This window comes from Solimonas marina (assembly GCF_012241385.1).
In the GTDB taxonomy this organism is placed as follows: domain Bacteria; phylum Pseudomonadota; class Gammaproteobacteria; order Nevskiales; family Nevskiaceae; genus Solimonas; species Solimonas marina.
Map to the genome: position 1 here is coordinate 56,916 of NZ_JAAVXB010000012.1, position 57,671 is coordinate 114,586.

49 protein-coding genes and 1 tRNA gene (2 of these 50 cut by a window edge) are annotated in these 57,671 nt (G+C 65.7%); 34 read left to right on the plus strand and 16 right to left on the minus strand.

All coding sequences use genetic code 11. From position 1 onward, the window contains the following. Window positions 1-111, plus strand: partial view of a glycine zipper 2TM domain-containing protein gene (locus G7Y82_RS17740; protein WP_168149490.1) — the final stretch only. Its footprint begins 456 nt before the window's first position; 111 of the gene's 567 nt are visible here — the last part of the coding sequence; its start codon lies beyond the left edge, outside the window; the stop codon is at window positions 109-111. A gap of 54 nt (window positions 112-165) precedes the next feature. Here G7Y82_RS17740 and G7Y82_RS17745 read toward each other — a convergent pair whose 3' ends face one another. From G7Y82_RS17745 to G7Y82_RS17790, 10 genes are all read right to left on the minus strand, one after another. Then, the gene (locus G7Y82_RS17745) at window positions 166-846 is read right to left on the minus strand and encodes a hypothetical protein (protein WP_168149491.1); all 681 of its coding nucleotides are present in this window, start codon (window positions 844-846) and stop codon (window positions 166-168) included. 63 nt (window positions 847-909) lie between these two features. Beyond that, window positions 910-2,067 carry a ribonucleotide-diphosphate reductase subunit beta gene (locus G7Y82_RS17750; protein ID WP_206370827.1) on the minus strand — a complete coding sequence of 386 codons (1,158 nt, stop codon included), beginning with the start codon at window positions 2,065-2,067 and terminating at the stop codon, window positions 910-912. Between the two features lie 373 nt (window positions 2,068-2,440). Then, window positions 2,441-2,902, minus strand: coding sequence for a DUF2214 family protein (locus G7Y82_RS17755; protein WP_168149493.1), 462 nt, complete (start codon window positions 2,900-2,902; stop codon window positions 2,441-2,443). A gap of 298 nt (window positions 2,903-3,200) precedes the next feature. Continuing rightward, a complete protein-coding gene (locus G7Y82_RS17760) occupies window positions 3,201-6,182 on the minus strand; it encodes a ribonucleoside-diphosphate reductase subunit alpha (RefSeq protein WP_168149494.1) in 2,982 nt (993 codons plus the stop codon). A gap of 517 nt (window positions 6,183-6,699) precedes the next feature. Next, window positions 6,700-7,863: a M23 family metallopeptidase gene (locus G7Y82_RS17765; protein ID WP_168149495.1), complete on the minus strand. Its 1,164-nt coding sequence runs from the start codon at window positions 7,861-7,863 to the stop codon at window positions 6,700-6,702. Between the two features lie 108 nt (window positions 7,864-7,971). After that, window positions 7,972-9,441 carry an efflux transporter outer membrane subunit gene (locus G7Y82_RS17770; RefSeq protein WP_168149496.1) on the minus strand — a complete coding sequence of 490 codons (1,470 nt, stop codon included), beginning with the start codon at window positions 9,439-9,441 and terminating at the stop codon, window positions 7,972-7,974. 8 nt (window positions 9,442-9,449) lie between these two features. Then, window positions 9,450-10,634, minus strand: coding sequence for an efflux RND transporter periplasmic adaptor subunit (locus tag G7Y82_RS17775; protein ID WP_168149497.1), 1,185 nt, complete (start codon window positions 10,632-10,634; stop codon window positions 9,450-9,452). Further along, window positions 10,621-13,827 (minus strand): efflux RND transporter permease subunit, encoded by a 3,207-nt coding sequence (locus tag G7Y82_RS17780; RefSeq protein WP_168149498.1) that lies wholly within the window; start codon window positions 13,825-13,827, stop codon window positions 10,621-10,623. Before G7Y82_RS17780 ends, G7Y82_RS17775 begins: the two co-directional genes overlap by 14 nt. Before the next feature lie 111 nt (window positions 13,828-13,938). After that, the gene (locus tag G7Y82_RS17785) at window positions 13,939-15,333 is read right to left on the minus strand and encodes a sensor histidine kinase (protein ID WP_168149499.1); all 1,395 of its coding nucleotides are present in this window, start codon (window positions 15,331-15,333) and stop codon (window positions 13,939-13,941) included. Continuing rightward, window positions 15,320-16,000, minus strand: coding sequence for a response regulator transcription factor (locus G7Y82_RS17790; protein ID WP_168149500.1), 681 nt, complete (start codon window positions 15,998-16,000; stop codon window positions 15,320-15,322). Before G7Y82_RS17790 ends, G7Y82_RS17785 begins: the two co-directional genes overlap by 14 nt. Before the next feature lie 127 nt (window positions 16,001-16,127). On the opposite strand from G7Y82_RS17790, the gene G7Y82_RS17795 reads away from it, so the two are divergent. From G7Y82_RS17795 to G7Y82_RS17880, 18 genes are all read left to right on the plus strand, one after another. Beyond that, window positions 16,128-18,209, plus strand: coding sequence for a site-specific recombinase (locus G7Y82_RS17795; RefSeq protein ID WP_168149501.1), 2,082 nt, complete (start codon window positions 16,128-16,130; stop codon window positions 18,207-18,209). A gap of 264 nt (window positions 18,210-18,473) precedes the next feature. Further along, complete coding sequence (locus tag G7Y82_RS17800) at window positions 18,474-19,349, plus strand: metal-dependent hydrolase (protein WP_168149502.1); 876 nt, start codon at window positions 18,474-18,476, stop codon at window positions 19,347-19,349. A 134-nt stretch (window positions 19,350-19,483) separates the two neighbouring features. Further along, window positions 19,484-20,935, plus strand: a complete 1,452-nt coding sequence (gene lpdA, locus G7Y82_RS17805; protein WP_168149503.1) for a dihydrolipoyl dehydrogenase — start codon at window positions 19,484-19,486, stop codon at window positions 20,933-20,935. Further along, a complete protein-coding gene (locus G7Y82_RS17810) occupies window positions 20,932-21,519 on the plus strand; it encodes a YfaZ family outer membrane protein (RefSeq protein ID WP_168149504.1) in 588 nt (195 codons plus the stop codon). Before lpdA ends, G7Y82_RS17810 begins: the two co-directional genes overlap by 4 nt. A gap of 165 nt (window positions 21,520-21,684) precedes the next feature. Continuing rightward, window positions 21,685-22,404, plus strand: coding sequence for a YebC/PmpR family DNA-binding transcriptional regulator (locus G7Y82_RS17815; RefSeq protein ID WP_168149505.1), 720 nt, complete (start codon window positions 21,685-21,687; stop codon window positions 22,402-22,404). Window positions 22,405-22,416: 12 nt separating this feature from the next. Continuing rightward, the gene (ruvC, locus tag G7Y82_RS17820; protein WP_168149550.1) at window positions 22,417-22,932 is read left to right on the plus strand and encodes a crossover junction endodeoxyribonuclease RuvC; all 516 of its coding nucleotides are present in this window, start codon (window positions 22,417-22,419) and stop codon (window positions 22,930-22,932) included. Continuing rightward, complete coding sequence (gene ruvA / locus G7Y82_RS17825) at window positions 22,929-23,513, plus strand: Holliday junction branch migration protein RuvA (protein WP_168149506.1); 585 nt, start codon at window positions 22,929-22,931, stop codon at window positions 23,511-23,513. The genes ruvC and ruvA overlap by 4 nt, the downstream gene beginning before the upstream one ends. After that, window positions 23,513-24,544, plus strand: a complete 1,032-nt coding sequence (ruvB, locus tag G7Y82_RS17830; protein WP_168149507.1) for a Holliday junction branch migration DNA helicase RuvB — start codon at window positions 23,513-23,515, stop codon at window positions 24,542-24,544. The genes ruvA and ruvB overlap by 1 nt, the downstream gene beginning before the upstream one ends. Window positions 24,545-24,554: 10 nt before the next feature. Then, window positions 24,555-24,980, plus strand: coding sequence for a tol-pal system-associated acyl-CoA thioesterase (ybgC, locus tag G7Y82_RS17835; RefSeq protein ID WP_168149508.1), 426 nt, complete (start codon window positions 24,555-24,557; stop codon window positions 24,978-24,980). A gap of 105 nt (window positions 24,981-25,085) precedes the next feature. Further along, entirely contained in the window at window positions 25,086-25,766 is a 681-nt protein-coding gene (tolQ, locus tag G7Y82_RS17840; RefSeq protein WP_168149509.1) for a protein TolQ, read from the plus strand. Further along, window positions 25,766-26,206: an ExbD/TolR family protein gene (locus G7Y82_RS17845; RefSeq protein ID WP_168149510.1), complete on the plus strand. Its 441-nt coding sequence runs from the start codon at window positions 25,766-25,768 to the stop codon at window positions 26,204-26,206. The genes tolQ and G7Y82_RS17845 overlap by 1 nt, the downstream gene beginning before the upstream one ends. After that, window positions 26,206-27,144 (plus strand): cell envelope integrity protein TolA, encoded by a 939-nt coding sequence (gene tolA, locus G7Y82_RS17850; protein WP_168149511.1) that lies wholly within the window; start codon window positions 26,206-26,208, stop codon window positions 27,142-27,144. Before G7Y82_RS17845 ends, tolA begins: the two co-directional genes overlap by 1 nt. A 46-nt stretch (window positions 27,145-27,190) precedes the next feature. Beyond that, window positions 27,191-28,489 (plus strand): Tol-Pal system beta propeller repeat protein TolB, encoded by a 1,299-nt coding sequence (tolB, locus tag G7Y82_RS17855; RefSeq protein WP_168149512.1) that lies wholly within the window; start codon window positions 27,191-27,193, stop codon window positions 28,487-28,489. An 80-nt stretch (window positions 28,490-28,569) separates the two neighbouring features. After that, window positions 28,570-29,094 carry a peptidoglycan-associated lipoprotein Pal gene (pal, locus tag G7Y82_RS17860; protein ID WP_168149513.1) on the plus strand — a complete coding sequence of 175 codons (525 nt, stop codon included), beginning with the start codon at window positions 28,570-28,572 and terminating at the stop codon, window positions 29,092-29,094. 55 nt (window positions 29,095-29,149) lie between these two features. Then, on the plus strand, window positions 29,150-30,073 hold the full coding sequence (gene ybgF, locus G7Y82_RS17865) for a tol-pal system protein YbgF (protein ID WP_168149514.1): 924 nt from the start codon (window positions 29,150-29,152) through the stop codon (window positions 30,071-30,073). Between the two features lie 21 nt (window positions 30,074-30,094). Beyond that, window positions 30,095-30,769 (plus strand): 7-carboxy-7-deazaguanine synthase QueE, encoded by a 675-nt coding sequence (queE, locus tag G7Y82_RS17870; protein ID WP_168149515.1) that lies wholly within the window; start codon window positions 30,095-30,097, stop codon window positions 30,767-30,769. An 11-nt stretch (window positions 30,770-30,780) separates the two neighbouring features. Next, window positions 30,781-31,461 (plus strand): 7-cyano-7-deazaguanine synthase QueC, encoded by a 681-nt coding sequence (queC, locus tag G7Y82_RS17875; RefSeq protein ID WP_168149516.1) that lies wholly within the window; start codon window positions 30,781-30,783, stop codon window positions 31,459-31,461. A 60-nt stretch (window positions 31,462-31,521) separates the two neighbouring features. Beyond that, window positions 31,522-31,597, plus strand: a tRNA-Lys gene (locus G7Y82_RS17880). A 101-nt stretch (window positions 31,598-31,698) separates the two neighbouring features. Here G7Y82_RS17880 and G7Y82_RS17885 read toward each other — a convergent pair. Continuing rightward, entirely contained in the window at window positions 31,699-32,643 is a 945-nt protein-coding gene (locus G7Y82_RS17885) for a LysR family transcriptional regulator (protein ID WP_168149517.1), read from the minus strand. Window positions 32,644-32,739: 96 nt separating this feature from the next. Between G7Y82_RS17885 and G7Y82_RS17890 the strand changes: the two genes are divergently transcribed. The 3 genes from G7Y82_RS17890 to G7Y82_RS17900 all read left to right on the plus strand — a co-directional run bounded on the left by G7Y82_RS17890 (window position 32,740) and on the right by G7Y82_RS17900 (window position 34,969). Beyond that, window positions 32,740-33,258, plus strand: a complete 519-nt coding sequence (locus tag G7Y82_RS17890; RefSeq protein ID WP_168149518.1) for a lactoylglutathione lyase family protein — start codon at window positions 32,740-32,742, stop codon at window positions 33,256-33,258. A gap of 188 nt (window positions 33,259-33,446) precedes the next feature. Continuing rightward, complete coding sequence (locus tag G7Y82_RS17895) at window positions 33,447-34,562, plus strand: NADH:flavin oxidoreductase/NADH oxidase (RefSeq protein ID WP_168149519.1); 1,116 nt, start codon at window positions 33,447-33,449, stop codon at window positions 34,560-34,562. 155 nt (window positions 34,563-34,717) lie between these two features. Then, window positions 34,718-34,969, plus strand: a complete 252-nt coding sequence (locus tag G7Y82_RS17900) for a glutathione binding-like protein (RefSeq protein ID WP_168149520.1) — start codon at window positions 34,718-34,720, stop codon at window positions 34,967-34,969. A gap of 12 nt (window positions 34,970-34,981) precedes the next feature. Here G7Y82_RS17900 and G7Y82_RS17905 read toward each other — a convergent pair whose 3' ends face one another. Both G7Y82_RS17905 and G7Y82_RS17910 read right to left on the minus strand, forming a co-directional pair. Beyond that, window positions 34,982-35,881 carry an SMP-30/gluconolactonase/LRE family protein gene (locus G7Y82_RS17905; RefSeq protein WP_206370818.1) on the minus strand — a complete coding sequence of 300 codons (900 nt, stop codon included), beginning with the start codon at window positions 35,879-35,881 and terminating at the stop codon, window positions 34,982-34,984. Window positions 35,882-35,891: 10 nt separating this feature from the next. Further along, window positions 35,892-37,616, minus strand: a complete 1,725-nt coding sequence (locus G7Y82_RS17910; protein WP_168149522.1) for an IlvD/Edd family dehydratase — start codon at window positions 37,614-37,616, stop codon at window positions 35,892-35,894. A gap of 178 nt (window positions 37,617-37,794) precedes the next feature. Here G7Y82_RS17910 and G7Y82_RS17915 point away from each other — a divergent pair, with 178 nt between their 5' ends. Then, window positions 37,795-38,586 (plus strand): SDR family NAD(P)-dependent oxidoreductase, encoded by a 792-nt coding sequence (locus G7Y82_RS17915; RefSeq protein WP_168149523.1) that lies wholly within the window; start codon window positions 37,795-37,797, stop codon window positions 38,584-38,586. A gap of 56 nt (window positions 38,587-38,642) precedes the next feature. On the opposite strand, the gene G7Y82_RS17920 is transcribed toward G7Y82_RS17915, so the two are convergent. Beyond that, complete coding sequence (locus G7Y82_RS17920; RefSeq protein ID WP_168149524.1) at window positions 38,643-39,620, minus strand: LysR family transcriptional regulator; 978 nt, start codon at window positions 39,618-39,620, stop codon at window positions 38,643-38,645. A gap of 150 nt (window positions 39,621-39,770) precedes the next feature. On the opposite strand from G7Y82_RS17920, the gene araD1 reads away from it, so the two are divergent. The 11 genes from araD1 (at window position 39,771) to G7Y82_RS17975 (ending at window position 53,262) form a co-directional block, all read left to right on the plus strand. Then, window positions 39,771-40,772, plus strand: a complete 1,002-nt coding sequence (gene araD1, locus G7Y82_RS17925) for an AraD1 family protein (protein ID WP_168149525.1) — start codon at window positions 39,771-39,773, stop codon at window positions 40,770-40,772. Between the two features lie 34 nt (window positions 40,773-40,806). Beyond that, a complete protein-coding gene (locus G7Y82_RS17930) occupies window positions 40,807-42,240 on the plus strand; it encodes an aldehyde dehydrogenase family protein (RefSeq protein WP_168149526.1) in 1,434 nt (477 codons plus the stop codon). A gap of 71 nt (window positions 42,241-42,311) precedes the next feature. After that, the gene (locus G7Y82_RS17935) at window positions 42,312-43,286 is read left to right on the plus strand and encodes an ABC transporter substrate-binding protein (protein WP_168149527.1); all 975 of its coding nucleotides are present in this window, start codon (window positions 42,312-42,314) and stop codon (window positions 43,284-43,286) included. A gap of 26 nt (window positions 43,287-43,312) precedes the next feature. Continuing rightward, window positions 43,313-44,815, plus strand: a complete 1,503-nt coding sequence (locus tag G7Y82_RS17940; RefSeq protein ID WP_168149528.1) for a sugar ABC transporter ATP-binding protein — start codon at window positions 43,313-43,315, stop codon at window positions 44,813-44,815. After that, window positions 44,812-45,858 carry an ABC transporter permease gene (locus G7Y82_RS17945; protein WP_168149529.1) on the plus strand — a complete coding sequence of 349 codons (1,047 nt, stop codon included), beginning with the start codon at window positions 44,812-44,814 and terminating at the stop codon, window positions 45,856-45,858. The genes G7Y82_RS17940 and G7Y82_RS17945 overlap by 4 nt, the downstream gene beginning before the upstream one ends. Continuing rightward, complete coding sequence (yjfF, locus tag G7Y82_RS17950) at window positions 45,855-46,886, plus strand: galactofuranose ABC transporter, permease protein YjfF (protein WP_168149530.1); 1,032 nt, start codon at window positions 45,855-45,857, stop codon at window positions 46,884-46,886. Before G7Y82_RS17945 ends, yjfF begins: the two co-directional genes overlap by 4 nt. A 17-nt stretch (window positions 46,887-46,903) precedes the next feature. After that, on the plus strand, window positions 46,904-48,823 hold the full coding sequence (locus G7Y82_RS17955) for a glycoside hydrolase family 127 protein (RefSeq protein WP_168149531.1): 1,920 nt from the start codon (window positions 46,904-46,906) through the stop codon (window positions 48,821-48,823). 146 nt (window positions 48,824-48,969) lie between these two features. After that, window positions 48,970-50,349, plus strand: coding sequence for an MFS transporter (locus G7Y82_RS17960; RefSeq protein WP_168149532.1), 1,380 nt, complete (start codon window positions 48,970-48,972; stop codon window positions 50,347-50,349). Window positions 50,350-50,383: 34 nt separating this feature from the next. Then, window positions 50,384-51,325 carry a glycoside hydrolase family 43 protein gene (locus G7Y82_RS17965; protein ID WP_168149533.1) on the plus strand — a complete coding sequence of 314 codons (942 nt, stop codon included), beginning with the start codon at window positions 50,384-50,386 and terminating at the stop codon, window positions 51,323-51,325. A gap of 14 nt (window positions 51,326-51,339) precedes the next feature. Beyond that, window positions 51,340-52,368, plus strand: a complete 1,029-nt coding sequence (locus G7Y82_RS17970; protein WP_206370819.1) for an arabinan endo-1,5-alpha-L-arabinosidase — start codon at window positions 51,340-51,342, stop codon at window positions 52,366-52,368. Between the two features lie 108 nt (window positions 52,369-52,476). After that, window positions 52,477-53,262: a DUF2726 domain-containing protein gene (locus G7Y82_RS17975; RefSeq protein WP_168149534.1), complete on the plus strand. Its 786-nt coding sequence runs from the start codon at window positions 52,477-52,479 to the stop codon at window positions 53,260-53,262. 73 nt (window positions 53,263-53,335) lie between these two features. On the opposite strand, the gene G7Y82_RS17980 is transcribed toward G7Y82_RS17975, so the two are convergent. Next, window positions 53,336-54,898 carry an alpha-N-arabinofuranosidase gene (locus tag G7Y82_RS17980; protein ID WP_168149535.1) on the minus strand — a complete coding sequence of 521 codons (1,563 nt, stop codon included), beginning with the start codon at window positions 54,896-54,898 and terminating at the stop codon, window positions 53,336-53,338. 109 nt (window positions 54,899-55,007) lie between these two features. Next, window positions 55,008-57,671: the 3' portion of a TonB-dependent receptor gene (locus G7Y82_RS17985; protein WP_206370821.1), read on the minus strand. 69 nt of this gene lie beyond the right edge of the window; 2,664 of the gene's 2,733 nt are visible here — the last part of the coding sequence; the start codon falls outside the window, past its right edge; the stop codon is at window positions 55,008-55,010.

The following is a 57,671-nucleotide window of genomic DNA, read 5'->3' on the forward strand; positions in this document are numbered from 1 at the left end:
GGCTACGACGTCACCTACCGCTACGGCGGCCGCGACTACACCACGCGCATGCCCTACGACCCGGGCGAGCGCATCGCCGTCAACGTGAGCGTGCAGCCGCAGGGGTATTGAGGCGCTGATTGTCCAAGCGCGTCGTGCGCGTATGAAACACGGACCAAGGCCGCCCTACGGGGCGGCCTTTTGTCTGGATGCGGCTAATTCTGCTGCGGGAGGATTGATCGCTTGGTAGAGCAGGCGCTCGTAAAGGGCCACGCGCAGCTTCCATGAGGAGGCCAGCATTGCGACACAGTAGAGTATGAGTAGTGCGAATCCACACAATGCTGGGATGACACTGACTTCGAGTGGCCAGTGAAATCGAAAGTCTTTGAGCTGCAGATATAAGGCAGCAATGATGCTGAGAAGACCGAACTTGTCGATACTGCCGAACAGCAGCGAGAAGCGCTGCTGCAGTGATGCTTGTCGATCTCGGGCATACGCGAGATGCTTCGCGACTTCGTCTTTTGGAAACGAATGCAACCATCCGATGATCGCCTGCACGCCTTGGTAGTGGAAGTCCATGGTGGCCGCGAACCCGCTCTTGTGATTACGTAATTGCGGCCATTCGTAGCGGATGATCGACGTGATACTCCAGATTAGACCGATGATTTCTGCAACAAACGTAAAAAGCGTGAATGGCAGTGACTTGAATACGTAGGTGGAGACCAGGTTAAAGCCGAAGCTTCCGATGAGTAGGGCGTAACCGAAATTCGGAGACCTTTTGGAGCTGCCGTCGTCGTAATCGGGAAGGTGCTCGGAGACCATCCGTTCAAGCTCGATAAAACTTAGAGGTGCCGCGGGCTCGGACATTTTCTGACGTTCTGAATTTAAAGGCCCAAAGAAAAAAGCCGCCTTGCGGCGGCTTTTTCAGCATCAGTCCCAGCTCAATGCACCGCCGGTCTGGTACTCGGTGACGCGCGTCTCAAAGAAGTTCTTTTCCTTCTTGAGGTCGAGCACTTCGCTCATCCACGGGAACGGGTTTTCGGTGGCGCCGGGGTAGAGCGGTTTGAGGCCGATCTGGCTGCAGCGGCGGTTGGCGATGAACTTCATGTACTCGTTGAACATGCTGGCGTTCAGGCCGAGGACGCCGCGCGGCATGGTGTCGTGCGCGTAGCGGATTTCCAGTTCGGTCGCTTCCTTGATCATGTCGAGCGCCTGCTGCTGGAACTCGGCGGTCCACAGGTGCGGGTTTTCGATCTTGATCTGGTTGATGACGTCAATGCCGAAGTTCATGTGCATCGCTTCGTCGCGCATGATGTACTGGATCTGCTCGGACGTGCCCATCATCTTGTTGCGGCGGCCGAAGCTGAGCAGCTGCACGAAGCCGACGTAGAAGAAGATGCCTTCGAACACGACGTAGAAGGCGATCATGTCGCGCAGCAGGCGCTGGTCGTCTTCCGGCGTGCCGGTCTGGAACATCGGGTCGCCCAGCGACTGGGTGTAAGGCAGCGCCCAGGCGGCCTTGTCGTGAATGCTCGGCACTTCGCGATACATGTTGAAGACCTCGGCCTCGTCCAGGCCCAGGCTTTCGATAATGTACTGGTAGGCGTGCGTATGGATCGCTTCCTCGAAGGCCTGGCGCAGGATGTACTGGCGGCACTCCGGGTTGGTGATGTGGCGGTAGACCGCGAGCACGAGGTTGTTGGCGACCAGCGAGTCAGCGGTGCTGAAGAAGCCCAGCGAGCGCTTGATGATGGTGCGCTCGTCCTCGGTCAGGCCCTGCGGGTCCTGCCACATGGCGATGTCGGCCGACATGCCGACTTCCTGCGGCATCCAGTGGTTGTTGCAGGCGTCCAGGTACTTGTCCCAGGCCCACTTGTACTTGAACGGCACCAGCTGGTTGAGGTCCGCGCGGCAGTTGATGATCTTCTTGTCGTCGACGCGGATGCGGTTGGCACCCATCTCGAGGTCTTCGAGGCCGGTGGCGCCGGCGACCGTGCTGTCGGCATGCATCGGCGGCGGGGCGACCTTGGTCGGCGCGCTCGGTGCGGGCTGGGTGGCGGTTTTCGGGGTGTCGTCCCAGTTCAGCATGATTTTGGTCTCCATGACCCGGGCGCGGTGGCCCGGCATATCCGGTTTGTTCGTGGCGCTTGGCTGCGTCGGTGGGCGTCGGCCCAATGTCCCCTGAAGTCACCGGCGGCGCGGGGGGAAACGCGTGCGGTGACGACGGCCTCAAAGATTGCGCCGGGCCTGGCGATCAGTCAAGCAAAAAATACTACGGGTAGTGGTGGCAGATCACGGATTAATCTACATATTGTGATTGAGCACAGGTTTTGCGCAGATTGCGCACAGCTTTGTCCCCAGATCGAGCAGCGCGGCACCGATGCGGAGCGCACAGCCGCTACCGCCGCGCCCGTGCGGACGGGCGGTGGCGGCAAGCGGCGGTAAGGGACTCGGCGTGCTGTCAGCCGCCGAAGCTGCCGTAGCCGTTGGCGACGAGCACGATGGCCAGCGTCAGCAGGGCGATGGCGGTGAGCTGGATGTGGACGAAGACGCTGGTCTTGCGGACTTCTGTGGCGTCCGGCATCGCGCCGCTGGTGTCGAGCGCGGTGCGCCAGCGGATGTAGCGAAGGGTCGGCACGATGGAAACCACGGCGGCCAGCGCGAACAGCCCGAGCACGCCGTGGAAGGCGCCGTTGTGCCAGTAGTAGCTGGCGCCCTTGCCGCCATGCCAGACGCGCGCCAGACCGGTGATCAGCACCACGCCGGCCATGATGCCGTAGAGGCGGTCCACGCGTGGCAGCAGGCGGATGGCGCTGGCGGCGCTGCTGCCGATCTTGAGCAGATACAGCTCACTGACCAGCGCGCCGGCCATCAGCCACACGGCGATGTAGTGAATCCACGGCAGGACGACGATGCTGAACATGGTGGCTCCCGTTGTGTTTGCGGTTGGCGGTGATTCTAGAGAAGCCGGCGGCGGCGCACGATGCTGGGGGACGTGCGTGCCTCGATACACCGCGCTGCGCGCGGCACTCGGCATGAACGGGTGGGGCGTCGCCGCCGTTTCGAGGGCGCTGGGCGGCTTGTTGCCGTTGGTTGCCGCGACCTGCGCTATCTCCGCACGCACCGAGGTCGCGGCTTGCGCCGTTCCTGCAGTGGTGGTTTGGGGCAATGAAAAAGCCGCCTCGAAAGGCGGCTTTTTCGTGACGGCTGACGGCGGTGGATTACTGGCAGGCTTCGCAATCCGGGTCGAGGATGGAGCAGACCTTGGCGCTGCCGGTACCCGCTTCGAGCGTCGGCAGTTCCATTTCCGGGGCCGGCGCGGCCTGCATCGGCTTCGGTGCCGCGGCCGGTGCGGCGCTGGCCGGCTTGGCCGCGATGCCGCCGCTGCTGCCGTTGCCGACTGCGTTCAGGCGGTTGTCCTGAATCGTCGTCTTCTCGGCGTGCGTGGCACCCATGGTGCGCAGGTAGTACGTGGTCTTCAGGCCCGACACCCAGGCGTGCTTGTACAGTTCGTCGAGCTTCTTGCCGGACGGCTGCGCCATGTACAGGTTCAGCGACTGCGCCTGATCGATCCACTTCTGGCGGCGGCTGCCGGCGTCGACCAGACGCTTGGCGTCGATCTCGAACGCGCACTTGTAGATCTGCTTGAGCTCCGGCGGGATGCGGTCGATCTGCTGCACGCTGCCGTCGAAGTACTTGAGGTCATGCGCCATGACCTCGTCCCACAGGCCCAGGCCCTTGAGGTCGTTGACGAGATACTCGTTGACGACGGTGAACTCGCCGGACAGGTTCGATTTGACGTACAGGTTCTGGTACGTCGGTTCGATCGACTGCGACACGCCGGTGATGTTGGCGATGGTCGCGGTCGGCGCAATCGCCATGGTGTTGCTGTTGCGGATGCCGGTGGTCTGGATCTGCGTGCGCAGCGTGTCCCAGTCGAAGCGGCCGGACGCCGAGGTGTCCTGCTTCAGGTACTGCTCGCCGCCGCGGGCGTCGCGCAGCAGCTTGATCGAGTCGATCGGCAGGATGCCCTGATCCCACAGCGAGCCCTTGAAGCTGGAGTAGGCGCCACGCTCGATGGCGAGGTCGGCCGAGGCCTTGATCGCGTAGTAGCTGATCGCTTCCATCGACTCGTCGGCGAACTGGATGGCGTCGTCCGACTCGTAGGCCATGCGCTTCTTGTACAGCGCATCGTTGAAGCCCATGACGCCGAGACCGACCGGACGGTGACGCAGGTTGGAATTGCGCGCCGTGGCCACCGAGTAGTAGTTGTACTCGATGACGTTGTCGAGCATGCGCATCGCCGTCGTCACGGTCTTCTCGATCTTGGCGATGTCGAGCGCGCCGTCGGCGCCGATGTGCGCCGGCAGGTTGACCGAGCCGAGGTTGCAGACCGCGATTTCCTGGCCGGCCTTGGTGTTCAGCGTGATTTCGGTGCACAGGTTCGACGAATGCACGACGCCGACGTGCTGCTGCGGCGAACGCAGGTTGCACGGGTCCTTGAATGTGATCCACGGATGGCCGGTTTCGAACAGCATGCCGAGCATCTTGCGCCACAGCTGGATGGCCGGAATGCGCTTGGCGTTCTTCATCCGGCCCTCGTCGGCCAGACGCTCGTATTCCGTGTACTGCTTCTCGAAGGCGTCGCCGACCAGGTCATGCAGGTCCGGCGTTTCGTCAGGAGAGAACAGCGTCCACTGACCCTCCTCGACGACGCGCTTCATGAACAGGTCCGGCACCCAGTTGGCCGTGTTCATGTCGTGCGTGCGGCGGCGGTCGTCACCGGTGTTCTTGCGCAGTTCGAGGAATTCCTCGATGTCGCGATGCCAGGTTTCGAGGTACGCGCACAGCGCGCCCTTGCGCTTGCCACCCTGATTGACGGCGACGCAGGTGTCGTTGGCGACCTTGAGGAACGGCACGACGCCGTTCGACTTGCCGTTGGTGCCCTTGATCCAGCCGCCCATGCCGCGCACCGGCGTCCAGTCGTTGCCGAGACCGCCGGCAAACTTGCTGAGCATGGCGTTGTCGTGGATGGCGCCGAAAATGCCGTGCAGGTCGTCCGGCACCTGCGTCAGGTAGCAGCTCGACAGCTGCGGGCGCAGCGTGCCGGAGTTGAACAGCGTCGGCGTGCTGCTCATGAAGTCGAAGCTCGACAGCAGCGTGTAGAACTCGACGGCGCGTGCTTCGCGGTCGATCTCGTTGATCGCCAGGCCCATTGCGACGCGCATGAAGAACGCCTGCGGCAGTTCGAAGCGCGTCTTGTTGCTGTGGATGAAGTAGCGGTCGTACAGCGTCTGCAGGCCCAGGTAATCGAACTGGCCGTCACGTTCGGCGAGCAGCGCCTTGCCCAGCGCGTCGAGGTCGTAGAGCGCGAGCTTGGGGTCGAGCAGCTCGAGTTCCACGGCCTTGTGGATATAGGCGCGGAAGTAGTCAGGGTAGACCGCCTTCATTTCCTCGGCGGTCGGACGCGTTTCCGGCAGGCCGAGGAACTTCAGCGCCTCGTGACGCAGTGCATCGCCGAGCAGGCGCGCCGAGACGTAGGTGTAGTTCGGCTCCTTCTCGATGCGCGCGCGGGCGGCCAGCGTCAGCGCCTGGCTCAGCTCGGCTTCCGGGATGCCGTCGTAGAGGTCGCGCAGCGCAGCCTTGACCACTTCCTCGACATCGACGCCGGTGAGGCCGGCGCAGGCTTCGGTGACGAGACGGTGCATGCGCGCCTCGTCGAGTCCGATGCTGGTGCCGTCATCGAGCTTGACCGAGATCGTCGGATGCGTCGCCGCCGGCTGAGTCGCCGCCTCGGCAGCGCGCTTGCGCGCCTGCTCGTCGCGGTAGAGGACGTAGGCGCGCGCAACCTTGTGCTCGCCGCCGCGCATCAGCGCCAGTTCGACCTGGTCCTGGATGTCTTCGATGTGCAGCGTGCCGCCGCCGGCCAGATGGCGGGTCAGGCCCGACACGACCTGTTGAGTCAGCGCTTCGACTTTGGCGCGCATCGCTGCCGACGCGGCAGCGGCGCCGCCTTCGACGGCGAGGAAGGCCTTGGTCATCGCGACATTGATCTTCTGGGCATCGAAGCCCGTCAGCTTGCCGTTGCGGCGGATGACCTTGATCGCCCCAGGCGCGGTTGCCGCGAACTCTGCGGTGCTGGCCGTGGGCTGAGGCGGTGCGCGGCGCGGGTCGGCGGCCGGCGTGGTGTTCTGCGTGAGCATATGGACGTCCCCTGTGCTACTGAATTCTTGTCTTCCGCTGGCCGTTTCGACGCTTTATTTCCATTGCGGCGATGACGGGTGGCAGGTTGAAAAGACTAGGCATCCGTTGTGTGACCGTCAACCGAAATTTTCTAGATATTGTGGTCCTGGGTCACATTAACCCCAAGAGATTGTGTCGAAGCGGTGCATGAACCCTGCACAAGCTGTGGGCAAACAGGGGAAAGATTCCGATACTTCGAGCAGAAACGAGGACTTAGCGCATCGCGTGGTGCACGATTTCAGGCACGCCCTGCGATTGGGGCCTGCGGCGCCGGTTCCATGAGGGTTCCACGGACGGCGGATGTGAGCTTAAAGATAGATATACGATATAAAGTTCAATATATCGGCACTTTGCGTGGCGCCGCTTCCCGGCTGCGAAGATGAAATTTGGGTGAAACCACTCGGCCGGCAAATTTGAATGCCGCGACGTCGCGATTTGCGCACCGCGCCCGGACTGCGCGGCGCATTCGGGCTGCCGCTAGCCGACCGGTACCCGCGCTTCGAGGCGGTGGACGTAGGCGTCGAAGCGCGAACGCTCGGCATGCGACAGGCGCGTGCTTTCGGCCGGGACGTTGAGCAGCGGATTGAGGCGCTGATCGTGTTCCCACAGCTCGAAGTACAGGTGCGGACCGGTCGACAGGCCGGTGGATCCGACGTAACCGATGATCTGCCCCGCATGCACATGGCTGCCGCTATGGATGCCGGACGCAATGCTGTGCAGATGGCCATAGCGCGTGGCGACGCCGTGTCCGGAGCGAATCTCGACGACGCGGCCATAGTTGCCATGCCACTGCGCCATGCCGACGGTGCCGTCGAGGGCGGCGCGGATCGGCGTGCCGAGCGGCGCGGCATAGTCGATGCCCTTGTGGAATTCCGGCGTCTTCAAGACCGGGTTGATGCGCCAGCCCCAACCGGACGAGATGCGCGCGTGCGGCAGCGGCTGCAGCATGGCCAGCAGCTTGACGCCGTGCCCGTGGCGGCCGACCAGATATTGCGCGCCGTCGTCGCCGACATAGTGATAGATACGATGGTGTCGCGTATGCAATGTGACGTCGAGGCATAGCAGCCGCGCGTGCGGCTCGGACGGCGCGCCGGCGAAGGTGGCGACCACGCGCGCGCCTTTCGGCAGCTCCGCCGGCAGGTCGTCGTCATGGCGCAGGTAGGCATGCACAGCGGAGGCCAGCGGGGCACGGACATGCGCGGCGCGCAATGCGGAGGCCAGGGTGTGGTCGATGGTGAAGCCGACGTGGACGATGCGCACGTCGTCGTCGTCAGTGGCTGGTGGGTGCGCCAGCGCGGTTTGCTCATGGTGATGGACCATGGTCAGACGCTGTAACTCGCGCCGACCGTCGAGCTGGGCTGCGGTGCAGATGCTCAGCGTGTCGCCAGGCCGCATCTCGCGCAGCGTCTTGGCATCGGCCGAGGCGTGCAACCAGCGCATGACGTCACCGGCATCGACGCCGGCGCTGCGCAGCAGCGTATATGCACTGTCGCCGCGCGTGACGCTCAAGGTCTGCGCCTTGCAGTCCTCGGGCTTGATGTCTTTGGCGACTGCCGCCACGCCATCGTTCGAATTGTTGGCAAACGCCGTCCCTGTAGCCGCGGCGATCGCCGCGGCGAGATACACACCCGCTCTTCTCATGCCTGTTCTAGTTTTGTGATCCAGGCGGCGACCCGAGCCGCCTAGACAAATTCCCGCTGTTCGGACCGCGGAATCAGCAAAGAGTTTTACCAGATAAACAGGTCGGCGTCAGTTTAAAGACGGCTTGGAATCGGTCGCGGCGACGGACGTCATTGGATCGTCGCCGACCTTCCAGCCACCGCCGAGCGCGCGGATCAGCGCAACGCTGGCACGCAGGCGGTCGGTGTTGATCGTCACCTGGGCGCGCTGCGCTTCGAGTGCGGCGGTTTGCGCGGTCGTTACTTCCAGATAGTTCACGACGCCTTCGCGATAACGGATCGTCGAGTATTCGACAGCCTGCTTGGCGGCTTTGACCGCTTCGTCTTCCTGGGCCGCCGCATCGCGATAGTGATCGAGCTTGGACAGATTGTCCTCGACCTGTGCGAAGGCGTTGAGCACGGTGCTGCGATAGCTGGCGCCGGCTTCGTCGAGCGCGGCACGCGCCTGCCGGACCTGCGCCTTGCGCTTGCCACCGTCGAACAGATCGACGGCCAGCGTCGGGCCGATCGACCAGAACAGGTTCGAGGCCTGGAACCAGTCGCTGCCTTCGTAGCTGCTGTAGCCCACCGTGCCGCCCAGCGTGAGGCTCGGGAACCAGGCCGCACGAGCGACGCCGACCGCGGCGTTGGCGGCGGCCGTACGCCGTTCGGCGGCGGCGATGTCGGGACGGCGCTGCAGCAGTGTCGACGGCACGTCGGTCGGAACGTTCGGCAGCGTCAGCCCCGTCGTGTCCGGCGCGATCGAGAACGTCGACGGCGAGGCGCCGACCAGGATGGCGATCGCATGTTCGAGCACGGCGCGCTGTGCCTGTGTGGTCGCCAGCTGTGCCTGGGCGCTCTTCAGCTGCGTCTGCGCGCGGGCGACGTCGAGCCCCGAGCCGATGCCGCCCTGGCGGCGCGTTTGTGTCAGCTCCAGCGCGCGCTGATAGGCGTCGACCGTATCGGTCAGCAATTGCACGGTCTGGTCGGTACCTCGCAGCTGCAGGTAATCGTCGACCAGTTCGGCGCGCAGGCTCAGGTGTGCCGATTCCAGATCGGCGGCGGCCGCGGCCAGGTCGGCGCGGCCGGCTTTCACCGTATTGCGAACGCGTCCCCAGAGGTCGAGCTCGTAGCTGGCGGCGAGCCCCAGCGAGTCGTTGTCGTAGTAGCGGTTGCTGTTGCCGGACGGCGGGCGCATGTCCGAGCCGCGGTTCGGCTGGTACTGGCCGCCCAGCGACAGCGACGGGAAGTAGGCCGAGCGCGTCTGCTGATAGTAGGCATTGGACTGCTCGTAGCGTGCCAACGCTGCGGCCAGGTCCGGGCTGTTGCGCTCGAGCTGATCGGCCAGACGGTCGAGCGTCGAGTCGCCGTAGGCCTGCCACCAGCTGCCGCGCGAGATCGTGTCGCCTGGTTGCGCCGGCTGCCAGTCCTTCTGGCCCGCCGCTTCCTTGTACTGCTCGGCGAGTGGCACTGGCGGCACGATGTATTTCGGCGCCATCGAGCAGGCGCTCAGTGCGAGACCGGCGGCGATCGCGCCCAGCGGTGGCAGCGTGCGTTGCATGCGGCGCCTCAGCTCTTCTTGGTCTTGGTCGCGTCGGCGTCCGGCTGCTCGGGTGCGATCTGCACCTCGTCACCGGCCATCAGCGAATCGAACGGACTGTCGATGACGCGGTCGCTCTTGCTCAGGCCGCTGACTTCCAGGCTCTTGCCGAGGTCACGATTAATCGTGATGGGTTTCATCGAGACCTTGTTGTCGGTGCCGACGACGGCGACGCGGACGCCACCTGCATCGAAGATCAGTGCGCTGCCCGGGATCGTCAGGCTGTCGCCGTCGGGTGGCACTGTGAGTGTGATGTCGGCATAACCTCCAGCCAGTAACTGCCCCTTGTCGTTGTCGACGACGAGTTGCACGAGACTGGCGCCGGACATGGCGTCGATCGCGCCTGACGTGCTTTCAACTTTCGCGTCGAAGGTCTTGCCCGGACGTTCCGGTACGACCAGCTGCGCCTCACTGCCGACCTTGATGTCGGGCACATAGCTCTGCGGCACCTGGACGTAGACACGCAGCTTGTGCGTGTCGGACACCGTGAACAGCGGCGTGCCGCTGCCGTTGGAGCTGATCAGCTGGCCGACGTCGGTATTGCGCGAGGTCACGATGCCGTCGAACGGCGCGGCGATGCGCTTGAAGCCCTGCGTCGCCGCCAGTGCGTCGACCGCCGCCTGCGCGGCCTGCGCCGCGGCCTTCTTGGCGGCGTAGTCGCCGACCTTTTCGTCGACTTCCTGCTTCGATACCGCGTCGGTGCCGAGCATGCCCTGCCAGCGCTTGGCGGTGGACTCGGCGAGCTTCTCATCGGCCTTGGCCTGGATCAGGTTGGCGCGCGCCTGGGCGAGCTGCTGATCGAGGTCCGGCGTTTCGACTTCGGCGAGCAGCTGGCCTGCTTTGACGTGGGTGCCGATGTCGACCTTCCAGTCCTTGAGATAGCCGTTGACGCGGGCATAGATCGGCGCCGTGCTGTAGGCCTCGAGCCGCGCCGGCAGTTGCAGGCCGCTACCGGCGCCGAGCGGTTGCGGCGTGACGATCTTGACGGTCGGAATCGCGTGCGCCTCGGTCCACTGGGCGACCTGGCTGTTGCTGCGCGCGCGTGCGGTCAGGCCGACGACGACGATCAGCGCGGCGATGACGGCGGCGACGATGCCGGCCGTGCGCAGGCCGCGCGGAGCGGCGGGCGGTTGGGTCTGGTTAGTGGGCGACATGCGGGTGTCCCAGGTCAGGAGCAGGCGTATTGGAAGTTGCGCGGCCGTCGCGCGCGTGAACGATGCTGAACACGATTGGCACGAAGAACAGCGTCGCCAGCGTTGCGAACGACAGGCCGCCGATGACCGCGCGGCCGAGCGGCGCATTCTGTTCGCCGCCGTCGCCGAGGCCGAGCGCCATCGGCAGCATGCCAATGATCATTGCCAGCGCCGTCATCAACACCGGGCGGAAGCGCGTGAAGCCGGCTTCCAGTGCGGCCTGCGCGGCGTTGCCGGTGGCGGCCAGACGTTCGCGGGCGAAGCTGATGACGAGGATGGAGTTGGCGGTCGACACGCCCATGCACATGATGGCGCCGGTCAGCGCCGGCACGGACAGCGTCGTATGTGTCGTGAACAGCATCCAGACGATACCGGCCAGGGCTGCCGGCAGCGCGGTGATGATGACGAACGGGTCGGCCCAGGACTGGAAGTTGACGACGATCAGCAGGTAGATCAGCACCACGGCGCCGAGCAGGCCGAACAACAGGCCGGAGAACGCGCTGTTCATGGTCTCGACCTGGCCACGCAGTGTGACCGTAACGCCACGCGGCGCGTCCTTGGACATGCCGTCGACGATTTTCTGGATGTCCTTGGCCACGCTGCCGAGATCCTGTCCCTGCGGCGTCGCGTAGATGTCGATCACCGGCAGGATGTCGCGATGAGAAATCACCGCCGGCGTGGCTGTGCGCTTGATCGTTGCCAGACCGCCGAGCACCTGCGTGCCATGCGTCGAATTGATCGGCAGACTTTCGAGGTCGGACAGCGAGTCGATGTTGTACTGCGGCGTCTGCGCGACGACGGGGTAGCTGACGCTGTTCTCGGGATTGAGCCAGAACACCGGTGCAACCTGGCTGGTGCCGGAAAGCGCGATGACCATGCTGTCGGTCAGGTCCTTGGACGTGACGCCGAGCTGTTCAGCACGGGAGCGATCGAGGTCGACTTGCAGCGTCGGATAGTTGCGCGTCTGCTGGATGCGTGCGTCGGCGACGCCGTCAACGAGACGGACTTTCTCCAGCAGTTTCTTGGCGAAATCGAAGTTGTCATCGGGGTGCGGCCCACGCACCTGCACGTCGATGGGCGCCGGCGAGCCGAAGTTGAGGATCTGGCTGACGATGTCGGCCGGCAGGAACGAGAACTGCACGCCCGGATATTCACGCGGCAGCTTGTCACGCAGCAGCTTCACGTATTCATCGGTCGGCCGGTGGCCTTCGTGCAGCGCGACCTGGATGTCGCCGTCCTGCGGGCCGACCGTGCCGGTGTTGGCGTAGGTATTGTTGATGCTGGAGACCGGCACGCCGATGTTGTCGGCGACCGCTGCCAGCTCCTTCGGCGGGATGACCTTGCGGATGCTGTTCTCGATGTTGGCGAAGATGCGCGAGGTCTCCTCGAGCCGCGTGCCGGCCGGCGCGCGTGCATGAATCAGCATCTGCCCGGAGTCGACCGACGGGAAGAAATTGCGGCCGAGGAACGGCACGAGCAGGAGCGACAACGCGACGATACACATGAAGCCCGGCACGAACACGCGGCGGTGATAGAGGGCGAATTCGAGCAGGCTGCGATAAACGCCGCGCACGCGCTCGAAGCGTGCCTCGAAGCCGCGCTGGAAGCGTACCAGCGGATTGCGCGACGGCGGCAGTGATGCGTTGTTGCCGTGCATGTCGGTATGCGGCGCATGCGGCTTGAGCAGGTACTTGCTCATCGTCGGCACCAGCGTGCGCGACAGGATGAACGAGCAGACCATCGCGAACATCACCGACATCGCCATCGGCACGAACAGGAAGCGTGCGACGCCGTCGAGGAAGAACATCGGCACGAAGACGATGCAGATGCACAGCAGCGAGACGAAGGCCGGCGTGACGATCTGCGCGGCGCCGTCGAGGATCGCGGTCTCGACGTCCTTGCCTTGCTCCAGATGCCAGTTGATGTTCTCGATGGTCACCGTCGCGTCGTCGACGAGGATGCCGACTGCCAGGGCCAGGCCGCCCAGCGTCATGATGTTCAATGTCTCGCCGAACGCCGCCAGCAGCGCGATCGCGCCCAGCACCGACAGCGGAATCGACGTGGCGATGATGACGGTGGAACGCCAGCTGCCGAGAAACAGCAGGATCATCAGACTGGTCAGCGCGGCGGCGAGCACACCCTCGTGCAGCACGCCGTTGATCGCGCCGCGGACGAAGATCGACTGATCGCCGATCAGATCCATCTTCAGGTTCGGCGGCACCAGGCTCTTGAGCTCCTTGACGCGCTGCTTGATGCCGTCGACGATCGCCAGCGTCGAGGTCGCGCCGTTCTTGAAGATGGTGATCAGCACCGAGCGCGTGCCGTTGACGTGCACGATGTTGCTTTGCACGGCGGCGCCATCATGCACGTAGCCGATGTCGCGCATGTAGACGTTGGTGCCGTTGACCGACTTGATCGGAATATCGTTGAACGCGGAGAAGTCGGTCGGCGTGTTGTTGAGCTGCACCGTGTAGTCGAAGCGGCCGATCTTCTCGGTGCCGGCTGGCGTGATCTGGTTCTGCGCCGCCAGTGCGTCGGAGATGTCCTGCGGCGACAACCCGCGCGCCTTCAGCGCGGTCGGGTCGACGTCGATCATGATCTGCCGTGACTTGCCGCCGAACGGATACGGGATGGCCGCGCCCGGCACCGACACCAGCTGGGTGCGGATGGTGTTCATGCCGATGTCGAACAGATTTTGTTCCGACATGCCCTGGCCGGACAGCGCCAGCTGCAGGATCGGCACCGTCGAGGCGTTGTAGTTGAGGATCAGCGGCGGGCTGGTGCCCGGCGGCATATGCTTGATCATCGTCTGCGCGACGGCCGTGACCTGAGCGTTGGCGACGCTGATGTCGGTGCCGGGCTGGAAGAAGATCTTGACGATGCCCATGCCGACCAGCGAGTTCGACTCGATGTGCTCGATGTCGTTGACCGTGGTCGTCAACGCCCGTTCGAACTGGGCGGTCGTGAACCCGGCCAGTCGGTTCGGCGGCTGGCCCGTGTACTGCCAGGCGACGCCGATGACCGGAATTTTAATGTCGGGGAAGATGTCGGTCGGCGTTCGCAGGTAGGCGAGCGGACCGACGATCAGGATCAGCAGCGCAAGGACGACGAAGGTGTACGGCCGTGCGAGCGCGATTCTGACGATGCCCTGCATGGGGGTTCCCGGCTGAAAGCAAGAACATCGAGTATGGCCAGCGGTGCATAGCGGACCGCTGTCCCCATCATGAAAGAAAAGTCATTGCACCGACTGACGCTGACGGTGCTGTCAGTTGCCGAGGCCCGCCTGCTGGCAATGCAGCGTCACGCGGGTGCCGCCTTGATCGCCAGGGCCAATGTCGAGGTGGAAGCCGTGCAGGCGCACGATGGCCGAAACGATCGATAGGCCCAGCCCCGAGCCTGGCAGCTGACGCGTGCTTTCGCCGCGGTAGAAGCGCTGCAGGACCACATCGCGCTCGCCGGCGGGGATGCCTGGGCCGGTGTCGACCACGCAGACCTTGGCGCCGTCGCCGACGCGCCGCGCATGCAGGCGCACGCTGCCGCCGGCTGGGGTGAATTTGATGGCGTTGCTGAGCAGATTGCTGATCGCCTCGATCAGCAGTTCGCGGTCGGCGTCGATCGGGGCCAGCGGTTCGAGATCAAGCTGTAGCGCCACGCCCTTGTCCTCGGCCAGCGGTGCGTACAGCTCGTGAATTTCCTCGAGCATCGCCACCACGTCGACCGAGCCGAAGCCGGCGCGGCGGCGGCGGTCTTCCATCTCCGAGATGCGCAGCAGAGCGGCGAAGCGCGCCAGCAGCGATTCGACGTCGCTGCTGCAGCGTTCGAGCACCGCGTTCTCCTCGCTGTCTGGCGCCATCTGCTGGCGCACGCGGTGCAGCTGCGCACGCAGCCGCGTCAACGGCGTGCGCAGATCATGGGCGATGTTGTCGCAGACCCCCTTGACCTCGCTCATCGAGCGCTCGAGCTCGACCAGCATGGTGTTGACGATGGACGCCAGCAGGTCGAGTTCGTCGCGACGGCCGCTGACCGGCAGACGCTTCGACAGATCGCCGCGCACGATCGGTTTGACCGCGGCTTCCATCGCGCGCACGCGTCGCAACGGGCCGCGACTCAGCAGATAGCCGCCGATCAGACCGGGAATCAGCGTCAGCGACAAGGCCCAGATCAGGCTTTGACGCAGGATCACGCCGACCTGGTCGATGACGCTGGTGGCGCGCGACAACACCAGCAGCTCACCGCTGGGCAGGCGCAGGGCCAGTGCCCGGGCGCGCTGGCGGTCGTCGCGATCATTGCGCAGCACGCCATCCGGCACCGCGTGCACGCTGCCATCGGCGATCAGGCCGTACGGCACCTCGGCGAGATTGCCGCTGAGGTAGATGCCGTCCTTGGAGAACAGCCCGTAGGCCATGACGCCGCGCAGATCCAGCGTCGCGGTATCGACCATCGCCGAGGGCAGCTGCTGGCGGTCGACGCCGGCCAGGTAGTGCGCACGCTGCTCGAGGATCTGGTCGACGACGCGCGACAGATAGTGCTGGGTTTCGGCGTGAATCACCGCGACCAGCACCGAACTCCAGACGACGAACAGCGCGCCGTAGATGAGGATCAGGCGCGTCGTTGACGAGCGCCAGGCGCTGCTGGGCCTGCTGAGTTCAGGCGTCGCCAAGCAGGTATCCCGAGCCGCGCACGGTGCGGATCAGCGGCTGCGTGCCCGGGGGGTCGACCTTTTTGCGCAGACGGCCGATGTGGACGTCGATCAGATTGGTGCCGGGGTCGAAGTGAAAGCCCCAGACCGCCTCGAAGATCATCATCCGCGTCAGCACCTGGCCGGAATTGCGCATCATGAATTCGAGCAGGCGGAATTCGGTCGGCAGCAGTTCCAGCTCGCGCGCGCCGCGGCGGGCATTGCGCGCCATCAGGTTCAGCTCAAGGTCGGAGACGCGCAGCTCGGTCAACGGGCCGCTGTTGGCGCGGGTGCGGCGCAGCAGCACCTCGACACGGGCCGCGACCTCGTCCGGCGCGAACGGCTTGGTCATGTAGTCGTCGCCGCCGGCGCGCAGGCCCCGTACACGCTCGTCGATGTCGGACAGCGCGCTGAGCATCAGCACCGGGGTCTCGACGCCTACTTGGCGCATGGTGGTCACGATCGCCAAGCCGTCAACGCCGGGCAGCATGCGGTCCAGGGTGATGGCGTCGTAGGCGCCGCTGACGGCCTTGACCAGGCCGTCACGGCCATTGTCGACCCACTCGACTTCGATTCCGTGTTGCTCGAGTTCGGCAATAATCTCCCGAGCGGTCACCTCGTCGTCTTCGATCGTCAAAACTTTCGGCATCGTACCCTGTGGGCGGTTCTGGTCTGGTTCAGACCATACTCTAAGCAAGTTATCGTCCGCTGGTCCCATCCCTGAATTTAATTTCATGTCGCCGACGCCTCCAGAGACGCCCCCCGAAAAGCCCGCCATGCCCCCGCGCCGCCGCGCCACCTGGCGCCGGCTGCTGAGCCGCACGCCGGATGCCGAGCGTCGCGCACGCACGCTCGATGCGGCGCTGGAGCGCATCGCCAGTGCCGAGGGCGATGCCCGTCTCGACGCGCTGGCGGCGCTGGTGGCCGCCGTCCGGCCGGCGCGGCCGCGGCTGGTGCAGGTGGCGCGCACGCAGCTGCAGCACTTGACCCAGCGGCTGCGCGAGGATCCGGCGGCACGCGCCAATCTGCGCGATGCACTGATCTGGCTGCTCGGCACCAAACAGCCGCTGCGTCTGTTCACCGAGGCCGGCGTGATCGCGCAGGAGGGCTTCACCACCGGCCTGTGGCGGCGGCTGATGTCACGCGTGCTGCCCGAGGAATGGCGCAGCGACCAGCTCAAGGACTGCCTGGCGCGGCTGTTCGACCGCGAGACCGATCACCTCTGGGTCGACGCTGTCGATGACGCGGTCTGGGTGGCGCTGCTGGACGCGCTCGATTTCTCGGCTGCGATCGGCCCGCAGGCCGTGCGCGAGCGGCCGGTGATGTCGCTACAGATCCTCGATGCGCTGCAGGTGATCTCGTACCGCATCGCCGCGCTCGGCCTGGAGCCGGAGTTCGTGCGCAGCTACCCGGCCATCGAACGCTACGAGTCGCCGTTTCTGATGCAGAACGTCGAGATGCACGCGTTCATCGCCGAGCGGCGCGCCGCCGCCGTCGAGCGGCGCGCGCCGAACCTCGACGACAAGCAGGTCGCGATGCTGCTCGACCAGTGCCAGAAGATCGTCGTCAAGGTGCGCAAGCAAGCCGGGCAGACCGGCGCCAGCGTCAGCCTGACCGTATTGCTGGTCCGTATCAGCCAGAAAATCGCGCGCCTGCTGACCTTGCTGCGTTTGCTCGAGGACAAGCCGACGCACGAGCTCAATGCCTTGCGCGTGCAGTTTCTGAAGCTCCTGATCCGTGCCGAGAATCGCAGCCGCAGCATCCGCGAGCTGTGGTCGCAGACCGCCGACCTGCTCAGCTCCCGCGTCATCGAAAATGCCAGCAAGGCCGGCGAGCAGTACATCACCACCACACGCTCCGAATACTTCGGCCTGCTGAACTCGGCGCTCGGTGCCGGTTTCGTCGTGGTGGTCGCCGCATTCATCAAGCTGGCGCTGGCGTCGGACGGCCGAGCGCCGTTCGGCGAGGCGCTGGTCTACAGCCTCAATTACGCGGCTGCTTTCGTCATCATGTATGTGTTTCATTTTTCGCTGGCGACCAAGCAGCCGGCGGTGACGGCGCACCGCTTTGCCCGCAGCCTCGAACAGGCCGGCGCCAAGCGGCGCATCGAAGCCCTGGCCGAGATCGTCGTCCGCACCTTCCGCAGCCAGTTTGTCGCGGTAGCCGGCAATCTGCTGATCGCCGTGCCGCTGGCGGCACTGATCGCCGACTGGATGTTCTCGCACACCGGCCATCACTACATCTCCGCCGAGAAAGCGCATCACCTGCTCGACGATGCCGACCCCCTGAGTCCACGGGTCTGGGCATGGGCGGCGCTGACTGGTGTCTGGCTGTTCCTGACCGGCCTGATTTCCGGCTTTTATGACAACAAGGCGGCGTACGACCGCATCCCGCAGCGACTGCGCCAGCTTGGCTGGTTGCGCCGCATCATCGGCCAGCGGGGCACGCGCAAGCTGGCCGAGTACATCGACCTCAACCTCGGTGGCCTGGTCGGCAGCCTGGCGTTCGGCCTGATGCTGGGCTCGACGGGCGCTGTCGGCCGCGTGCTCGGCCTGCCGATCGGCACGCTGCACGTCACCTTCACGTCGGCCAACTGTGCCTTCGCGGTGTCGGCGCTCGAAGGGCTGCTCAGCTGGGGCGAGATCGCCAGGATGTGCGCCGGCGTGGCGGTCATCGGCATGCTCAATCTGGGCGTCAGCTTCACGTTGGCGCTGTCGGTGGCGCTGCGCGCGCAGCGCATCCGCTTTACCGAAACGCGCGCGCTGCTGACCGAACTCGGCCGCCGCTTCGTGCGCCAGCCGCACCACTGGTTCTGGCCGCCCAGGGAATCGCCGAAAGCGGATGTGGACGGGGACTAAAGGGTGGTGCGCCGTGTTCTTGCGTTTTCTGGCGTTCCTCTGGGCTGCTCGAATCCGAACGCGCGAGGCGCGGTTCCAACGGTTCGATTCCGCTCGCCAGAGGCGAGCAGCGCATCCCGGCAAGGCATGACATTGAGTCATGACTTGAAATCCCGGGATGCGTGTCGTGATTTGTTCCTTATGCGTCGTGGGGCGTCATAGCCTGTGTCCCGGCGGACTCCTAGAGTGAGATGCAATAAAGATTGATCACTCGAGGAGCGTCTCATGGACGGCAGTCATCATCAGGCGATCGTGCCGCGCAAGGGCCCGCAGTTTTCGTGGCAGGACGTGCCGCGGTACTGGTTTGGCGGCGATCCGTTCCGCACGCGGTTCTTCGACGCGATGTCGCTGCTGTTCCCGGAGGGCGAGAAATTCTTCATCGCCTGCGTGCGTGACTATCGCGACCGCATCACCGATCCCGAACTGCAGGCGCAGGTCAAGGACTTCATGTATCAGGAAGGCCAGCACGGCATGGTGCATACGGCGTTCAACAACCACCTGAAGTCGCAGGGCATCGCCGTCGACCACATTCTCGAACGGCAGAAGCACATCATGTTCAACGTGTTCCGCAAGCGTCTGTCGAAGCGCTTCACGCTGGGACAGACGGCCGCCGCCGAGCACATGACGGCGTTGATGGCGCACGGCTTTTTCTCCAATGGCATGTTCGCCGACGCCGATCCACGGGTGCGGGCGATGTACGCCTGGCATGCGGTCGAGGAGATCGAGCACAAGGCGGTGGCGTTCGACGTTTACACGAAGATCGCGCGCGGCGGCTATTTCACACGGGCGCTGAGCATGTTCCAGGTGTCGCTGAGCTTTCCGCTGCACGTGTTCATGATCATGCGCCACATGTTCAAGGTCGACGGCGTCAAGAACCGTCTGCGCGTCTGGGCCAAGGGTCTGTGGTGGCTCTACGGGCCGGGTGGCCTGTATCCGCGGCTGCTGCGCCACTATCTGGCGTATTACCGGCCGGGCTTCCATCCGTGGCAGCAGGGCGATCTGGACACCTATGCGCTGTGGCGCAATGCCTATGAACAGGGCGGCGACGACGCGATTGCCGCGGCCGACGCGGTGCTGGCGCAGACGGCGGCGGCCGCCTGAAATCCGCCCGGATGACGGCCGGCCCCACGTGCCGGCCGTCATAAAGCGTTATCTGCCGCAAAATTTAATCGTCTTGTCCGTGCGGCAATGGACAACGGTCGCTAAAATGTCGCCCGCAACGGACAAGGAGCGACATGACGGACCAATATGATGTCGTCGTCGTCGGCGGTGGTCCCGCCGGCTACCCGACGGCGATTCGCGCGGCGCAGCTGGGTTTCAAGACGGCCTGCATCGACGCCTGGATCAACAAAGACAATACCCCCGCTTTCGGCGGCACCTGCCTCAACGCGGGCTGCATCCCCTCGAAAGCCCTGCTGGAATCCTCGGAGCTGTGGCATCGCATGCAGCACGAGATCGGTGCGCATGGCATCAGCGGTAGCGACTTCAAGGTCGACCTCGACAAGATGCAGGCGCGCAAGACCGCCGTCTCGCGTCAGCTCACCGGCGGCATCAAGCAGCTGTTTGCGGCCAACAAGGTCACCGGCCTCGAAGGCTTCGGCAAGTTGCTCGGCGACGGCAAGGTCGAGTTCACGCCGCATTCCGGCGACAAGCAGGTCCTGACGGCCAAGCACATCGTCATCGCCACCGGCTCGTCGCCGGTCAATCTGAAGATCACGCCGTTCGACGACGAAACCATCGTCGATTCGTGGGGCGCGCTCGACTTCACGGAAGTGCCGAAGACGCTGGGCATCATCGGTGCCGGCGTGATCGGCGTCGAGCTGGGCAGCGTCTGGAGCCGCCTCGGTTCGAAGACGGTGATCCTCGAAGCGATGCCGAGCTTCCTGCCGATGGTCGACGCGGCCATCTCCAAGGAAGCGCTGCGCCACTTCACCAAGCAGGGCCTCGACATCCGCCTCGGTGCCAAGGTGGCCGGCGCCAAGGTCAAGGGCGGCAAGGGCGGCAAGACCGTCGAAGTCGAATACGAGATGGGCGGCGAGACGAAGAAGGAAACCTTCGACAAGCTGATCGTCGCGGTCGGCCGCCGTCCGAACACCGACGGCCTCAACGCCAAGGAAATCGGCGTGGCATTCGACGAGCGCGGCTTCGTCAAGGTCGACGCCAACTACAAGACCAACGTGCCGGGCGTTTACGCCGTCGGTGACGTGATCGGCGGCGCGATGCTCGCGCACAAGGCGATCGAAGAAGGCGTGGCGCTGGCCGAGCAGCTGCACGGCGAGCACACCCAGGTCAATTACGACGCGGTTCCGAGCGTGATCTACACCATGCCGGAAGTGGCGTGGACGGGTCTGTCGGAAGAGCAGGCCAAGGCCAAGGGCTTCGACGTCAAGGTCGGCACCGCGCCGTTCGCGGCCAACGGTCGCGCCAAGGCCATGGAACAGCCGGTCGGCACGATCAAGATCATCGCCGACAAGAAGACCGATCGCGTGCTCGGCGTGCACATGGTCGGCCCTTACGTTTCGGAGCTGCTTGCCGAAGCGGTGCTGGGCCTGGAGTTCGCGGCCACGGTCGAGGACTATGCGCTGACGATGCACGGCCATCCGTCGCTCGCGGAAACCTTCCACGAAGCGGTGCTGTCTGTTGATGGTCGCGCGATCCACGCGGTCAACAAGGTCAAGAAATCGTGATTCGTACTGCCCGTTACGCTCCCGTCGCCGCGGCGGCGCTGATGCTTGCATCGGCGTCCGCCTCGGCGGAATCGCTGAACTTCGGTCTGTCGAGCGATTCGTTTCGCTTCGGTCTGACCGGGCCGCTGTCGCGCGTCATCCAGGGCGCCCAGGGTCAGTATGACCTCGGCTACCTGCAGCGCCGCACGGACGGCGACGACGCCTACGCGGTGCATGCCGGCGTGCTGTTCACCGGCGATGCCGGCCTGCGCGATCTGGACCTGACGGCGGGCGTGGGCTTGCGCGGCGTCTATGTCGGCGGCGACGGCAACGACGGCGGGGCCATCGCGCCGGGTCTGCAGTTCGACCTGCGCGTGCCGGGCTACGATCGTATCGGTCTGACCGGCTACGGCTATTACGCGCCGGGCGTGGTCAGCTTCAACGATATCGATAGCTATCGCGACGTCGGTGCGGCACTGAGCTATGAGATCAACCGCAACGCGGCTGTGTCCGTGGGCTGGCGCAATGTCCGCCTCGGCATCGACCACGGCCCGAACGTGACGCTCGACAGCGGCTTCTACGGCGCGATCGGCCTGACGTTCTAAAGCGGGTATGCGGCCCTTCCCGTCGAGGCAGGCGGGCAGGGCTGCAGCGCACAAGGCCGGGCGTATGTGACAATACGCCCGCGCTTTCGGGGCGGCGCTCGCGTATCAGCGCGAAGTGCGGTCGCCGGGGCGGGTTTTCCGTCAGGGTCCGTCACGAGAGGAAATATGGGCCGAGGTCCAAGTATCGCCGCGCGCAAGGGCGCGGAAGACGCCAAGCGCGGCAAGCTGTTCACCAAATTCATTCGCGAAATCACCGTGGCGGCCCGTGCCGGCGGCGGCGATCCGAAGTCGAACGCGCGCCTGCGTCTGGCGCTCGACAAGGCCTTCGACGCGAACATGACCAAGGAAACCGCCGAACGCGCGATCAAGCGCGGTACCGGCGAGGGCGGCGCCGACAATTTCGAGGAAATCCGCTACGAGGGCTACGCGCCCGGCGGTGTCGCGATCATCGTCGACTGCATGACCGACAATCCGACGCGCACCGTCGCCGACGTGCGCCACGCGTTCTCCAAGAACGGTGGCAATCTCGGCACCAGCGGTGCGGTCGCCTACATGTTCTCGCGCGTCGGCCAGATCTTTTTCGAGACCGAAGGCGATACGCCGGTCGAGGAGAAGATCCTCGAAGCGGCGCTCGAAGCCGGCGCCGACGATGTGATCAGCGAGGACGGCTGGACTGAAGTGCTGACGTCGCCGGAAGGCTTCGAGGCGGTCAAGCAGGCGCTCGAAGCGGCCGGCCTGACGCCGGTACAGGCTGACGTGACGCTGCGTCCGGGCACGATGGTCGAAGTGCCGGCCGACGCGCGTGAATCCGTGCAGAAGCTGGTCGACATGCTCGAGGACCTCGACGACGTGCAGAAGGTCTATTCGAACGGCGACCTTGGCTGATAGACCGGCGTGTTGACCCGCATCATCGGCATCGACCCGGGATCGCGGCACACCGGTTACGGCATCATCGAATCGGAACGGGGGCGGGCGCGCCTGATCGTCGCCGGCCGCATCAGCACCGCAGCCGGCACCGTGCCGCAGCGCCTGTTGCAGATCCAGCAGGAGCTGGGGGCGCTGCTCGCCGAGTTCACGCCGGATGAAGCTGCAATCGAAGAAGTCTTCGTCAACAAGAACGTACAGACGGCACTGGTGCTCGGCCAGGCGCGCGGCGTGGCCCTGTGCGCGCTTGCGCAGGCGGGCCTCGATGTCGCCGAATATGCCGCTTCACAGGTCAAGCAGGCGCTGACCGGTTCCGGGCGCGCCGAAAAGCTGCAGGTCCAACATATGGTCAAGGTGCTGCTCAATCAGCAGGGACGGATGGCGATCGACGCGTCCGATGCGCTGGCGATCGCGCTCACGCATGCGCAGACGCGCGGCGTGCGCGCCAGCGTTGCCAGCGTGGCCGGCCTGCGCCGGAGCCGGCGATGATCGGCCGCATCAGCGGCAAGCTGGTGCTCAAGCAGCCGCCGTTGCTGCTGGTCGACGTCGGTGGTGTCGGCTATGAGATCGAAGCGCCGATGTCGACGTTCTACAAGCTGCCGCCGCTCGGCGAGGCGGTGACGCTGCAGACGCATCTGACGGTGCGCGAGGACGCGCATCTGCTGTTCGGCTTCGCGACGGCGACCGAAAAAGTGCTGTTTCGCGAGCTGATCAAGGTGTCCGGGGTTGGCCCGAAGCTGGCGCTGACGGTGCTGTCCGGCGTCAGCGTCGAGGACTTCTGGAACACGGTGCGCGCCGGCGACGTTGCGCGCCTGACCAAGCTGCCGGGCGTCGGCCGCAAGACCGCCGAGCGTCTGGTCATCGAAATGCGCGACAAGGCCGGCGCCGAAGGCGACGGTGGCGGCATCAAGCTGGTCGCCGATGCGTCGGCGCTGGGCGAGGCGAAGAGCGCGCTCGAAGCGCTGGGCTACAAGCCGGCCGAGATCCAGCGTTTCACGCAGGCCGTGTATAAGGACGGCATGACGACCGAGCAGATCATCCAGGAAGCGCTGAAGCGCGCGGTGAAGTAGTGAGCGACGAGCGCATCGTTTCGGCCCGCGCGACGGCCGGCGACGAGGACCGCGTCGAGCGCGCGATCCGCCCGCAGAAGCTCGCCGATTATGTCGGCCAGCCGGCCGTGCGCGAGCAGATGGGCATCGCCATCGAGGCGTCGCGGCGTCGCGGCGATGCGCTTGATCATGTGCTGATCTTCGGTCCGCCGGGCCTCGGCAAGACCACGCTGGCGCACATTCTCGCCGAGGAAATGGGCGTCAACCTGCGCCAGACCTCGGGGCCGGTGCTCGAACGACCGGGCGATCTGGCGGCGCTGCTGACCAATCTGGAACCCCGCGATCTGCTGTTCGTCGACGAAATCCATCGACTGAGCCCGGTCGTCGAGGAAGTGCTGTATCCGGCGATGGAGGACTACCAGCTCGACATCGTCATCGGCGAGGGACCGGCGGCGCGCTCGATCCGTCTCGACCTGCCGCCGTTCACGCTGGTCGGCGCGACCACGCGCGCCGGCAGCCTGACCAGCCCGTTGCGCGACCGCTTCGGCCTGGTGCAGCGCCTGGAGTTCTATTCGGAAGCGGATCTGACGCATATCGTCGACCGTTCGGCCGGCATACTCGGCGCGCCGATCGACGCCGACGGCGCACGCGAGATCGCGCGGCGCTCGCGCGGCACGCCTCGCATCGCCAACCGCTTGCTGCGTCGCGCCCGCGACTACGCCGAGGTGCGCGGTGACGGCACGATTTCGGCCGCGATCGCGGCTGATGCGATGCAGCTGCTGTCGGTCGATCACAATGGCTTCGATCTGATGGACCGTAAGCTGCTGCTGACGCTGATCGAACGCTTCGACGGCGGGCCGGCCGGTATCGACAACCTGGCGGCGGCGATCGGCGAGGCACGTGACACGCTGGAAGACGTCATCGAGCCGTATCTGATCCAGCAGGGTTATCTGATGCGCACGCCACGTGGGCGCATTGCCGGCAAGCTGGCGTATCAGCACTACGGCCTGAAAATGCCGGACAAGCTCGGCATGCCGGACCTGTTTTCCTAAAAAGCGCCGCATGACCACGCTGCCGATCCGCGTCTATTACGAAGACACCGACGTCAGCGGCGTCGTCTATCACGCCAACTATCTGCGCTATTTCGAGCGCGCCCGTACCGAATGGCTGCGCGGCCTGGGCTTGGGGCAGGAGCGGCTGATGGCCGAGCTGGGCGTGGCCTTCACCGTGGCCGGCATGGAAATCGACTTCCGTCTGCCGGCACGGCTGGATGACGCACTGCAGGTGCGTAGCGAGGTGGTGCAGGTGCGGCGTGCCAGTCTGGTATTCGAGCAGACGCTGGTCCGCCCCCCGGAGACAGCGGTGCTGACGCGTGCCCGCGTCCGTGTCGGCTGCGTCGACGCAAAGCGCTTCCGGCCGATGGCCTTGCCGGCCGAGCTGCAGGCGGCGATCGCCGCTGCGCAGGAGCCCCCCGCCGCGCCGGTTTGAACGGCGTCACGTTCCGTTGCGCGTCGGGGCTGTAATTGCTCAGACGGGGAATGTTAATGTGCGCTCGCTATTTTGCAGATCACGCTTTCCGGGCCCACGTTTTCCATGAATGCCAGTCTTTCGCTGACTCATCTGATTCTTCAGGCCAGCGCGCTCGCGCAAATTGTCCTCTTCCTGCTGGTCGTCGCGTCCATCGGTTCCTGGGCGGTGATCTTCAGCAAGCGCGCGCTGTTTTCGCGGACCTTCAAGGCATCCGCCGCGTTCGAGGAGCGTTTCTGGAGCGGCGGCAATCTGTCCGATCTCTATGAAAGCGTGCGCCGCGACGGCAATGCCAGCGGCCTGTCGGCGATCTTCCTCGCCGGCTACGAGGAGTTCATGCGCCAGCAGACCCTCGGCAAAGTCGATCCGGACGACGTGCTGGCCGCCGTGCAGCGGCAGATGCGGGTGACGCAGACGCGCGAAGTCGAAAAACTTGAAGAAGGACTCGCGATGCTGGCGACGGTCGGTTCGACCAGCCCCTACGTCGGTCTGTTCGGCACCGTCTGGGGCATCATGTCGGCGTTCATTTCGATCGGCAACGTCAAGCAGGCGTCGCTGGCCACCGTGGCGCCGGGCATCGCCGAGGCGCTGATCGCCACCGCCATGGGCCTGGTCGCCGCCATCCCGGCGGTCATCGCCTACAACTTCTTCACGCGCAACGTCGACCGTCTCGACTCGCGATATCAGGTCTTCTCCGAGGAGCTGACCGGCATCATCGAGCGCGGCCTGCGCACCGGGAAGGTCTGATGGCTGCGCCGGTCCAGAGCGGCCGCGGACGCAAGCGGCGCATGAATGCGGAGATCAACGTCGTTCCGTATATCGACGTGATGCTGGTGCTGCTGATCATCTTCATGGTCACGGCGCCGCTGATGACGCAGGGCATCGACGTCGACCTGCCGGATGCCAATGCCGAATCGATGACCGTGCCGGAAGATCCGCCGACGCTGGAAATCATGGCCGACGGCAGCTACAAGCTCAACGGCGACGTCGTCGACGACGATGCACTGGCGTCCAAGGTGCAGGAGCTGATCGCCAAGAAGCCGGACACCATGATTCTCGTCAACGGTGATGCCCAGGTGCCGTATCAGTTCGTCGCCCAGGGTATGGCGATCCTGCGCAGCGCCGGCGCGACCAAGATCGGCTTCGTCACTGAAGAAGCCGACGTCGGCAACAAGAAAAAGCCCTGATGTTCGAGCGCCGCTCCCTCATTGCAGCGGTGCTGCTGCACGTCGTGCTGTTTTCGTTGCTGTTCATCGGCACGCTGTTTCACCGCAAGATGAATGGGCCGCCACCGGTCGAGGCGGTGCTGGTCGCCGATCCGCGCGCGGCGCGTGCCGAGCAGCTTGCCAAACAGCAGCAGGAAGAACATCAGCGCCAGCTCGAAGAGCAACAGCAGCAAGCGGCCGCCGAGGCGGCGCAGCAGCAGGCCGAGGCACAGGCCGCCGCCAAGCAGGCGGAGATCGACCGCCAGCAGAAGGCGCAGCAGGAAGCCGAACAAAAGCGCGTCCAGGAGCAGCAGCGCAAGGACAAGGAAGCGCAGATCAAGGCCGATGCGGAGCGCAAGAAGCAGGAAGACGAGCGCAAGAAGGCCGAGGTCGAAAAGCAGCGCCAGGAACAGGAACTGAAGAAGCAGCAGGACGAGGCCCGCCGCCAGCAGGAAGCCGAGCAGAAGCGCATCGAGGACGAAAAGCGCAAGGCCGAGGCGGAAGCCAAGGCGAAAGCCGAAGCGGAGGCCAAAGCCAAGGCGGAAGCGGAAGCCAAGGCCAAGGCCGAAGCCGAGAAGCGCCGCCGCGATCAGTTGCAGCAGATGATGGCCGCCGAGCAGCAGGGCCGCATCCAGCAGGCGCAGGCGAGCTGGGGGCAGGTGCTGTCCGCGCGTATCCGCAAGTTCTGGATACGTCCGCCGGCGTCACCGACGGACTTCCAGTGTCAGGTGCATATGACGCTGGCAACGGACGGTACGGTGCAGTCGGTGCAGATCACGTCGAGCTGTGGCAGCGCGCCGTTGGATCGCTCGGTCGAAGCGGCGGTACTGAAGGCGAGCCCGATGCCGCTGCCGCCGGATCCGTCCGCCTTCGTTTCAGATATTTCGATCACGTTCTGCCCTGGCGCCGCCTGCCAGTAACGTTCATCGTACGCTCATAGCCCATCCAACAATCTGTGCCGCGTTTATGACCATGCTCAATCGAATTCTCGTGCTGCTGGCCGTTATTGGCGGCCTGGCTGCAATGCCCGCGCAGGCGCAGCTGCAGATCACCGTCAGCGGCGGTGACGTCGCGGCGTTGCCGATCGCCATCGTGCCGTTCGCGCAGACGACGGACATGAAGACCGATATCGCGCAGGTCGTCGAGAACGATCTGGTGCGCAGTGGCCGCTTCCGCGCGTTACCGCGCGCGCAGATGAGCCAGCGGCCGAGCGATCCGGGCAACTTCGACCCGACATCGTGGCGCGCGCAGGGCATGGATAACGTCGTCATCGGCAAGGTCTGGGACGACGGCAAGGGGGGGTACATTGCGCGCTTCTATCTGCTCGATTCGCTGAGCGGCAAGCAGATCATCGCGTACGACTACCCGATCAAGGATTTGTCGCAGTCGCGCTACGCCGCGCACTGGATCGCCGACAAGATCTACGAACAGTTGCTCGGCGTGCCGGGCTACTTCAACACCAAGATCGCCTATGTCTCGGCGCATGGTCTGGGTTTCCAGCGCACCTACCAACTGGTCATCACCGACTCGGACGGCGAGAACCCGCAGTACCCGATCAACTCGCGCGAGACGCTGATGTCGCCGACGTGGTCGCCGGACCGCAAGCAGATCGCGCTGGTCGGTTACGAGCACGGCCGCTCGGCGATCTACCTGTATTCGACCGAAACCGGCAAAGTCACCAAGCTGGTCAGCGAAAAGGGCATCAATGGATCGCCGGCCTGGTCGCCGGACGGCAAGAAGCTGGCCTTCGTGCTGTCGTTCGAGACCAATCCGGACATCTACGTGATGGACATGGCGACGCGCAAGCGCACGCGCCTGACCGACCACTACGGCATCGATACCGAGCCGGCCTGGTCGCCGGATGGCTCAAAGATCATTTTCACGTCGGACCGTGGCGGCAAACCGCAGGTTTATGAGATGGGCGCCGACGGCGGCAATGTTCGCCGACTGACGTTCCAGGGCAGCCAGAACCAGCGTCCGAGCTATTCGCCGGACGGCAAGTCGATTCTTTACGTCACGACCGGCCAGGGCGGCCAGCGGATCGCCCTGCAGGACCTCGCGACCGGCCAAGTGCACATGCTCAGCGATGGCCCGCTCGATGAAGGCCCATGCTTTGCGCCAGGGGGCGCCGTGATAATCTATTCATCGCAAGGACCGCATGGCCGTCAGCTGGAAACCGTCTCCGTCGATGGCCGGGTGCGCATGACGATGCGGCAAGCGAGCGGCGACGTACAGGAACCGTCCTGGTCTCCTGTGTTGCGATAACGAGTAGTGATGCAAAGGCTGTTTCGTTTTTTAACTTTCAACCTTCCAAACCTGCTGTCTCTCCGTCGCGGAGTCCCCTCATGATCAAGAACAAAGTCCTGCTGTCGCTCGTTGCCGTTACCACGCTTGCTCTGGGCGCTTGCGCGTCCAAGGGTGAGAAGACCTCCAATCTGCCGCCGCCTCCGCAGCAGCAGAGCACCTCGGCCTACAATGACACGGCCGGTCAGGGCACCCAGATCGGTGACGAGGATGCCCGCGCCATGGCGGAGCGCGCGCTCACCAACAACATCATCTACTTCGACTTCGACTCGAGCGCGATCGGCGCCGAATACGGCTCGATCGTCGATGCCTACGCCAAGTACCTGACGGCCAACCCGGTCGCCAAGGTGCGCATCGAAGGCCATACCGACGAGCGTGGCTCGCGCGAGTACAACGTCGCCCTCGGCGAGCGTCGTGCGAACGCGGTCAAGGATGCGCTGGTCGCGCAGGGCGTGAGCCCGGACCAGATCTCCGTGATCAGCTACGGCGAAGAGCGCCCGGCCGTCGAAGGTCACGATGAAGCAGCGTGGGCGAAGGATCGTCGCGCGCAGATCATCCGTCTGTAAGACGGTCGTTTAGCGACCGTATTCAATACGCCGTTTCTCCGGGGGAGATCACAGCATGCGCCAGACCCGTCTCGTCATCGTCGCCATGGCAGCCGCTTTGTCGGCCTGCGCTTCCGACTACGGTGGCAGCCTGGCGGGCAATCAGGACGTGCTGTCCCCGGAGGAACGGCGGCTTCAGGCACTCGAGAATCATGTGGCGCAGATGCAGCGCCGCCTCGATGCACTGAACGCCAGCAACATCGATCAGCAGAGCCAGCAGACCCGTCAGGACGTCAGCCAGCTCCGCGGTGATCTCGAAAAACTGCGCTACGACTTCGATCAGTCGCAGCGCCAGCAGGCCGACCTCGAAGCGCGTGTGCAGCGCCTTGAAGGCGGCGCCGCCGCCGGCATGGCGCCGGGCGTCGCCGGGGCCTACATGCCGCAGAACGGTGCGGTGCAGCCGGGTGCGACCGGCCAGGCACCGATGCCGGGCGCCGGTACGGCCGCTGCCGCGGCGGCTGCCACGCCGGACGACCAGAGCACTCCGGTGGTGACGCCGGCACAGACGCCGAGCCAGCCGGCTGCGGCGGCCGGTGCGGTGACGCTGTCGAACGGCGGCGGCGCCTCGCCGCAGGAAGAGGCGGCCTATCTGTCTGCATTCGACTCGCTGAAGAACGGCAAGTACGACGACGCGCTGCGCGGCTTCCGCGCGCAGCTCGAGAAGTGGCCGCAGGGGCGCTATGCCGACAACGCGCTGTACTGGAGCGGCGAGGCGTACTACGTCAAGGCCGACTACAAGTCGGCGCTGGCGGCGTTCCAGGCGGTGCTGCAGCGCTTCCCGCGCAGCGCCAAGGCGCCGGACGCGATGCTCAAGAGCGGTCTCGTGCAGATGGACATGGGCCAGACGTCGGCCGGCAAGGCGACGCTGCAGAAGGTCGTCAGCACCTATCCGCAGTCGAATGCCGCGAGCCTCGCGCAGCAACGCCTGCAGAGCAAGTAACGGGGCGATACCGGAGTTTCGTTGGACGACGTCGCCGCCGCTGTCGCTGCCCCCGCGCCGCGGCTGAAAATCACCGAGATCTTCCTGTCGGTCCAGGGCGAGTCGTCGTCCGTGGGCTGGCCGACCGTGTTCGTGCGCCTGACCGGCTGTCCGCTGCGCTGCCAGTATTGCGACACGGCCTACGCGTTCCATGGCGGCCAGTGGCGCTCGCTCGACGAGATCGTCGACGATGTCGCGCGGCTCGGCGCGCGTCATGTCTGCGTGACCGGCGGCGAGCCGCTGGCGCAGAGGAACTGCCTGCCGCTGCTGACGCGGCTCTGCGACGCCGGTCATCGCGTGTCGCTGGAGACCAGCGGCGCGATGGACATCAGCGGCGTCGATCCGCGCGTCGTGCGCGTGCTCGACATCAAGACGCCGGCTTCCGCCGAAGTGGGCCGCAATCGCTGGGAAAACCTCGGGCATCTGCAGCCGCACGACGAGATCAAGTTCGTCCTCTGCGGACGTGACGACTACGAGTGGGCGAAGGCCGTCGTCGCCGAGCACGGTCTGACGCAGCGCTGCGACGTGCTGTTTTCGCCGAGCCAGGGCCAGCTCGATGCCGGCCGGCTCGCCGAGTGGCTGCTTGCGGATCGCCTGCCGGTGCGTTTTCAATTGCAGCTGCACAAGGTGTTGTGGGGCGACAGCCCCGGACGTTGAAGGGAATTTTCGTGAGTACAAAAAAAGCGGTCGTCCTGCTGTCGGGCGGCCTCGATTCGGCGACGGTGCTGGCGATGGCGCGCGCCCAGGGTTACGAGTGCTATGCGCTGAGCGTGTCGTACGGCCAGCGCCATGTCGCCGAGCTGGTCGCCGCGCAGCGCGTCGCTGCGACGCTCGGCGCCGTCCGCCACCAGACGATGCAGGTCAATCTCGATGCCGTCGGCGGTTCGGCGCTCACCGATCGCAACATCGCGGTGCCGGAAGTCGACCATGACATGCCCGGCATTCCGGTCACCTACGTGCCGGCGCGCAACACGCTGTTCCTGTCGCTGACGCTCGGCTGGGCCGAAGTGCTCGGCGCGCAGGATCTGTTCATCGGCGTCAATGCCGTCGACTACTCCGGCTACCCGGATTGCCGGCCGGAATTCATTCGCGCGTTTGAAGCGCTCGCCAACGTCGCGACCAGCGCCGGCGTCGAGGGCCAGCGCTTCACCGTGCACGCGCCGCTGCTGACGATGAGCAAGGCCGACATCATTCGCGAAGGCACGAAGCTCGGCGTCGACTACGGCATTACCGTGTCGTGCTACCAGGCGGATGACGACGGCCGCGCTTGCGGGCGCTGCGATTCGTGCCGCCTGCGCCGCGAGGGATTCGCCGCCGCCGGCGTGCCGGACCCGACGCCATATCGCTGATCGACTTGGCGGGTCTCCCTAGACGCGTCTCGATCGTTTATCATGCGCGGCCCTGCGGATGGGTCGTTAGCTCAGCCGGTAGAGCAGTTGGCTTTTAACCAATTGGTCGCAGGTTCGAACCCTGCACGACCCACCATCTAAATCAATGATTTAGGCAGGGACTCAGACGGGCCATCCAGCCGCTCGTCGAGTCAGCTCGCAGTATCTTCCCGAATCGAATGGTTGCCGGCCGCGTGTTCAGCGCGGGCGTCGCACGGTTTTGCACGCCACGGCTTTGCTGCGTGAGGGCTTGGTTTTCGCAACGGTCGGCTCGGGCCGCGACGCATCGCGCATGCGGCGCATGGCGAGCTGGGCGCAGGCCGACAGCGGCCATTCCGAGCGGTGAATCAACCACAGCGTGTCGACGACCGGTGACGTGGTTTCGACGACGGCGATCGCCTCCGGGCGCGCAAACGCCTGCCGTGCGTAGCGCGGAATAACGGTGAAGCCGAAGCCGCGCGCAACGGGTTCCAGGATCAGACTGATCTGGTTGCTGAAGCCGTGCACCGGCAGGCTGCGCACGCCGGGATTGCCGGGAAAGGCCTGGCGCAGCAGCCGGTTCGCCATCGAGGGGCCGTTCGGGTGATCGATGAAGCCGAGACGCTGCAGATCGCACCAGCCTTCGACGCGGACGCTGGCGGGGACGACCAGTTCCAGGGGCTCTTCCGAAAAGGGCGCGGCTGCCAGGCGCGGATCGTCCGGCCTCACGCTGGTGAGCCCGAGCTCGTAGCGATTGTCGAGCACGGCCTCGAGCACCTCGCGATCGGGTGCAAAGCGGTGCCGTACGCGCAGGCCGCGATGTTCGGCCTGCAGCGCCAACAACACTGGATAGAGCGCCAATCCGACGCTGCCGGGACTGATCAGGCTGATCTCCCCATGCGTGGCGTCGTCATCGGCGAGCCGGCCGTGCAGACGCCGCTCAGCCTGATCGAGTTCTCGGCAGTAGTCGAGCAGGGCGCGCCCGGCCGGCGTGACCTCGGCGTGTCGCGGTCTGCGGATCAACAACGGCCCGAGGCGCCGCTCGAGTTGCTGGACGTGCTGGCTGACGGCGGCCTGCGTCAGATCGAGGCGGTCTGCCGTTCGCGTGAAGCTGCCAAGCTCGGCCAGGGTGGCGAAGGTGCGCAGCCATTGCGGATTTATCATTAAAATATTTTATAAAAACAATAATTATTTATCCATTTAAATTATGGATTAGCGCCCCTACGATGTGTCGCACTGATGAATTCCGGTGCCTTACCCATGACGCAGACCTATCCCCGCAGCTTTTCGCACATCGGCCTTTCGGTGACCGATCTCGATGCCGCCGTGCGTTTCTATACCGAGGTTCTCGGCTGGTATCTGATCATGCCGCCGACCACGATCAACGAGGACGACAGCGCCATCGGCGTGATGTGTACCGACGTGTTCGGCGCTGGCTGGACATCGTTCCGCATCGCCCACCTGTCGACCGGCGACCGCGTCGGTGTCGAGATCTTCGAGTTTCTCAATGCCGAAAGGCCGGCGAACAACTTTGAATACTGGAAGACCAGCGTCTTCCACTTCTGTGTCCAGGACCCGGACGTCGAAGGGCTGGCGGCGAAGATCGTTGCCGCCGGCGGCAAGCAGCGCATGCCGGTGCGCTATTACTACCCGGGCGAGAAGCCGTATCGCATGGTCTACATGGAAGACCCGTTCGGCAACATCCTGGAAATCTACAGCCACAGCTACGAGCTGACGTATTCGGCTGGTGCCTATCAGTCCGCGGCCCCGGCGGCGTGAAGCGTGATGTGTGATCGCAAGGCAGGCGCACCGACGCAGGGCCGAGATGAACGGTGCGCCACCAGCGCATGGCCGTGCGGTCGGGCCAAGCTGACCGGCTGGTTTGTCACCTCGTCATTCAACTCGATCTGAGCAATTCGACGCAGCAGCGTGCTGCTCGATCGCGATTCAACTTCCTAGAGAGCGCCATGCCCCATCTATTCGAACCGTTCCAGATCCAGAGCCTCACGCTGCGTAACCGCATTGCGGTGCCGCCGATGTGTCAGTACAGCGCCATCGACGGCCTGATCAACGATTGGCATCTGGCGCATTACAGCGGCCTCGCGCGTGGCGGTGCCGGTCTGGTGATCGTCGAGGCCACGGCGGTGTCGCCTGAAGGCCGCATCACGCCGGGCTGCACCGGCTTGTGGAATGACGGGCAGGCGCAGGGAATGGCACGCATTGCATCGGCTATCAAGGCCGCCGGAGCGGTGCCCGGTATTCAGATCGGACACGCCGGTCGCAAGGCCAGCGCGCATCGGCCCTGGGAGGGTGACGACCATATCCCCGACGACGATCCGCGCGGCTGGCAGACGCTCGCGCCGTCGGCGCTGGCGTTCGGCGGCGGCTTGCCGAAAGTGCCGAAGGCCATGACGCTCGACGACATCGCGCGCGTGCAGGCCGATTTCGTCGCCGCGGCGATCCGCGCACGCGATGCCGGATTCGAATGGCTGGAACTGCATTTTGCGCACGGCTATCTGGCGCAGAGCTTCTTCTCGCGTGCCGCAAATCAACGCACCGATGCTTACGGCGGCAGTTTCGACGGCCGCAGTCGCTTCCTGCTCGAGACGCTGCAGGCGGTGCGCAAGGTTTGGCCGGCGCATCTGCCGCTGACCGCGCGCTTCGGCGTGATCGAGTACGACGGGCACGACGATCAAACCCTGGACGAGTCGATCGAGCTGACGCGGCGCTTCAAGGCGGCCGGCCTTGATCTGCTCAACGTCAGCATGGGCTTTTCGGCGCCTGGCGGTCGCGTGCCCTGGGGTTCGGGTTTTCTGGCACCGATCGCCGGCCGGGTCCGCCGTGAAGCGGAGATTGCAGTGGCGTCGGGCTGGTGCGTCGACGATCCCAAGGTCGCCGCGCGCGTCGTCGCCGACGGCGAGATGGACGTGGTGATGATCGGCCGCGCGCATCTGGCCGATCCGCACTATCCATATCAGCTGGCGCTCGCGCTCGGTCGCGAGCATCCGGCGGCGCTGCTGCCGACCCCGTACGCGTACTGGCTGTCGCGCTATCGCGGCCCGGGGACCGGCTCGGCGCAATGAGCGGCGGCCTGCGTTGCGGCTCAGCGCGCGGCTGACGAGACCCGTGTGGATCGAACTTCAGATGCAGCGCGTCGACACCGCGCAATAACGGGCTGGGGTTGAAGCGGAAGCTGTTGAGCCCTTCGGCGAAGCGCAGATGCTTCAGGCGGCCGGCGATGATTGGCAGCGCATCGGGTGTTGGATGCGGCGCGTTCCCCAAGGGGCTGGCCTGGCGGATGCTGGACTGGATCGAGGCGCGCCATGACGGCGCCGAATATGTCGCCGGTCCGGCCTTTTCGCTGGCCGACATTCTGCTGTTCTGCTTCGTCGACTTTGCGCAGATGGTCGGCATGACGCCGCTCGACGGTCGGCCGTGGCTGTCGGCGTGGTTTGCGCGAGTCGCCGCGCGGCCGAGCGCGGCGGCCTGAGCGTTGCCGGTTTCAGCTGCCGAACGTATTGGCCGCCAGACCCTTCACGTCGAGATCGATTGCGAACACGCCGCCGGCCAGCGGCTGTATGGCGAGGGCGTCGGCGTCGAGGTCGCCGCGCGCGCTGGTGACGTAGAGCGTGCGCAGATCGGCGCCGCCGAAGGCGACGTTGGTGACGTGGCGCACCGGTAGTGCGATGCGCGCCAGTTCGCGGCCGTCGGCCGGATCGTGGGCGGTGACGCAGGCGCCGTTCCAGTGCGCGATCCAGATGCGGCCGGCGGCGTCGGTGGTCATGCCGTCGGGGTCGCCGTCGCCATCGGCGAGGCGTAGCCAGACGCGGCGGTTGGCCAGCGTGCCGCGGTCGGCATCGAAGTCGAACGCGTAGATCGTGCCGCGGCCGGTTTCGGTGAAGTAGAACGTGCGCTGGTCGAGCGACCAGGTCGGGCCGTTGGCGATGTGCACGTTCTCGTGGTGGCGCGTGCACCGGCCGTCCGGGTCGTAGCGGTACAGCGCGCCGGTGGCGGCGCTGCAGGCGAAGTCGGTGCTGCCGGCCCAGAAGCGGCCGTGCGCGTCGCACTTGCCGTCGTTGAAGCGGTTGTTCGGATGCTCACCGCGCGGTACGTGCAGTGTGCGCAGGGCGTCTTGCTCGGGGTCGAAGGCGGCGAAGCGGCTGCGCAGCGTGACGAACAGTTCGTTGCCGCGCGCGTGTTCGGCCAGTGCCGAGATTTCCTCGTCGAACGTCCACGATTCCTGGGCATCCGTCGCCGGTGTGTAGCGGTGCAGGCGACGGCCCAGGATGTCGACGAAGTACAACGCCTGCCGGCGCGGCGACCACACCACACCTTCGCCGAGTCGCGCGCCGACGTCCCAGACGCAGCGCGGCGCACCGGCGGCGATCGTCGGGCGACTCACGGCCGCGCGCTCAGTGCGAGTGGCGCTCGACGTCGCCGCCGCTGCCGCCGACGAGGATGTCGAGGTCGGCGCCGAGGTGGGCCTGCTGTACGTGATCGACATAGAGCTTGTACCAGCCGCGTTTCGGCGCTTCCGGTGCCTTCCAGGCGGCGCGACGGCGCGCGAGCTCGTCGTCGGCCACGTCGAGATGCAGTTTACGACCGGGCACGTCGAGTTCGATCATGTCGCCATTTTGCACCAGCGCCAGCGTGCCGCCGGCCGCCGCTTCCGGCGAGACGTGCAGTACGACCGTGCCGTAGGCGGTGCCGCTCATGCGCGCATCGGAGATGCGGATCATGTCGGTGATGCCCTTCTTCAATACCTTGGGTGGCAGCGGCATGTTGCCGACTTCGGCCATGCCCGGATAGCCGCGCGGGCCGCAGTTCTTCAGCACCATGATGCAGGTCTCGTCGATGTCGAGCGCATCGTCGTCGATGCGCGCGCGAAAGTCCTCGATGGTCTCGAAGACGACGGCGCGGCCGCGGTGCTGCAGCAGGTTCGGCGAAGCCGCCGACGGCTTGATGACGGCGCCGTCCGGCGCCAGGTTGCCGCGCAACACGGCAATGCCGGCCTCCTTCTTGAACGGCTCGTCCAGGGTGCGGATCACGTCGCGGTTCCAGCACGGCGCGTCGGCGATGTTCTCGCCGAGCGTCTTGCCGGTCACCGTCAGCGCCGACAGATCGAGGTGTTCGGAGACTTCGTTCATCACCGCCGGCAGACCGCCGGCGTAGTAGAAGTCTTCCATCAGGTATTGGCCCGATGGCTTGAGGTTGACCAGGCACGGCAGTTTCGAGCCGAGCCGGTCCCAGTCTTCGAGCTTGAGGTCGACGCCGAGGCGTCCGGCGATCGCCAGCAGATGGATCACCGCATTGGTCGAGCCGCCGATCGCGGCGTTGACCTTGATCGCATTCTCGAACGCGGTGCGAGTGAGGATCTTCGACATCGTCAGATCCTCGCGCACCATCTCGACGATGCGCCGTCCGGCGAGTTGCGCGAGGCGGTAGCGGCGCGCGTCGACGGCGGGGATCGCGGCGTTCTCGGGCAGCGCCATGCCGAGCGCTTCGATCATGCTCGCCATGGTCGAGGCGGTGCCCATGGTCATGCAGCTGCCCTTGCTGCGCTGCATGCAGGCTTCGGCTTCGGTGAAATCGGCCTGCGACAGCTCGCCGGCACGGACCATTTCCGACATCTGGATGACGCCGGTGCCGGAGCCGACCGGACGCCCGCGCCAGTTGCCGGACAGCGACGGTCCGCCGGACAGGCCAATGGTCGGCAGATCGACGCTGGCGGCGCCCATCATCAGCGCCGGCGTGGTCTTGTCGCAGCCCATCAACAGCACGACGCCGTCCATGGGATTGGCACGGATCGATTCCTCGACGTCCATGCTCGCCAGGTTGCGGAACAGCATCGCCGTCGGCCGCATCTGCGTTTCGCCCAGCGACATCACCGGGAATTCGAGCGGAAAACCGCCGGCCTCGTAGATGCCGCGCTTCACGTGTTCGGCCAGCTCGCGGAAGCTGCCGTTGCACGGCGTCGTTTCCGACCAGGTGTTGCAGATGCCGATGACCGGGCGGCCGTCGAACATGTCGTGCGGATTACCGGCGCTCTTCAGCCAGCTGCGGTAATAGAAGCCGAGCTTGCCTTCGCGTCCGAACCATTCCTGGCTGCGGCGCTTCGGCTTTTTGGCGGACTCCATGGGGTACGGTCTCCTCGTCGAGTTATCGGGCTCGCGCACGCCGCAGATCGTCGTGTCGGAGCCGCTTTACGGCGGGGATCGTACAAGGCATATTGATACAAAGATAATAACAATATCCAATAAATAGATATCAATTTTCGTATAACAAAGCAGGGAGGCGGCGAAGAGGCGCCGCGGCATGAACACGACACAACACACACAGCAAAACGGCGTGGCGAATTACCCGAGCCTGCGCGGCCGCAAGGTCTTCATCACCGGCGGCGGTTCGGGTATCGGCGCGGCGATGGTCGAGGCGTTCGTTCGCCAGGGCGCGCATGTCGCGTTCATCGACATTGCAGCGGCCGACAGCGAAGCGCTCGCCGAACGGCTGATCGGCGAGGGTCTGGAGAAGCCGTGGTGGCGCGCCTGCGATGTCACCGATATCGCCGCGCTGCAGGCGGCGATCGCCGATGCCGCGCAGGCGCTCGGCGACTTTCACACGCTGGTCAACAACGTCGCCAGCGACGATCGCCACGCGCTCGACGAGGTGACGCCCGAATACTGGGATCGGCGCATGGCGATCAATCAGCGCCCGGCGTTCTTCGCGATCCAGGCGGTGGTGCCCGGCATGCGCCGGCTCGGCGGCGGATCCATCGTCAATCTCGGCTCGACCGGCTGGCAGGCCAAGACCGGTGGCTATCCGTGCTATGCGACCGCCAAGTCGTCGGTCAACGGGCTGACGCGCGGGCTGGCGCGCGAGCTCGGCGCGCAGCGCATCCGCATCAACGTCGTCACGCCCGGCTGGGTGATGACCGAGCGACAGATCAAGCTGTGGCTCAATGCCGACAGCGAGCAGGATCTGCTGCGCAACCAGTGCCTGCCGGACAAGGTGTATCCGGACGACATTGCCAACATGGTGATGTTTCTCGCCGCCGACGATGGGCGCGCCTGTACGGCGCAGGAATTCGTCGTCGACGCCGGCTGGATCTGAGCGCGCCGGCACGCGCCCGCCGTCGATGCGGGCGCGTGCCGCGGCGCGGTACCGGCTCAGGCGTCGTGGTCGTGCGGTTCGTCGAACTGCACGCCGTAAACCGGCGCGGCGGCGTCCTTGAGCGCGCGCAGCATGATCTTCGCCGCCGGCGACAGCAGCCAGTCGGTGCGCGTGATGATGCCGAACGCGTCCATCGTGCACGACAGCTCGATCGGCAGGATCGTCACCATGCCGTGCTCGGCGTAGTAGCGCGCGACGTCGGTCGGCACGACGGCGAGGTAGTCGCACTGCTGCAACATCTTGGTCAGGAACACCACCGCCGCCGATTCGATCAGGCGGTTCGGGACGTCGAGTCCGGCTTCCTGGAACATCAGCTCGAAGCGGTGGCGCAGCACGCTGCCGGCCGGCGGCACGATCCAGCCGGCGGCCGCCAGCTCACGCAGCGTCGGCTTCTTCTTGTTCTTCAGCATCGGATGCTGCGGTCTGACGATCGCCGACACGCCTTCCTCGGCCAGCGATTCGTAGTGCAAATGGGTTTTGTCGTGACGCTCGAACAGGCGTGCGACGAGGATGTCGATCCTGTTCTGCGCCAGGCGTTCGAGCAGCACGTCACTGCTTTCGACCAGCAGCGATACCCGCAGCCGCGGGTGCGCCTCGATGACCTGTGCCATTGCCGCCGGCAGCAGCGTCATTGCCGGACCGGTGATCGCACCGACGCTGACGCTGCCGAAGTAGCCGGCCTTCAACGCCTCGATCTCGGCACCGGCTTCGGTGAGGTTCGACAGCGCCATGCGCGCATGGCGGATCATCGTCTCGCCGTACCAGGTCGGACGCATGCCGCGCGGCAGTCGCTCGAACAGCGGCACGCCCATCATGTCCTCGAGGTCCTTGAGCAGCTTCGATGCCGCCGGCTGCGACATGTTGAGCGCCTCGGCAGCGCGATGGATGTTGCCTTCTTCGTCGATGGCGATCAGCAGCATCAACTGCCGCGTCTTGAGTCGTGCGCGTATGAACCAGGGCGTGTTGAACGCCATGTTCCCCTCCCTTTATGTATATCAATCTTTGTATAGCATAGTTCAATATAAATATTTGTTGTATATCACTTGCCTCCGCACAATACCGGCAGACGGGCAGTGGCGACCGCGCCGCTGCATTCGAAAAACGAAAACCGCAGGCGGAGAAACATGCGACTCATCCAAGTGTTGGACGCGGCAGGCGCCGCACGCGTCGGCGTCATCGCGGCCGACGGCGACACCGTGCAGCTGCTCGATGGCTGGAGCCACAGCTACGACCTGGCGGTCGCGGCGATCGCGCAGGGCGTGACGCTCGACGCGCTCGCGGCGTCGGCGATCGGCAGCCAGACGCTGTCGTATCGCGACGCGCTGGCCGCTCAGCGCGTGCTGGCGCCGCTGATGCACCCCGATCCGGCGCACTGCCACGTGACCGGCACCGGCCTGACGCATCTGGGCAGCGCCGCGGCACGTGACGCGATGCACAAGTCGCTGCAGCAGGATGCGGCGGCGATGACCGACTCGATGCGCATGTTCAAAATGGGCGTCGAGTCCGGCATTCCGCAGGACGACAGGCCGGGCGCACAGCCCGAGTGGTTCTACAAGGGCGACGGCGGCATCGTCGTCGCACCGGGCGCGCCGCTGCCGTCGCCGGACTTCGCGCTCGACAGCGGCGAGGAGCCCGAGCTGGTCGGTCTCTACGTGATCGGCGCCGACGGCACCCCGCATCGCCTCGGCTTCGCGATCGGCAACGAGTTCTCCGACCACATCACCGAGCGCCAGAACTATCTGTATCTCGCCCATTCGAAGCTGCGCTACTGCTCGCTGGGTCCGGAGCTGCGCACCGGCGAGCTGCCGGCCGATCTGCGCGGCACCAGCCGCGTGCGGCGCGGCGACGCGGTCGTCTGGGAGCGGCCGTTCCTGACCGGCGAGGCGAACATGTGCCATTCGCTCGCCAACCTCGAATACCACCACTTCAAGTACGCCGCGCACCGGCGGCCGGGCGATGTGCATCTGCACTACTTCGGTACCGCGACGCTGAGCTTCACCGACGGTGTCAGCACCGTCGAAGGCGACCGCTTCGAGATCGATCTGCCGGACCTCGGCGCGCCGCTCGTCAACCCGATCGCGATCGTCGACAGCGGCTTCGCGCTCGGCGGCGTACGCCCGCTCTGAGACCAGAGCCCGCCCACGGAACAGGAGCAGACGCATGACGCTGCAATTCAAGAGCTACATCAATGGTGAATGGCTAGGCGGCAACGGTGTCGCCGACGAGAACCCGTCCGACCTGGCGACGCCGGTCGGCGAGTACGCGCTGGCCGATGTCGCGCAGACGCAGGCCGCGATCGACGCCGCCAATGGCGCGCGCGCCGCATGGGGCATGAGCAATCCGCAGCAGCGCTTCGACGCGCTCGATTTCGTCGGCAGCGAGATTCTCGCGCGCAAGGAAGAGCTCGGCCGACTGCTGGCGCTCGAGGAAGGCAAGACGCTGGGCGAGTCGATCGGCGAGGCGGCGCGCGCCGGCCAGATCTTCAAGTTCTTCGCCGCCGAGGCGCTGCGCATTCCGGGCGAAAAGCTGGCCTCGACGCGGCCTGGCGTCGACATCGAGCTCACCCGCGAGCCGGTCGGTACGGTCGGCATCATCGCACCGTGGAATTTTCCGCTGGCGATTCCGGCGTGGAAGATCGCGCCGGCGCTGGCCTACGGCAACACCGTGGTGTTCAAGCCGGCCGAGACGGTGCCGGCCTGCGCCTGGGCGATCGCCGAGATCATCAGCCGCGCCGGCCTGCCGGCCGGTGCCTTCAATCTCGTCATCGGCGCCGGCCGTGTGGTCGGCCAGATGCTGGCCGAGCACCCGGGCATCGACGCGCTGAGCTTCACCGGCTCGGTGCCGACCGGCAACCGCGTGCTGCAGACCGCGACCCGCCGCGGCGCCAAGGTGCAGTTGGAGATGGGCGGCAAGAATCCGCTGGTCGTGCTCGCCGACGCCGATCTCGATCAGGCCGTCGAATGCGCCGTCAACGGTGCGTATTTCTCGACCGGCCAGCGCTGTACGGCGTCGAGCCGCCTGATTGTCGAGAAATCCGTTTACGACGAATTCGTCGCGCGCACGATCAAGCGTCTGTCCGGCCTGAAGATCGGCAACCCGCTCGAAGCCGGCGTGCATATCGGTCCGGTGGCCAGCAGCGCGCAGCTCGACACCGATCTTTCGTACATCCGTATCGGCCGCGAGGAAGGCGCCGAGCTGCTGTTCGGCGGCGACATGGTCGAATGCGCGACCAAGGGCCACTTCCTGGCGCCGACGCTGTTCGCGGCGAAACCCGATCATCGCGTCTCGCGCGAGGAGATCTTCGGACCGGTGGCGGCGGTGATGCCGGCCGACGACTACGAGCACGCGCTGGCGCTGGCCAACGACACCGAGTTCGGCCTGTGCGCCGGCATCTGCACGACCTCGCTCAAGTACGCCTCGCACTTCAAGCGCCACGCGCAGGTCGGCATGGTGATGGTCAATCTGCCGACCGCCGGCGTCGACGCGCACGTGCCGTTCGGCGGCCGCAAGGGGTCGAGCTACGGCCCGCGCGAGCAGGGCCGCTACGCCGTCGAGTTCTACACCACGGTGAAGACCGCCTACACGCTGCCCTGAGCGGCACCGCGTACCGGCCCGAAGCGACCGCAGAGTCGCGGGCCGGCGCGTCGACCCCACGGAGGAGAGAGATGAAGATTCGATCGTTATTGCTGGCCGCCGTTGCCGTGCTGCCGCTGCTCGCCGCCTGTTCCGGCGGCAAGAGCGACAAGGGCGGTGCCGACCGGCCGATCACGCTGGGTTTCAGCCAGGTCGGTGCCGAAAGCGAATGGCGCACCGCCAACACCCGGTCGATCAAGGCGGCGGCCAAGGCTGCCGGTATCCGCCTGAAGTTCTCCGACGCGCAGCAGAAGCAGGAGAACCAGATCAAGGCGCTGCGCTCGTTCATCGCCCAGCGCGTCGACGTCATCGCGTTCTCTCCGGTCGTCGAATCGGGCTGGGAGACCGTGCTGCGCGAGGCCAAGGCCGCCGGCATTCCGGTGATCGTCACCGACCGCGCCGTCGACGTCACCGACGACTCGCTGTACACGACGCTGATCGGCTCGGACTTCGTCGAGGAAGGGCGCCGCGCGGCGCGCTGGCTGATCGACGACATGAAGGACCGCAAGGGGCCGATCAACATCGTCGAGCTGCAGGGCACGGTCGGCTCGGCACCGGCGATCGATCGCCAGAAGGGCTTCCACGAGGTCATCGATGCCGACCCGCGCTTCAAGGTGATCCGCTCGCAGAGCGGCGACTTCACGCGCGCCAAGGGCAAGGAAGTGATGGAAGCCTTCCTCAAGGCCGAGGGCAAGAACATCGATGTGCTGTATGCGCACAACGACGACATGGCGATCGGCGCGATCCAGGCCATCGAGGAAGCCGGCCTGCAGCCGGGCAAGGACATCACCGTGGTCTCGATCGACGGCGTCAAGGGCGCGTTCCAGGCGATGATGGCCGGCAAGCTCAACGCCACCGTCGAGTGCAATCCGCTGATCGGTCCGCAGCTGATGGACATCGTCAAGAAGGTGCACGCCGGGCAGACGGTGCCGAAGCGCATCATCGTCAACGAGAGCGTCTTCGACAGATCGCAGGCGGCCGCGGCGTTTCCGTCGCGACAGTACTGAGCCCGGCGGCGGTCGACGCGACGACGATGAGCGATACGGCGATTCTGCAGGCGTCCGGCATCGGCAAGCGCTACGCCGGCGTGGCGGCGCTGCACGACGTGCAGCTGACGCTGCGCGCCGGCGAGGTGCATGCACTGATGGGCCAGAACGGCGCCGGCAAGTCGACGCTGATCAAGGTGCTGACCGGCGTGGTCGCGCCGGACGACGGCACGATCGCGCTGGTCGGCGAGCCGATCGCGCCGCGCTCGCCGGCCGACGCGCAGCGGCTCGGCATCAGCACCGTCTATCAGGAAGTCAATCTGTGTCCGAACCTGTCGGTCGCCGAGAACATCTGCGCCGGCCGCTTCGCGCGCCGGCGCTGGACGCGGACCATTCACTGGTCACGCGTGCATGAAGAGGCAGCGGCGATCATGCGCCGCCTCGATCTCGACATCGACGTCACGCGTTCGCTGTCGAGCTATCCGGTCGCGATCCAGCAGATGGTGGCGATCGCGCGCGCGGTCAGCGTCTCGGCGCGCGTGCTGATTCTCGACGAGCCGACGTCGAGCCTCGACGAAGACGAGGTGCGCCAGCTGTTCGCGGTGATGCGCACGCTGCGCGAGCAGGGCATGGCGATTCTGTTCGTCACGCACTTTCTCGATCAGGTTTATGCGATCTGCGATCGCATCACGGTCCTGCGCAACGGCGGTTTCGTCGGCGAGTACCGCACATCCGAGCTGCCGCAGGCGGCGCTGATCTCGGCGATGGTCGGCCGCGAATTCGCACTGACCGGCACCGATCGTCAGGCGGTGCCGACGGGCGAGGCGGCGCCGCTGCTGACGGCGCAAGGTCTGGGCCGACGCGGTGGCGTCTGGCCGACCGATCTGCAGATCCGTCGCGGCGAGGTGCTCGGCCTCGGCGGTCTGCTCGGCTCCGGCCGTACCGAGCTGGCGCGGCTGTTGTTCGGCCTCGACCCTGCGGACGCCGGCGTGATCGCGATTGACGGCGACGAGCGGCGCTGGCGCGCGCCGGCCGAGGCGATCGCGCACGGAATCGCGCTGTGCCCCGAGGAGCGCAAGACCGAAGGCATCGTCGCCGAGCTGTCGGTGCGCGAGAACATCGTGCTGGCGCTGCAGGCGCGGCTCGGCCTGCGCCGCTATCTGTCGCGCGCGCAGCAGAACGAGATCGCGCAGCGCTTCGTCGAACTGCTGGGCATCAAGACCGCGAGCATCGAGACGCCGGTCGGACTGCTGTCCGGCGGCAATCAGCAGAAGGTGGTGCTGGCGCGCTGGCTGGTCACCGAGCCGCGGCTGCTGATGCTCGACGAGCCGACGCGCGGCATCGATATCGCCGCCAAGCAGGAGATCATGAGCGAGATTCTCAAGCTCGCCCGGCAAGGCATGGCCGTGCTGTTCATTTCGGCGGAAATCGACGAGCTGGTGCGCGTCTGCGACCGCATCGCGGTGATGCGCGAACGGCGCAAGGCCGGCGAATTGGTGGGCGGCAGCAGCGAGCACGCGGTGCTCGACCTGATTGCGGGGACCGCATGAGCGCGCGCTTCAAGCAACTGAGCGGGCACACGCTGTTCTGGCCGCTGCTGACGCTGGCGCTGCTGCTGGTCGCCAACGGCATCTTCAATCCCGGCTTCCTGGCGCTGCAGTGGCGCGAGGGGCATCTCTACGGCAACCTGATCGACATCGTCAATCGCGCCGCGCCGCTGATTCTGGTGTCGATCGGCATGACGCTGGTGATCGCCGTGCGCGGCCTCGACATCTCGGTCGGTGCGGTGCTGGCGATTTCGGCAACGGTCGCGGCATGGATGATCGGCGGCGCGCTGGTCGTCGATCACGGCGTGACGACGGCGGTGACCCGGCTGCCGATGCCGGTGGCGATTGCCGGGGCGCTCGGCGTGGCCCTGGCCTGCGGCTTGTGGAACGGTCTGCTGGTGGTGCGCGCCGGCATGCAGCCGATCATCGCGACGCTGATTCTGATGGTCGCCGGCCGCGGTCTCGCGCAGTTGATCGGCGGCGGCCAGATCCTGACGATCTACTATCCGCCTTACTTCTATCTCGGCAACGGCTTCCTGCTCGGCTTGCCGTTCACGCTGTTCGTGGTCGCCGCCATCTATGCGCTGACGCACGTGGCGCTGAACCGTACGGCACTGGGCCTGTTCATTCGTGCGATCGGCGTCAACCCGGTGGCGTCGCGCGTCGCCGGCATTCGCGCGCGGCTGATCACGATCGGCCTCTACATGTTCTGTGCGCTGATGGCCGGCGTCGCCGGCCTGATCGTCAGCTCCAACGTCAAGAGCGCCGACGCCAACAACGCCGGACAGCTGCTGGAACTCGATGCGATCCTCGCCGTGACGCTTGGCGGCACGCTGCTGACCGGCGGCCGCTTCAGTCTCGCCGGCAGCGTCGTCGGCGCGCTGATCATCCAGACGCTGACGTCGACGATTTATTCGGTCGGCATCCCGCCGCAGGTCAACATGGTCGTCAAGGCGATGTTGGTGTTCGCGGTGATGCTGTTGCAGTCGGCCGAATTCCGCACCACCGTGCGCGGCTGGCTGGTGCGCACGGAGCGTCGCGCATGAGCGCGCCGCTGCCGTTGACCGCGCCGGCGCCGAGGCCGACGATGCCGCGCTGGCGCGCGCTGCTGCTGTTCGACTCGAAGTACACGCCGCTGGCGATCACGATCGCGCTGTTCGTCAGCATGACGGTCGCGGGCGGCATCGTCTACGACGGCCTGCTGCAGCCGCAGATCTTTCTCAACCTGTTCGTCGACAATGCCTTTCTGTTGATCGTCGCGGTCGGCATGACCTTCGTGATCCTGACCGGCGGTATCGACCTGTCGGTCGGCTCGGTGATCGCGCTGACGACGGTGGTATCGGCGGTGCTGGTCGAGCATCACGGCTGGAATCCGTGGCTGGTGATGCCGTTGATGCTGCTGATGGGCGCCGCGTTCGGCGGCGCGATGGGCCTGCTGATCCAGCGCTTCCGGCTGCAGCCGTTCGTCGTCACGCTCGGCGGCATGTTTCTCGCGCGCGGCATCAGCTTTCTGATCAGCGTCGATTCGATCAGCATCACCAATCCGGTCTACATGTCGATCGCCGAAGCGCGCCTGTCGCTCGGCGGCGGCTGTTCTCTGTCGGTTGGTGCGCTGCTGTCGATCGGCGTGCTGCTCGCCGGCATCTGGCTTGCGCACGCCACGGCGTTCGGCCGCAGCATCTATGCGCTCGGCGGCAGCGAGGCGTCGGCGCGGCTGATGGGCCTGCCGGTCGCGGCGACACAGATCGGCGTCTATGCCCTGAGCGGCGCGTGCTCGGCGCTGGCCGGCATCGTCTACACGTTCTACATGCTGTCCGGCTACAGCCTGCATGCGCAGGGCCTGGAACTCGACGCGATCGCCGCCGTCGTGGTCGGCGGCACGCTGCTGACCGGCGGCAGCGGCTACCTTGTCGGCACGCTGTTCGGCGTGCTGATCCTCGGCCTGATCCAGACCATCATCACCATCGACGGCACGCTCAGCTCGTGGTGGACGAAGATCGTCATCGGCGGGCTGCTGTTCCTGTTCTGCCTGCTGCAGCGCCTGTTCGCCGGCCTGCGCCGCACGCGCGTCTGAGACCGGAGCCCCGAGCGATGCCAACCCGCCGCGAAATCATCCAGCACGGTGCCGCGCTTGGCGCCGCAGCGTGGACGGTGATCCGCGCCGCGAATGCGAGCGCCGATGCGATCGCGCCGCTGCCGCCGGCCCGCGCCGACGCGGTGGCCTGGCAAGCGCAGCCGTTCGCGGCGCGGCAGGTGTGTCTGCTCGACGGTCCGTTCAAGGTCGCGCGCGATCTCGACCGCCGCTATCTGCTGGCCCTCGCGCCCGAGCGCCTGCTGCACAATTTTCGCGTCACCGCCGGTCAGCCGTCGGCCGCCGAACCGCTGGGCGGCTGGGAGTCGCCGCACTGCGAGCTGCGCGGCCACTTCGTCGGCCACTATCTTTCGGCCTGCGCGCTGTTGCTCGCCGCCGGCGACGACCCCGCGATCCGCACGCAGCTGCAGGCGGTGCTCGACGGACTGGCGGCGTGCCAGCGCGACGACGGTTACCTGAGTGCGTTCCCCGACAGCTTCTTCGATCGTCTCGGCCGCCACGAGAACGTCTGGGTGCCGATCTATACCTGGCACAAGCTGATCGCCGGCCTCATCGATGTACATCAGCACACCGGTGATGCGCGTGCGCTGACGATGGCGCGTGGCATGGCGGACTGGCTGGCAGCGTGGTCGGCGCCATTCGGCGACGACGACTGGAAGCAGATCCTCGACGTCGAATTCGGCGGCATCAATGAAAGCTATTTCACGCTGTACGGCCTGATCGGCGACGCGCGCTACGAGCAGATGGCGCGACGCTTCGATCATCACGCGGTGTTCGATCCGCTGGCGGCGCACCGCGACGCGCTGGCCGGACTGCACGCCAACACCAATATCCCCAAGATCGTCGGCGCCGCGCGCGGCTACGAGCTGACCGGCGAGGCGCGCTATCACGACATCGCCGCGTTCTTCTGGAAGACCGTCACCGGCCATCACGCGTACTGCACCGGCGGCACCAGCAACTACGAGCGTTGGGCCGGACCCGACCAGTTCGCCGGCCAGCTCAGCGGCCACACGCAGGAATGCTGCTGCAGCTACAACATGCTGAAGCTGACCCGCCATCTGTATGGCTGGCGGCCGGACGCGGCGCTGATCGACTACTACGAGCGCGTACTGTTCAATTCGCGGCTCGGCACCCAGGACGCGCGCGGCATGATGATGTACTTCGTGCCGCTCGACGCCGGCTACTGGAAAGTCTTCAACAAGCCGTACGACTCGTTCTGGTGCTGCACCGGGACCGGCACCGAAGAATTCGCCAAGACCCAGGACACGATCTACTTCCACACCGGCGAGCAGCTCTACGTCAATCTGTTCATCGCTTCCGAGCTGCACTGGCCGGAGCAGGGGCTGAGGCTGCGTCAGGAGACGGCGTTTCCGCAGCAGCAAGGCACGACACTGAAGCTGAAGCTGCGCCGGCCGCGAACGCTGACGCTGCAGCTGCGCATTCCGGCCTGGGCCCGGGGCGCGACGCTGAGCGTCAACGGCCAGCCGCAGGATGTCACGCTGCAGCCCGGCACGTACTACGCGCTGCGACGTCGCTTCGCCGATGGTGACGTCGTCGCGCTGGGCTTGCCGATGGCGCTGCACGCCGCGCCGCTGCCGGACGATGACGGCCTGCAGGCGATGATGTACGGACCGCTGGTGCTGGCGGCGCGACTCGGCGGCGACGGCCTGACGCCGGACATGATCGAGGTCGCCGACCAGCGGCCGTCGTTCAACCGTTTCATCGGCGAGCAGCTGCCGTCGGTGTACTTCAAGCCCGATCAGTCGTGGATGCAGCCGCTCGCCGGTCAGGCCCTGACGTTCGAAGCACAGGGCATCGCCGAGCGGCTGACGTTCATCCCGCTGTACCAGATCCAGAACGAGCGCTACGCCGTCTACTGCCGCGTACGCCCGGAATGGGAACGCGATCCGCAGATTTGAATGATGCGCTCGGCTCCGCAATACCTCGAAGCGAGCGCCGGGCGTACGACCGGCGCCGCGGAGGCTAAGATGCCGCCCTCGCGGTGGCGACGGGGCATCGAACCCCGGCGCATAGACAAAAAGAATTTTGATTGGAGGCAGAGCAGATGCAGACCCAGAGGATGACCGTACTCGAGAAGATCGGGTACGGCACCGGCGACATGGCGGTCAACGTCGTCATCTCGTCGATGATGCTGATCATCACGTTTTTCTATACCGACGTGTTCGGGCTCAAGCCGTCCGACCTCGCTCTGCTGTTCGTCGCCGTGCGCCTGATCGACGCCGTCACCGACCCGCTGATGGGCATCATCACCGACAAGGTGAAAACGCGCTGGGGCCGCTATCGGCCGTACTTCCTGTTCCTCGCGGTGCCGTTCGGCATCTCGGTGTTCCTGACGTTCAGCACGCCGGACTTCTCGTATGCCGGCAAGCTGGCCTGGGCCTATTCGACGTATACGCTGGTGACGCTGATTTTCACCGGTGTGACGATTCCATACATCTCGATCATCAGCGTGCTGACGCATGATCCGCAGGAGCGTCTGTCGGCCAACGGCTATCGTCTGTTCTTCGCCAAGATCGCCGCGTTTCTGGTGACGATCATCGTGCCGCAGCTGGCCGCGGTCTGGGGCGCCGGCAGCCTGCAATTCGGCTACCAGATGGCGATGGGGCTGATGGGGCTGATGGCGACGGCGCTGTTCCTGTTCTGTTTCTTCACCACCACCGAGCGGCTCGAGCACGAGGTGGACCGCAAGCCGTTCGGCGAGCAGGTGCGTTTGCTGGTGCGCAACGATCAATGGCTGGTGCTGTGCGCGGTTTGCGTGACCGGCACGATCGGCTACGTGATCCGTGGCTCGGTCGCCGCGTACTACGCCAAGTACTACCTCGGCGGCTCGGCGAAGATGATCTCGATGTTCCTGACCACCGGCGTCGGCGCGGCGATCCTGGCGATGGTCGTGTCGACGTGGATCACCAAGAAATACTGCAAGGTGAAGCTGTTCCGCTACAGCCAGCTGGCCGTCGGCGTGCTCAGCGTCCTGCTGTTCGTGCTCGTCGGGCCGGGCGACGTGATGCTCGCCTTCGTGCTGTATTTCCTGCTGTCGCTGATCGTCGATCTGCATGCGCCGGTATTCTGGTCGGCGATCGCCGAGGCGGTCGACTACGGCGAGGTCAAGACCGGTAAGCGCGTCGCGGGGCTGGCGTTCGGCGGCATCTCGTTCTGTCAGAAGGCCGGCATGGGCATTGCCGGCGCGATCGTCGGCGGTCTGCTGACGTACTACCAGTACGTGCCGGACAAGGTGCAGAGCGAATTCACCCTGACCGGCATCGCGCTGATGCTGTCGATCATCCCCGGCGCGTTCCATGCGCTGATGGGCCTGCTGATGTTCCGCTACCGCATCACCGACGCGTATTACCGCGAGATGAAGCAGCAGCTGGCGACGCCGATGGCGACGCCCGGAGCGCAACCGCTGGCGCCGTCGGCCGCCTGACGCCGTCTCTTCCGATTTTCATTCGAGCGCAGACATGTCGTTTCACAATCCGCTGATTCCGCAACGCGCCGATCCGTGCATTTACCGCCACACGGATGGCTATTACTACTTCACCGCCTCGGTGCCCGAATACGACCGCATCGAGCTGCGCCGCGCGGCGACGCTTGAGGCACTGCCGGCGGCGCCGACCGTCGACATCTGGCGCGCGCCGCCGAGCGGCGCGACGAGTTCGCTGATCTGGGCGCCGGAGATCCACTACATCGACGGTGCGTGGTACGTCTATTTCGCGGCGGCGCCGTCGCGCGAGATCGTCGACGGCCTGTTCCAGCACCGCATGTACGTGCTGCGCACGACCGCCGCCAACCCGCTCGACGGTCCGTGGGAGACGCTCGGCCGCGTCGACACCGGCCTCGACAGCTTCAGCCTCGACGCGACCAGCTTCGCGCACCGCGGGCAGCGCTACTACGTGTGGGCGCAGAAAGACCCGGCGATCACCGGCAACTCGAATCTGTACATCGCGCCGATGAAGACGCCGTGGCAGCTCGGCGCCACGCCGGTGATGCTGAGCAAGCCGGAGTTCGACTGGGAGATCCAGGGCTTCTGGGTCAACGAAGGGCCGTCGGTGCTGATCCGTCACGGCAAGGTCTTCATCACCTATTCGGCGAGTGCCACCGACGAGCGTTACTGCATGGGCCTGCTGCAGGCGCCGGTCGACGCCGATCCGCTCGATCCGGCGAGCTGGACCAAGTCCGCGCAACCGGTGTTCGGCAGCTGCGCCGAGCGCGAGGTCTACGGCCCCGGCCACAACAGCTTCACGGTGTCGGCCGACGGCGGTACTGACCTGATCGTTTATCACGCGCGCAACTACACGGAAATCGTCGGTGACCCGCTGTGGAATCCGGATCGCCATACCTGCGTGCAGGCGATCGACTGGAGCGCCGACGGCCAGCCGGTCTTCGGTCTGCCGCAACGCTGAGAAGGAGCACAACGATGAAGATCCGCATGGCCTGGCCGGCCGCCGCAGCGGCCATCCTGGCGATCGTCGTCGCCGGCTGCGCCAACGCGGCGCCGCGCAGCGACGACGGCTACCGCGCCGACATCCACGTGCACGACCCGACGATGATCGAGGCGAACGGCACCTACTATCTGTTCGGCACCGGCGACGGCATCGAGGTGCACAGCTCCAAGGATCTGAAGACCTGGAAGGCCGAGCCGCGTGTGTTCGCGTCGCCGCCGGCGTGGACGCATGCGATCGTGCCCGATTACCAGGGCAGCATGTGGGCGCCGGACATCTCGTTCCATCACGGCCGCTACTATCTTTACTACTCGGTCTCGGCGATCGGCAAGAACACTTCGGCGATCGGCCTGGTGACCAACAAGACGCTCGATCCGGCGTCGCCGGACTATCACTGGGTCGATCACGGGCCGGTGATCCGCTCGATACCGTATCGCGATCTGTGGAACGCGATCGATCCGAACTTGGCGCTCGACGACGACGGCACGCCGTATCTGGTGTTCGGCTCGTTCTGGGGCGGCGTCAAGATGTTCCGCCTCGACGCCGCGCTCGACGCGCCGGCCGAGCCGCAGCAGTGGTATACGCTGGCCAAGCGCGAGCGCGACATCTTCGTCGACGATGCCGAGCCGGAACCGGCGGCGATCGAAGCGCCGTTCATCTTCCATCACAACGGCTGGTACTACCTGTTCGTTTCCTGGGACTACTGCTGCCGCGGCATCGACAGCACGTACAAGATCGTGGTCGGCCGCAGCCGTTCGATCACCGGCCCGTATGTCGACCGCAGCGGCAAGGAAATGGCCCAGGGCGGTGGCACCATCGTGCTCAAGGGCAATGCCAACTATCCGGGCGTCGGCCACAACAGCGCCTACACCTTCGGTGGCCAGGACTATCTGGTCTTCCACGCCTACGACGAACACGACCACGGCCAGTCCAAGCTCAAGGTCACGCCGATGCACTGGGACCATGACGGCTGGCCGCTGATCGACCCGCACGTACTCGACTGACGGCCTTCGTTCGTCGACTCCCGCCCGGCGGTGCGCATGGCCGCCGGGTTTTCTTTTGCGCGCCGCTGCGGCTAGATTGCCCGCATCCCCCATTCTCCGGAGTTGTGCGTGCAGGGTCTGCTCATCGTCGCGATCGTGCTGGCGATCATCATCGTCATCGCCGCGCAGCGGCTGCGCCGGCGCGATGATGCGGCGGTCGACGACGCGCGCTACGTCACCAAGCCGGTGCTGCTGTCGGCGGCCGAGCGCGCATTCCTCAGCGCGCTCGAAAGCGCGGTCGCCGGGCAATACCGGATCTTCGCGATGGTTCGCGTCGCCGACGTACTCAGCGTCGAGGCCGTGAGTCGCGGACGCTGGCAGTCCGCGTTCAACCGCATCAACGCCAAGCACTTCGACTTCGTGATCTGCGAGCACGCCGAGCTGAGCCCGCGCATCGCGATCGAACTCAACGACGGCTCGCACCGGCGTGCTGACCGGCGCCGCCGTGACGATTTTCTGCGCAACGCCTGCCAGCAGGCCGGATTGCCGCTGCTCGAGGTGCCGGTCAGCAGCCGCTATCGCGCCGACGTGCTGCGCCGGCAGCTGCAGGCGCTGATCGACTTCGCGCCGGGCGACGCGCGGCGGCCCGCGCGCATCGAGCCACGCATCGAGCCGACGCCGAACGTGCCGGTCGTCGCGGATCGGCCGGCCGCCGCGCCCGAACCCGACGTGACGACGCTGCTCGTTGCGGCGGGCGCGACGGTAGCCGCCGAACCGCGCTGCCCGAAATGCGACGGCGAGGTGCAGCGCCGCCGCATCGATACCGGCCGGCTCGCCGGTCGCGAATTCTGGCTGTGCCGGGCGTTTCCGGTCTGCGCCGGCATGTTGCCGGTCGCCGCCGACACGGCGCCCTGAGCACGGCGCGGCCGGGCACGAAAAAGGCCACCCGCCGCAACGACGGGTGGCCCGCGCGCAATGCGCTGCGGCGTCAGTGCAGCTCGAGTACGACGACCGACTTTGCCGGCAGCTCGGCCGACAGCCGGCCGCTGCGGATCTTCGCGCCGTCGAACGCGGTCGGCACCAGCTTGTCGGGCTCGGCGAAGGTGTTCATCGCGTTCATCGTCTTCGCCGTCAGGATCCTGCCGCTGACGCGTCGTGCGGCTGTGCCGTCGAGCTTGATCGATACCGGCGCGGCGTGCTCGGGGTCGAGATTGGCGAGCGCGATATAGACCTGGCCGTCCTTGCCGCGTGCGGCAGCGCTGCTGATCTGCGGCACGCTCCAGTCGCCGTGTCGATAGATCGGCGATTCGACGTCGAGCGGCAGGTGCGTGGCGTCCATGAACGGCTTGTACATCATGAACACGTGATAGGTCGGCGTCAGTACCATCCTGTCACCCTGCGTGAAGATCATCGCCTGCAGCACGTTGACCATCTGCGCGATGTTGGCCATGCGCACGCGGTCGGTGTGATGCTGGAAGATGTTCAGGTGGATCGCCGCGACCAGCGCGTCGCGCAAAGTGTTCTGCTGCTGCAGGAAGCCGGGGTTGGTGCCCGGCGTCGGCAGATACCAGGTGCCCCATTCGTCGACCACCAGCGCGACTTTCTTGTCCGGATCGTATTTGTCCATGATCGCGCTGTGCCGGGTGATCAGCTCGTCCATGTAATGGGCTTTCTGCATGGTCTCGGCCCAGTCGTTCTCGTCGAAGTCGGTGGCCGATTTCTTGTGCTCGAAGTTGCCGGGGATCGTGTAGTAGTGCAGCGACAGACCGTCCATGAACTTGCCGGCGACCTTCATCATCACGTCGGTCCAGTGATAGTCGTCGACGTTGGCGCCGGGCGCGATCTTGTCGATGTGCTGCGTCGCCGGACTCTTCACGAAGGTCTGGTAGCGGCGGTACAGATCGGCCGCGTATTCGGGACGCATGTTGCCGCCGCAGCCCCAGAGCTCGTTACCGATGCCGAAGTACGGCAGCTGCCAGGGCTGGTCGCGGCCGTTGGCGCGGCGTTCGTTGGCGAGTGTCGATTGCGTCGGCGAGGTCATGTACTCGACCCAGCTCGCCATTTCCTCGGGCGGCGCGTCGCCGACGTTGCCGGCGACGTAGGCCTGCGCGCCGATCAGTTCGGCGAAGTTCATGAACTCGTGCGTGCCGAACGCGTTGCTTTCGGTGACGCCGCCCCAATGCGTGTTGACGCGCACCGGACGCCGATCGCGCGGTCCGACGCCCTCGCGCCAGTGGTATTCGTCGGCGAAGCAGCCGCCGGGCCAGCGCACCACCGGCACGTCGAGCTTGCGCAGGGCGTCGACGACATCCTTGCGGTAGCCGTCGACGTTCGGGATCTTCGAGTCCTCGCCGACCCAGACGCCGCCGTAGATGCCGGTGCCGAGGTGCTCGGCGAACTGCCCGAACAGATTGCGGCTGACGTGGCCGCCCGGTTCGTCGGCGTGCAGTTCCATCGGCACCGTCGCCGGCGCCGCCGCGGCGGCGCCGGCGACGGTGGCCGCCAGCACGGCGGCGAGGCGGGTGACGCGGGTGATCGTTGCAAGGGCCATCGTCGATTTCCTGGCTGTCGTCATCGAACGGGGTCCCGGCGCGCTTGGTCGCGCCGTGACCCGGAATAGAAAAGACCTCCGAGATCGCCGGAGGTCAGGGGAGAGACCGTCAGAAACGGAAGCGCATGCCGGCGGTGAACGTGCGTTCGAGCCGTGCGGTGTCACGCGGGAATTGATACGAGTTGCCGAAGTAGGTCTGCGAGACTTCGCGCATCAGGTTGGTGCCTTCCAGCGAAACGGTGAAGTGCTCGCTGATGTCGTAACTGACCTGCGCGTCGAGGTTGTCGGACGGCTTGATGTCGATCTCCTGCGGCTGATCGCCGCCGGGGTCGTAGGCCGACACGTACTTGCTGCGCCAGTTGTAGGCGACGCGCGCCGAGAAGCCGTATTTCTCGTACATCAGGATCGCGTTGTAGGCGCGCTTGGAAACGTTGACCAGGTCCTGGTCGACGCCTTCCGGCGACTCGGTCTGCGCGCTGATGAACGTGGCGTTGAGCTGCGTGCCGAAGCCCGACATCCAGCCCGGCAGCATGTCGAAGAACTGCACGTACTGCAGCTCGACGCCCTTGAGCGTGCCGTGCCCGGTGTTCTGCGGCATGCTGACGTTGTAGTCGGTGCCGTCGATCGTCTCGGTGCTCGAATAGGTCTGGATGTAGCCCTTGATGCCGCGGTAGAACGTCGTTGCCGCCAGTTCGCCGCCCGGTGCGAAATACCACTCGAGCGAGATGTCGACATTGTTCGACTTCACCGCATCGAGGTCGGGGTTGCCGCCACTGCCGGTCGCTGGCACGGTCGCCGTCGCCTGGTACAGCGTCAGCTGCGGGTTGAGGTTGGCGAAGCTCGGCCGCGTGATGGTGCGGCCGTAGGCACCACGCAAGAACAGGTCCGGCGTGAACTTCAGGCGCGCATTGAGCGTCGGCAGGACTTCGGTGTCGTGCTTGTCGATCGACACGGGCGCGGTGTCGCCGGTATCGCCGTCGATCTGCGTGCCGCGCAGCGTCGAATTCAGGCGCACGACGCGCGCGCCAACGAAGCCGTCGAGTGGCAGGCTGCCGACGTCGAACAGATAGTGCGCCTGCGCGTAGAACGCGTAGTTGTCCTCGCGGTCGTTGAAATACAGGGATGGGTCGGCGGCCGGCGTGCCGGTGTCGTAACCCATCGCCGAGCGGATTTCGTCGGAGTTCTGCATGATGAAATCACGGTCGGCGACGGTCCATTGCCGCGTCGACATGTCGCGTGCGCCGTCGAGCAGATTGTTCGGCGTGGTCGCGGCCAGGCCCGGAATGCTGTCGACGTAGACCAGCTCGCCGTCGCTGCGGTTGTTGGTCTTGCCGCCGGAGTTCTCGCCGACATTGGTCGCCATGCGGCGGCTGAAGCGCAGGCCGGCATCAAATTTATCCACCGGACCGAAGTTCAGATGAAAGGTGCTGTCGCCCTTCCAGGCCCACTCGCTGCCGCGCTGATGGCTCCAGTCGTCGTAGTACTGATGAACCCAGTAGTTCGACGAGTCGGTCAGGTCGAAAGCCGAGCCGTCGGCGTTGCGTACGGTGGCGTCGGCGGCGCCGCCGTTGGAGAAGTTCATCGTGATGTCCGGCGCGATGAACGCGGTATCGACGATGAAATCGCGATTGTCGGCCGACGAATACGTGTGCGTCAGCTCGCTCGAGAGCTTCATGCTGTCGTTCTCCCAGAGCCCGCCGAGCGAGCCCTGGAAGGTGTCGGAGCTGTTGCGATAGCCCTGATTGCTGGTCAGTGTGAACAGATTCGTCGCTTCCATGGTCTGCGCGACGTTGGTGTCGCCGCGTAGCGTGACGTCGACGACGTTCGACGAGTCGACGAGCACCGGCAGCGGAATCCAGTAGTTCGCCTGGCGGCGTTCGTCATAGCCGATCGCCAGACCGTCGAAGTACAGCTCGGTGTTGTCGTTCGGCCGCCACTGCAGCGAGATGTTGCCGGAACGGCGGTCGCGGTCGCCGATGTTGTAGATCGCACCCATCGTCTCCGGACGATAGATTTCCTGGCCCGGATTGGCCGGATTGTCGACCAGATCGGAGATGAAGTTGAACGTGCTGCTTTCCTGGTAGCGGCGGCGCTGGTACGAGTAGCTCGCCAGTGCGCCGAACTCGCCCCAGTCGTTCTTCCAGCGGTTGCTGACGGTCAGGCTGCCGACCGGGTCGTACTTGTCGGCCTGCTCGCTGTAGACCTCGCGCAGGCCGCCGGCCACTTTCAGGCCCGGTTCGAAGTCGAACGGGCGATGCAGGCGCACGTCGATGGTGCCGGCGATGCCGCCTTCGGGCTGTTCGGCGGTCATCGTCTTGTAGACGTCGACGCGCTGCAGCAGGTCGGCGGGGATGTCGGCCAGCGAGATCGAGCGACCGGTGGTCGTGAACACGTCGCGGCCGTTGAGCGTGGTGACGACGTCGGGCAGGCCGCGGATCAGTACCGTGCTGACTTCGCCGTTGGCACGTTCCACCTGCACGCCGGTGACGCGCTGCAATGCCGCAGCGACGCTGTTGTCGGGCAGCTTGCCGATGTCTTCGGCGACGATCGAATCGATGATTTCCTGAGAGTTGCGCTTGATCCCGATCGCGCTCTCGACGCTGCTGCGCACACCGTGAACGACGACTTCGGCGATGCCGGCATCATCGGCGCTGCCGGGTGGCGTGCACAGGGCGTTCGGATCGTTTGCCGTCGGACAGACGGCCGGGGATTGCGCCGGCGTCGCGGCGGCGGTGTCCTGCGCGGCGGCGCTCTGTGCGATCGCCATCGCGAT

Coding starts and splice junctions, on each gene's coding strand:
- ybgC (WP_168149508.1), top strand. CDS start 24,555: ATGACCACGCTGCCGATCCGCGTCTATTACGAAGACACCGACGTCAGC.
- G7Y82_RS17900 (WP_168149520.1), top strand. CDS start 34,718: ATGATTGGCAGCGCATCGGGTGTTGGATGCGGCGCGTTCCCCAAGGGG.
- G7Y82_RS17750 (WP_206370827.1), bottom strand. CDS start 2,067: ATGCTGAACTGGGACGACACCCCGAAAACCGCCACCCAGCCCGCACCG.
- G7Y82_RS17955 (WP_168149531.1), top strand. CDS start 46,904: ATGCCAACCCGCCGCGAAATCATCCAGCACGGTGCCGCGCTTGGCGCC.
- ybgF (WP_168149514.1), top strand. CDS start 29,150: ATGCGCCAGACCCGTCTCGTCATCGTCGCCATGGCAGCCGCTTTGTCG.
- pal (WP_168149513.1), top strand. CDS start 28,570: ATGATCAAGAACAAAGTCCTGCTGTCGCTCGTTGCCGTTACCACGCTT.
- G7Y82_RS17770 (WP_168149496.1), bottom strand. CDS start 9,441: ATGCAACGCACGCTGCCACCGCTGGGCGCGATCGCCGCCGGTCTCGCA.
- G7Y82_RS17965 (WP_168149533.1), top strand. CDS start 50,384: ATGTCGTTTCACAATCCGCTGATTCCGCAACGCGCCGATCCGTGCATT.
- G7Y82_RS17790 (WP_168149500.1), bottom strand. CDS start 16,000: ATGCCGAAAGTTTTGACGATCGAAGACGACGAGGTGACCGCTCGGGAG.
- G7Y82_RS17960 (WP_168149532.1), top strand. CDS start 48,970: ATGCAGACCCAGAGGATGACCGTACTCGAGAAGATCGGGTACGGCACC.
- G7Y82_RS17765 (WP_168149495.1), bottom strand. CDS start 7,863: ATGAGAAGAGCGGGTGTGTATCTCGCCGCGGCGATCGCCGCGGCTACA.
- tolA (WP_168149511.1), top strand. CDS start 26,206: ATGTTCGAGCGCCGCTCCCTCATTGCAGCGGTGCTGCTGCACGTCGTG.
- G7Y82_RS17930 (WP_168149526.1), top strand. CDS start 40,807: ATGACGCTGCAATTCAAGAGCTACATCAATGGTGAATGGCTAGGCGGC.
- tolQ (WP_168149509.1), top strand. CDS start 25,086: ATGAATGCCAGTCTTTCGCTGACTCATCTGATTCTTCAGGCCAGCGCG.
- lpdA (WP_168149503.1), top strand. CDS start 19,484: ATGACGGACCAATATGATGTCGTCGTCGTCGGCGGTGGTCCCGCCGGC.
- G7Y82_RS17890 (WP_168149518.1), top strand. CDS start 32,740: ATGACGCAGACCTATCCCCGCAGCTTTTCGCACATCGGCCTTTCGGTG.
- araD1 (WP_168149525.1), top strand. CDS start 39,771: ATGCGACTCATCCAAGTGTTGGACGCGGCAGGCGCCGCACGCGTCGGC.
- G7Y82_RS17745 (WP_168149491.1), bottom strand. CDS start 846: ATGTCCGAGCCCGCGGCACCTCTAAGTTTTATCGAGCTTGAACGGATG.
- G7Y82_RS17980 (WP_168149535.1), bottom strand. CDS start 54,898: ATGGCCCTTGCAACGATCACCCGCGTCACCCGCCTCGCCGCCGTGCTG.
- G7Y82_RS17885 (WP_168149517.1), bottom strand. CDS start 32,643: ATGATAAATCCGCAATGGCTGCGCACCTTCGCCACCCTGGCCGAGCTT.
- G7Y82_RS17920 (WP_168149524.1), bottom strand. CDS start 39,620: ATGGCGTTCAACACGCCCTGGTTCATACGCGCACGACTCAAGACGCGG.
- G7Y82_RS17815 (WP_168149505.1), top strand. CDS start 21,685: ATGGGCCGAGGTCCAAGTATCGCCGCGCGCAAGGGCGCGGAAGACGCC.
- G7Y82_RS17970 (WP_206370819.1), top strand. CDS start 51,340: ATGAAGATCCGCATGGCCTGGCCGGCCGCCGCAGCGGCCATCCTGGCG.
- G7Y82_RS17915 (WP_168149523.1), top strand. CDS start 37,795: ATGAACACGACACAACACACACAGCAAAACGGCGTGGCGAATTACCCG.
- G7Y82_RS17775 (WP_168149497.1), bottom strand. CDS start 10,634: ATGTCGCCCACTAACCAGACCCAACCGCCCGCCGCTCCGCGCGGCCTG.
- G7Y82_RS17795 (WP_168149501.1), top strand. CDS start 16,128: ATGCCCCCGCGCCGCCGCGCCACCTGGCGCCGGCTGCTGAGCCGCACG.
- G7Y82_RS17935 (WP_168149527.1), top strand. CDS start 42,312: ATGAAGATTCGATCGTTATTGCTGGCCGCCGTTGCCGTGCTGCCGCTG.
- G7Y82_RS17800 (WP_168149502.1), top strand. CDS start 18,474: ATGGACGGCAGTCATCATCAGGCGATCGTGCCGCGCAAGGGCCCGCAG.
- G7Y82_RS17780 (WP_168149498.1), bottom strand. CDS start 13,827: ATGCAGGGCATCGTCAGAATCGCGCTCGCACGGCCGTACACCTTCGTC.
- G7Y82_RS17845 (WP_168149510.1), top strand. CDS start 25,766: ATGGCTGCGCCGGTCCAGAGCGGCCGCGGACGCAAGCGGCGCATGAAT.
- G7Y82_RS17940 (WP_168149528.1), top strand. CDS start 43,313: ATGAGCGATACGGCGATTCTGCAGGCGTCCGGCATCGGCAAGCGCTAC.
- G7Y82_RS17760 (WP_168149494.1), bottom strand. CDS start 6,182: ATGCTCACGCAGAACACCACGCCGGCCGCCGACCCGCGCCGCGCACCG.
- G7Y82_RS17755 (WP_168149493.1), bottom strand. CDS start 2,902: ATGTTCAGCATCGTCGTCCTGCCGTGGATTCACTACATCGCCGTGTGG.
- G7Y82_RS17945 (WP_168149529.1), top strand. CDS start 44,812: ATGAGCGCGCGCTTCAAGCAACTGAGCGGGCACACGCTGTTCTGGCCG.
- tolB (WP_168149512.1), top strand. CDS start 27,191: ATGACCATGCTCAATCGAATTCTCGTGCTGCTGGCCGTTATTGGCGGC.
- G7Y82_RS17895 (WP_168149519.1), top strand. CDS start 33,447: ATGCCCCATCTATTCGAACCGTTCCAGATCCAGAGCCTCACGCTGCGT.
- yjfF (WP_168149530.1), top strand. CDS start 45,855: ATGAGCGCGCCGCTGCCGTTGACCGCGCCGGCGCCGAGGCCGACGATG.
- G7Y82_RS17910 (WP_168149522.1), bottom strand. CDS start 37,616: ATGGAGTCCGCCAAAAAGCCGAAGCGCCGCAGCCAGGAATGGTTCGGA.
- ruvA (WP_168149506.1), top strand. CDS start 22,929: ATGATCGGCCGCATCAGCGGCAAGCTGGTGCTCAAGCAGCCGCCGTTG.